The organism is Burkholderia sp. CpTa8-5, assembly GCF_017815045.1.
Classification (GTDB): domain Bacteria; phylum Pseudomonadota; class Gammaproteobacteria; order Burkholderiales; family Burkholderiaceae; genus Burkholderia; species Burkholderia sola.
Genome location: NZ_JAGIQD010000019.1, coordinates 72,142 through 126,372, shown reverse-complemented (window position 1 = coordinate 126,372; position 54,231 = coordinate 72,142). Strand labels below are relative to the sequence as shown.

Sequence of the window (54,231 nt, the reverse complement as noted above, 5' to 3'; positions counted from 1 at the left end):
TTCGCGATGTCGACGCCCGTGTTGTCCGACTTCACGCGGACCTTCACGTTGTAATCGACCACTCTTTTCACTGGCACGAGTATCTTCACCATTCGTCTCCTTGTTCGTTCGATTCGGCGATCACGCAAGCATCGTGCGGGCAATCACCGTGCGCTGGATCTCCGACGATCCTTCGTAGATCCGCAGAATGCGTGCGTCCCGCACGAGCCGCTCGATGCGCAGTTCACGTGTGAATCCGTAGCCGCCATGGATCTGCAACGCGGCATCGGTCACGAACGCCACCATCTCCGATGCATACAGCTTCGCCATCGACGCCATGTCCGTAAACGGGTCGCCGGCCGCCCGTCGCGCCGCGGCCTGCAGCGTCAGCAGCCACGCGGCCTCCAGTTGCGTCTTCATGTCGGCGAACCGCCATTGCAGCCCCTGCTTGTTCGCGAGCGGCTCGCCGCCGACGTGGCGCTGCTTCGCCCAGTCGATCGCGTCGCCGAGGGCCGCCTCGGCAATACCGAGGCTCGTCGCCGCGACATCGAGACGACTGTTGTCGAGCACCTTCATCGCCGTGCGGAAGCCGCTGCCCTCGTCGCCCAGCCGGTTCGACGCCGGCACCATGCAGTCGAACGCGACTTCGTGCGCGGGCGCGCCGTGAATGCCCATCAGCTTTTCCGGCGGCGATACCGACACGCCCGCCGTATCGCGATCGACGACGAATGCGCTGATTCCCCGGGTACCGAGCGCCGGTGCGGTTTTCGCATAGACGACGATGAACTGCGCGGCATCGGCGTTCGAGATGAAGTGCTTGACGCCGCGAATGCGGTAGGAGTCGCCGTCGCGCATGGCCTGCGTGGTCATGCCGGCCGGATTCGAGCCGGCCTGCGGCTCGGTCAGCGCGAATGCGCCCAGCTTCGCGCCGCTCGCGGCATCCGGCAGATAGCGGGCACGCAGCGCGTCGTCGCCACCGATCAGCACCGAGTCGGTTGCCAGATAGTGGGCACCGATCATCGACGAGGTCGCCGCGCACGTGCTGGCGATCTCGGCCAGCGACAGGATGATCGCGGCCGGCGACGCGCCGATTCCGCCCCAGCGCTCAGGCAGGTTCATTCCCATCACGCCGAGTTCGGCCAGCGCCGGCACATAGCGTGTCGTCGGCGATTCGTCGCGATCGACTCGTGCGGCATGCGGTGCGAGCTCGGCTTGCGCGAAACGGCGAATCGCGTCGGCGATTTCCAGGTCGGCGTCGTCGACGCCCAGTCGTTTAAGCATCGTTCATCTCCTGAGGGGTTTCGGTTCGTCGCGCGGATGCGGCAGCGCCGGGGACGATCGTTTCGGCGGCCGCGTGAACGACACCGGCTTTCACGAGCGCGGCGATCGCCGCATCGTCGAGCCCGAGCACTCGGCCGAGCACCGCGCGCGTATGCTCACCGAGTTGCGGCGCGCGTGTGGTACGCGTGTCCGGATACGCGGAAAACTTCAGCGGCTGGGCGGGCAACCGGATCGGCGAGCCGTCGGCCGCGGCCGTCTCGACGAGCAGGCGGCGCGTGCGCGCCTGTTCGCTTTCGAGCGCTTCCCGAATGTTCCGGATCGGTGCGACAGGAATACCGGCCGCACCGAGCGCCGTGTTGACCTCGTCGACCGCGCGCGTCGCGGCCCACTGCTCGATGCACGCGCGCAATGCCGCTTCGTGTTCGCAACGCGACGTATCGGACACGAAACGCGCATCGTCGACCAGCGCCGGAAGACCGATCGTGTCGGCGAGCAGACCGAACAGTTTGTTGTTGAGTACCGCGACGACGAAATGGCCGTCGGCCGCACGATAGGCGCCGAACGGCGCAGACGTCGGGTGGCGATTGCCCACACGCCGCGGCGCCCTGCCGGTGGTCGCGTAACGCGCGACGAGCGCGGCGGTCAGGCTCATCGTCGCATCGAACATCGACACGTCGACGTGTGTACCCTGCCCGGTTCGATCGCGTGCAACGAGCGCGGCGAGCACGCCCCATGACGCAAAGATCCCGCTGACCACGTCGGACACGGAATCGCCGACGAGCGTCGGCTCGCCATCTGGCGAGCCTGTCGCGTCCATCAGCCCGCACATCGCCTGCAGGATGATGTCGTAGGCCGGCCGGCTCGATTCGGGACCGGTCTGCCCGAAGCCCGATACGCTCGCGTAGACCAGCGCCGGGTTGCGTGCCGACAGAGCCGCGTAGCCGATCCCGAGCCGCTCGGCCACACCGGGGCGGAAGTTCTCGACGACGACGTCGGCATCCGCGCACAGCGATTGCGCGAGCGCCTGCCCGTCCGCCGTCTTCATGTCGATCACGACACTGCGCTTGTTGCGGTTCATCGCACCGAACAGCCCGCTCTCGCCATTCGCGAACGGCCCGATCGCACGGTAATCGTCGCCGGCGGGCGGCTCGATCTTGATCACGTCGGCGCCGAGGTCGCCGAGCAGCGCCGAACACAGCGGCCCCGCGAGCACTCGGGAAAAGTCGATCACGCGTATGCCGTCGAGCGGCAGCCTGGACACAGTCACGGCATCTTTCTCCTGAAGGTCGGGCCGAGTCGGCCGATGCGGTGATTCTGTTCGAGCGAGGCAATCAGATAAAATATCGGAATAAATTAACGGTTATAAGATTTCCGTATGGGTTCGATATGGCGCTGTCGCTGAGATTGCTTCGCTATTTCGTCGCGGCCGCAGAAGCGGGCAGCACGACCGCGGCTGCCGTCCTGCTGAACGTATCGCAACCGTCGATCTCGGTGGCGATCCGCGAACTCGAGGCGCTGTTCGACGATCCGCTGTTCACACGCGGCGCGGGCACACGCATGACGCTCACGCACTTCGGCGAGCGCAAGCTCACCGAGGCACGTCAGTTGCTCGCATCGGCGTCGGCGTTCGCAACCGACGACGCTGGCGACGAGCCGGGGGGCGTCGTGCACATCGGTGTATTCAGCACGATCGCACCGGTCTATTTGCCGCACGCGCTCGAGCTTGCGCAGCAGCGTCATCCGCGCTTGGACATCCGCTTCGTCGAAGGCGATCTCGCGCAGCTCGACATGGCGCTGCACAAGCAGCAGATCGACTTCGCACTGATGTACGACGTCGGCTTGCCGGAAGACATCGAACGTGAATGTCTGGCCGAATTGCGCCCCTATGCGCTCGTGCCCGCCGGATCCGCGCTGGCGAAGCGCAAGCGCGCGATCTCGCTGCACGACCTCGCCGCGCACCCATTCATCCTGATCGACCTACCGCATAGTCGCGACTTCCTGATGGCGCCGTTCTGGCAGTGCGGCCTGTCGCCGAAGGTCCGTTATCGCGCGGTGTCGATCGAACTCGTGCGGGCAATGGTCGCAAGCGAGCTTGGCGTGTCGCTGCTGATCACGCAAAGCCCGGCAGTCACGCGCTCGCCGCTCGTCGTCGAATGTCCGATCCGGGAATCCACCGTGATCCAGCCGCTGGTAATCGCGCGCCTCGCGCGTGCGGCTCGGACCCGCGCGTCGGAAATCGCGGCAACGTGCGTACGTGACGCGGTCGCGGATGCAATGCGCACTCGCACGGGGCCTTGAACCGGGACAGCCCGCTTATCATGTCCGAAACCAACACGGCTCTCGTGTATTGGCGGACAGGCGGGCTCCGCAAGAACGGGGCGCCCGCCCCCGGAAAGCCACGAGAAACGGTGGACAGCCGAGCGGCGCAACGGCATCGCAGCCTGATGCGCGTGCCGCCGGCGCGAAGCGACCCACAGTCGAATCGCCGCGCCACCCGCGTCACACCTCCCCCGCGTGCGCCCTTGCCCTGACCTCCGCAAACGACGTATCGACGACCAGACGCCCGGTGTCGAACACCGTCTCGAGCGCCTCGTCCCATTCGCCTTCCAGCGCCCGATCGTCCCACGCAACCGGCAGCGTCGCCGTCCGATACTCGCCGGTGCGCCAATTGCGCAGCAGCGTCAGCCGCCCTCGCTTCGAGCGCTTGCCCTGATCGGTGACCGGATCCTTGCGGACGTCGTGCCACACGCCGCCGCGCCGGATGGCCGAGCACTTCATCGCGAAGCGCTGCGTATCGCGATTCACCCGCTGCAACAGCGCACCGCCCATGCCGAACACCACGTTGCCGGCCGCGTAGCCTGCCTCGTCGAGCGCGGCGAGGATCGCTTCGATCGACTGCTCGTCGACGCCGTCGCCCTGGATCACGCGCACGTGGTTCAGCACGCGCCGCCCCTTGCCGTTCACGGTCGAGCCGAACGACACGTCGAGCGCCCGCACCGTTTGCAGCACGATCGTCACCGGGTCGCCGGAATCGGGACGCACGACGAGCGTCGCGCCCGAATCGATCACCGCCTGCCGAAGTTCGCCGCCCCACAAATCGAGCGCGGCGAACAGATCATAGGAGTCCGATACGACCGATACGATCGCGCCCGGCAAACCGAAGCGGCTGATCATGTTGCGGTACGCGTCGGCCTCGCCTTCGCGCCCCCATGACGTAATCGTGCTGTGCTCGGCCGCCGGCACCGAGTAGGCGGCCATCGGCTCGCGATAGAAGCGGTTCGCGGCCAGCACGCCGAGCACCGTATCCGAGCCCATGAAGCTCACGAGATGCGCGGCGCCGCCGATCGCGGCCGATTCCGCGCTCGACACGCCGCGCGCGCCGAAGTCGTGCAGCTTGAACGGCAGTTGCGCGAGATCGTCGTCGGTCCTTTCGAGGAAGCGGCGGATCGTTTGCCGCAGGTGCCAGCTGCGGGTCGCCACCGTCACCGGATACCAGATGCGCAACAACATCGTCTCGAGATACGACGCGAGCCAGAACACCTGCGGATCGTCGCATTCGACCGTCATCAGCACGTTGTGCACCGGCACGATCGAGCCTTCCGGTACCGCACGGATCTTCACCGGCAGGTAGCCGTCGTAGTGCTCGACGATATGACGCCACCCGGCTTCGTTGAACGGCTCGCCGTGCACGGCGAAGAAATCGCGCGCGTCGTCGATCATCGCGTGCGTGACCGGCTTGCACAGGTACTCCTTCAGCAGCATCTGAAGGCCGAAGAACAGCGTGCGGTCATAGCGGCCGCCGCGCGATTCGACGTACGAGAACATCGCCGATGCGTCCGGCGGATATTGCAGGAAGTGGGAGGCCTTGTACGAATCCGTGTTGAGAATCGGATTGGCGAGAACCGCGGCAAAGCCGCCGGGATCGTTTTGCATGGCTAGAGCTCCTCTAGGCCGTTGAAGTGCCGCCGCGTCTGTCGCGGCGGACCGAATGCGGGGAATCAGCGCGTCACAGCTTCCCCAGGAAGTGATACGCGATGTCGAAGTGATCCTCGAACATCACGTTGCGCATCTGCGCGAATTCGTTGAGCGGAACCCAGCGCGCCTTGTCGGCGTCGTCGCTGCCCTTCACGCGCGGCAGCTCGCCGGTCGGAAAGTTGAACAGGCACGCATGCGTGATCGTGCGGCCGCGCAGCGAACGCGTCGGGTGATCGAACACCTGGCGATCCTTGATCGAGCCGCGCAGCACGGGCTCCGGCAGCTTGAGGCCGGTTTCCTCGCGCAGTTCGCGAATGCACGCCGCATCGAGCCGCTCGTCCTGGTTCACGAAGCCGCCCGGCAGCGCCCACAGGCCACGGCCCGGTTCGCTGCGACGGCGCACGAGCAGGATATGCCCCGAGTGCACGACCACCGCGTCGACCGTCACGAACGTGACCGGATACGGCGCGGCCGCCCACGCCTTGCGATACGCGGCGATGAATTCGGCTTCCGACTTCAGTTGCGCGAATTCCGGCTGCGTGCGGAACCGCTCGAGCCAGCCGAACACGGGTTCGGGCACGGCCCACTGCACGAAGCTGTTGGTCCGTTCGGCGAAATACTGGTCGCGGATCTCGGTAGCGGAAATGTCTTCCGTCGCGTCGACGTCGACGAGCGCCCATTGCGGGAACATCCGCAGGTAATACGACGTGGCGTCCTTCTCGTGGCCGATCAGCCCGACCTTGCGCTGCGCGACGTCGCCGAGCGCGCCGGCCACCGCATCCTGCACCCAGCGCACCCAGTCGCCGTCGTTGTAGGTCGAATCCTGCAGCGGGGCGATCGTCACGCGGTCGCGCTCGGACGCGTCGAGCAGCGAGGCCAGCATCTGGCGGCGCTCGTCGAACGAGAACGGATCCTTGATGGTGCGGGGCTTGTCGGTCGATCCGATCAGCACGCACACGCGCTCGGCCCGGCTCAGTGCCGACTTCAGCACGTTCAGGTGACCACGATGCGGAGGCTGGAAACGACCGATGAAAACGAGCGCGTCGAAGCGCCGGTTCTGTTGCGTACTCATGAGGCTCCCTCAAGAGATTGAAACGCTCCGGGTCTGTCCCGAAGGGTTGGGATAAATCGTAGGGGAATTCCCGAAGTGCGTCAATCGATCCCATTCGAGCCCACGCTCGACTTGACGAAGTCTGACGAAACACAGGTTATTGGCGCGGTACACTCGATCGCATTCCAATCCGAACCCTGGCGCGCGCTCTCATGAGGATCTCAGTCAGCCGGACCGTCGGCGTCGATCGCCGACGCCTGTTCACGTGGTCGCAGGATTACGGCCGGCGGCTCGTGTGGGACAACTTCCTGATCGATGCGTATCTGCTCGACGGAACGACCGCCGACGTCGGCGTCGACGCGTTCTGCCGCAGCCAGTCGGGTGCGACGATGGTGTCGCGCTACATCTCGTACCGTCCGCCGCAGGTCGCCGCCGTCGAAATGGTCGAAGGGCCGAAAGTGCTCGAACGCTTCAGCGGCAGCTGGAACTTCACCGAGCACACGCCCGGGTCGACCGAGGTGAAGTTCACGTACCACTTCCGTGCGCAGCCGTCCTGGCTGCGCTGGCTGCTCGAACCGCTGATCGGCGCGTTCTATCTCGTGCACACGCGCCGGCGTCTCGATTCGTTCAAGCGCTGGGCCGAAGCGGAAGCGCTGCCGCACTGAGCGACGCACCGCCCCGCGCCACCTGCTGCCGAACCTGCGCATGCGTGCCGAGCGCCGTGGCGATCGCATCGACCGCGTCGGCCGCGCGCGCCGCGCCGCACATGAATGCATCGACGGCCGCGAAACGATGCTCGGGCCACGTATGGATCGTGATGTGCGACTCCGCCAGCAACACGACACCCGTCACGCCATGCTCGCCGCCGAAATGATGGAAGTGCGCGCCGATCACGCGCGCGCCGGCCCGTTGCGCCGCGTCGGTGAGGATCGCCTCGAGTCGCGCGGCGTCGCGCAGCAGCGCCGCGTCGATGCCGGCCAGGTCGGCCAGCACGTGCGAGCCGAGCGCCGCACAGGACGGCGCGACCCCGTCGCGCGCGGTCATTTGTGCGACCCGTACGACGAGTAGCCGCTGCGCGCCGACGAACTGCCCCACCCGCTACCGCCCGACCCGCCGCCGCCGATCGATGCGCAGCTGAACAGCGTGACGACGATCAGGCCGTAGATGCCGTAAAGGATGTACCGGATCACGCGTTGCCCCCGTCCGACGCAAAACGCGCCCACAGCCATTCCGGCAGCCACAGCACCAGCAGGCCGACCAGCACGTAGACGGAGCGTCCGGTGAACGAGAACAGCGAACCCAGGTTGAAGACCACGAGCAACGCGCTGAACATGAACGGCAGCGGCGCAAAACTGTGCGGCCCCTTCCTGCCGAACAGGCCCATCGATTCGGTGGCGCCCGCGGCAGCGGCGGTGGCCGTCGCCAGCGCCGGCGTGCCGAAACGCTCGGCGAGCGCGCTGCCCGTCAGCGGCCGCGCACGCGACCAGACGATCTCCGCGTCACTGCGCTCGCGCGTGAGCTTGTCCTTCTGCCAGCCGTAATCGATGATCGACGTGCGGTCGCCCGCCTGCACGCGCCAGTTGAATGCCCCGACCACGTAGACGACCTCCGATTCGTATTCCTCGCGCAAACGATAGGTCTTGCCGCCATCGGTCACGCTGGATTCGCCGCCGATCGTCGGCCAATGGTCGAGCACCTGCACGCGCTCCCAGCGCCCTTCGCTTTGCACCAGCCACAGGAAGCCGCGCTTCGGGTTCAGCAGCAGGTATTCGTCCCATGTCTCGGCGTCGCCCGGCACGCGGCAGCGCATCATGCCGATCACCGTGTACTTCACACCGTCGAACGTGCCGATCGCGCCGAGTTCGAGCGCGCCCTTCACCGATTCCAGCTTGCGCTGCGCCGCGAACACGGTCTGCTGCTCGGCCGTGCACTGCACGCCCGCATGGCAGTTGCCGCACACGACGTAGTCGGCCACGTTCGGCGCATAGGACAGTGGCGCACCGCAGCTCGGGCACGCGAACGGCACCATCTCCGCGCCGCGTTTCTCGCGCGTATCGTTTTCGGTATCGCGCAAGCCCGTGAACCCGAGCGCATCGAATTCCAGCGCCTCGCCGGAATAAACGGCCGGGATGCCGCCGTTCGATTCGGCGTCGGAATAGTCGTAGGTCGCGAATGCATTGCCGGTGCGCAGGTCGACGACGCGCGCTTCCCACCCGGCATCGACGCGGAACGGCAGCTCGCCGTCGCCGCCCGTGCAGCGTGCGGTACGCACGTCGGACACCAGATACGCGCGGCCGCCGTGGTCGATCCGCATGCCCGGTTCGAGCGTGCCGAATGCGGGCCACGCGGCGCCTGCCGCATCGTCGGGTTCGCGCACCGTGATCGCGTACTGGCCCGACGCATCCGACAGCCATCCGAACGCGCCGTCGTCGAACACGACGTACCATTCGCTCCACGCGCCGGCATCGTAGGTCATCTGGATGCGCCCGAGCACCGTGAACGCGCGCGTGCCGTAGCGCCCGGCCGTGCCGATCTGGATCGGCGATGCATCGTCGAGCACCGTGGCCAGTTCGCCGATGCGCTCGACGTCGGCGCCGCGCTTGAGCAGCGTGCTGCGGCAGAACGCGCAGACGGCCATCACCGCCGCGGCCGAGCGAAACTCGACCGGCGCGCCGCATTGGGGGCACGAGGTACGGAACATGCGCGACGCTTACCGCGTGAGCTTCGCGAGGATCTCGGCCTTCGCGCGCGAATAGTCGTCTTCGGTCACGAGGCCCTTGTCGAGCAGCGCCTTCAACTGCTCGAGCCGCTGCACGTAATCGGTGCCCTCGGCCGCTCCCGCGGCGATCGGCGCCGCGACGGGCACGGGCGGCGCAGCCTGCGCCGGTTGTGCGGCGCCCGCGATCTGGCCGGCCATCGCCTGCCCGATTGCCGCCCCGGCGGCCAGCCCCGCGCCGACCCCGGCGATGCCGCCCGGGTTTTGCGCGGCGAGCGGAATCGCCTGCGCGGTCTGGTATTGCGTGGCGCGCGCGAGATCGCCGGCCATCCCCGCTCCGATCCGCAGGTCGAGCGCCTTTTGCAGCTCGGCCGGCAGCGACACGCTCTCGACCGCGAACGCGTCGAGCGCAAGCCCGTAGCGCGTGAACACCGGCACCAGCGCGTCGGCCACACGCTGCGACAGCAGCGACTGGTTCGCGGCCATGTCGACGAACGGCACGTCGGCCGAGCCGAACGTCGTGCTCATCGCGGTGACGACCAGGTTGCGCAGTTGCTGCTCGAGATCGTCGACCGTATAGGCCGCGCGCGTGCCGCTGACCTCGCGATGGAATGCGGCCGCATCGACGATCCGGTACGAGTAGATGCCGAACGCGCGCAGTTGCACGAAGCCGAATTCGCGATCGCGGATCGTCACCGGCTGCGCGGTGCCCCAACGCCGGCCCAGCTGCAGCCGCGTGCTGAAGAAGTAGACGTCCGACTTGAAAGGCGACTGAAAGAATTTATCCCAGTTCTTCAGGTTCGTGAGCACCGGCAGCGTGCGCGTTTCCAGCGTATAGAGCCCAGGCTGGAACACGTCGGCGACCTTACCCTCGTTGACGAAGATCGCGACCTGCGTTTCGCGCACGGTCAGCTTGCCGCCGTACTGGATTTCCTGGTCTTCCATCGGATAGCGCCAGGCCAGTACGCCGTCGGTGTCTTCCGTCCATTGCAGGACGTCGATGAACTGCTTGCGGATGAATGAACCCAGACTCATGTCGGTCTCCTCGAAACGCGTGGCGCGTCAGGTCAGGCAGGCGGCATTGATAATGCCGACGACGAGCGACGCGGTGCCCATCAGGCCGCCCATCGCGACGTTGCGATCCTCGATCGCATGATTCATGCCGGGCATCACGCGCGTCAGCACCGCATAGGTGATCAGTTGCACGATCATCGCGCCGACGGCCCAGATCACGACTTCGCCGAGCGTGGAATTGTGCGCGATGCTGGACGCGAGCGTCAGGCAGAAACCGATCAGCGCGCCGCCGAACGACAGCGTCGCGGCCGCGTTGCCGTCGCGGATCAGCGCGAGTTCGTCGAACGGGGTGACCTTCAGGTACACTGCCGCGAACACAAGAAGCAGCACGAACGCCGACAGTAAATGAACCGCATAAAGATAGGCACTATTCATTCTTTTCCTCGGATTTTGTGCTCGGTTCGCCGCCCCGTCGCCGGTCGGCCCGCACGGGGCCGCCAGACGAAAATCCGCGCCAGTATATCCACATTGCCGAACACTGCACAACGGATGCGCGATGCTGCATAAGCGTGCGCTCGTCCTGTCGATTCTCGTGCTCGCGTCGTGCGGGCTCGGCTACGAACTGATCAGCAGCGCGCTGTCGAGCTACCTGCTCGGCGATTCGATCCTGCAGTTCTCGTCGGTGATCGGCTGCTACCTGTTCGCGATGGGGATCGGCTCGTGGCTCGCGAAGTTCGTCGAGGACGACGACGTGCTCGACCGCTTCGTCGACATCGAGCTGCTCGTCGGCCTGCTCGGCGGCGTATCGGCCGCGCTGCTGTTCGTCGTGTTCGCCTGGCTCGCCGCGCCGTTTCGCGCGGCGCTTTACGCACTGGTGCTCGCGCTCGGCCTGCTGATCGGGATGGAGATTCCGCTCGTGATGCGCGCGTTCCAGCAGCGCCGCCAGGCGTTCCGCCATACCGTCAGCGAGGTGCTGACCTTCGACTATCTCGGCTCGCTCGCCGTGTCGCTGATCTTCCCGCTCGTGCTCGCGCCGCGTCTCGGCCTGCTGCGCACGAGCTTCCTGTTCGGCCTCCTGAACGCATTCGTCGCGTTGTGGACGACGCACCTGTTCCGCGACGAAATCCGCAACGTGCGCGGCAAGCTGATGCGCGCGTCGCTCGTGATCGGGCTGCTGATCGCCGGGTTCGCGCTGTCGGAGCGCATCACGCACTGGGCCGAGCACGGCGTATACGGTGACGAGACGATCTATTCGGAAACGACGCCGTACCAGCGCATCGTGCTCACGCAGTGGCACGACGACATGCGGCTGTACCTGAACGGCAACCTGCAATTCTCGTCGCGCGACGAACACCGCTATCACGAAGCGCTGATCCATCCGGCCATCGAAGCGCTGCCGTGGGCGAAGCGCGTGCTCGTGCTGGGCGGCGGCGACGGCCTCGCGGTGCGCGAACTGCTCAAGCACCGCCATCTCGAACGGATCACGCTCGTCGATCTCGATCCCGCGATGACGAAGCTGTTCTCGACGTCCGCGCCGCTCGTCAAGCTGAACCAGGGCGCGCTGAAGGACCCGCGCGTGCAGGTGATCAACGACGACGCGGTGCGCTGGCTCGAATCGAATGCCGACGCGTACGACGCGATCGTCGTCGACTTCCCCGATCCGACCAACTTCGGGCTCGGCCGCCTGTATTCGGTGCCCGTATTCCGGCTGCTCGCGCGGCACCTGTCGGAGAACGGCTACACGGTGATCCAGTCGACGTCGCCGTATTTCGCGCCGCATGCGTACTGGACCATCATCGCGACGCTGCGCGAAGCCGGGTTCAACACGTGGCCGTACCACTGCTACGTGCCGTCGTTCGGCGACTGGGGCTTCGTGATCGCCGGCAAGCGCCGCGATTTCACGGTGCCGACGCACTACTCGGTGCCGACCCGCTGGCTCGATCCGCAAACGGCCGCCGAGATGTTCCACTTTCCGGCCGACATGCCGGCGCTGCCGATGTCGCCGAACGAACTCAACGACCAGCCGCTCGTGCGCCGCTTCGACGACGACTGGAAGCACGTACTGCGCTGATGAATCGCCGCACGTTCCTCGTCGCGTCGGCGGCCGCGTCGCTCGCCGCCTGCGGCCGCACCGGCTGGATCGAGACGACACCGCGCGTCGACTACCCCGGCATGCGCGAAGGCCATGCGCTGCGCGACCATGCCACGCTGCCGCCGCCGTCCGGCACGATCGACACGGATGTCGCGATTCTCGGCGCCGGCGCGGCCGGGCTGTCGTGCGCATGGCAACTCGCGCGCGCGGGCCATACGCGCTTCACGGTGCTCGCCGGCCCCGAATTCGGCGGCAACGCGGCCGGCGGCCACTTCGGCGCGCTCGGCTATCCGAAGGGCGCGCACTACCTGCCGCTGCCGTCGCTCGAATCCGTGCATCTGCGCGACATGCTCGCCGATCTCGGCGTGATCGAATCCGCGCCGTTCTCCGCGCGCCCCGTGTACGACGAGCGTGCCCTCGTCCACGCACCCGACGAACGGCTGTTCATCGGCGGGCAGTGGCAGGACGGCATCGTGCCGACCGCCGGCCTCGACGCCGACGCACTCGCGCAGCAGGCGCGCTTCTTCGCGTACACGGACGGGCTGCGCACCGCGCGCGGCGCCGACGGCCGCAAGGTGTTCTGCATCCCGATCGCGGAATCGTCGCGCGACCCGCGCTGGCGCGCACTCGACCGGCGCTCGTTTCGCCAGTGGCTGCGCGACGAGGGCTACACCGCGAAGGCGCTGCACTGGTATCTGGACTACTGCTGCCGCGACGACTACGGCGCCGGTTACGAGCACGTCTCCGCGTGGGCCGGACTGCACTATTTCTCGTCGCGCGGCGGCCATGCGGGCGACGCGGGCGACGGCGCGGTGCTGACCTGGCCCGACGGGCTGCACACGATGGTGACGAAGCTGGGCGATTCGATCGCCGCGCGCACCGGCTCGAACGCATGGTCGCGGGACGGCTTCGCGGTGCGCGCGACCGAACGTGCGGGCGGCGTCGACGTGCTGTGCGCCCGCGTCGGCCACGACGGCATGCTGTCGACGTTCATGCTGAAGGCGCGCCGGGTCGTATCCGCGATGCCGCTGTTCGTCGCGGCGCGCGTGTTTCCGCAGCTCGCCGCGTACGGCTTCGAACCCGCGCGCGACCTGCCGCCGCGCGCGCCGTGGCTCGTGTCCAACTTCCTGCTCGACGGCATGCCGGCCGAGGAAGCCGGCGTGCCGCTCGCGTGGGACAACGTCGTCTACGGCGGCGCGGGGCTCGGCTATGTCGTGTCGACGCACCAGTTGATCCGGATGTCGCCGCCGACGCGCTCCGTCTTCTCCGCCTATCAGGCATTGAGCACGCAAACGCCGGACGAGACGCGCCGCTGGCTCGCGCAGGCGAAACCCGACGCGTTGCGCGAGCAGGCGGCAGTCGACCTGCAGGCCGTGTACGGACGCGAGCTGTGGAAGCACGCGAGCGCGCTCGAGATCACCGTGCGCGGCCATGCGATGGCTACACCCGACGTCGGCTTCCTGAGCCGGCCGGGGCTGCTCGCGCTGCGCGATGCCGACGGCCCCGTCGTGTTCGCGCATGCCGACCTGTCCGGGCTGTCGCTGTTCGAGGAAGCGTCGTACTGGGGCATGCTGGCGGCCCGGCGCGTGCTGGCCTGACAACCGCCGTTCGTCATTGCGGCGTCGCCGCCACCCGCTATAATCGCGCGACATTCCGACTGCATAGAGCAGGCCGACGGTGGCGCGCCGTTCGACGCGCCGACCGCCCTTCTCGACAACAACAATGACGAACCGAACCTTCCGACGCCTTCGCCCGCTGGTGCGCGCCGCCGCGCGCGTGCTCGCGTGCGCCCCGCTGCTCGGCGCACCGCTGGCGCTGCATGCGGCCGACGCCGCCGGTGTCCGCGGCGCTTCCGGGACCTCCGTAACCGAGCCCGCGAGCGGGCGCTACATCGTCGTCGACACCGGCCATACGCCCGCGCGTCCGGGCTCCACCGGCGCGAGCGGCCGCGTCGAATACCTGTACAACCTCGACCTGTCCGGCGCGGTCGCCGACACGCTCGCCGCGCACGGCGACCGCGTGCTGCGCACGTCGGCGGACGGCCGCGAGATCGCGCTCGATCGGCGCTCGACGCAAGCGCCGGACTCGAACCTGTTCGTGTCGATCCATCACGACTCGATGCAGCAGCAGTTCATCGACGCGGGCCGGCAGCGCGAATTCCGCGGCTTCTCGGTGTTCGTGTCGGAACGCAATCCGCACTATGCGGAAAGCCTGCGTTGCGCGAAGGCGATCGCCGAGCGGCTGGTCGCGGCCGGCGAACGGCCGTCGCTGTATCACGCGCAGCCGATCAAGGGCGAGAACCGCCCGCTGATCGACCCGCCACTCGGCATCCATCGCTTCGACGATCTCGTCGTGCTGCGCACCGCGCCGGTTCCGGCCGTGCTCGTCGAAGCCGGCGTGATCGTCAATCCGGACGAGGAAGCGCGGCTCGCGCGGCGCGAGACGATCCAACGCCTGTCCGCCGCGATCGCGGGCGGCATCGACGCGTGTACGACACCCCGATAAACGACGGTATCGCCCGTCGGATTCACCGGTTTTCACCCCGTCAGGAGACTCACCATGAAGAAGAATCTGCTCGCATCCTGTGCGCTGCTCGCGCTTGCCGTTCCGTTCGCCGCGCACGCGGCCGGCTGCGGGAAGCCGCGCAGCGCGTTCGACCAGGTGTATTGCACGAGCACGCAGTTCTCGCAGTCCGACCGAGATCTCAACGACGAATACGGCCGGCTGCGCAAGCAACTGAGCGGCGATCAGCAGGCGACGCTGAAGGCCGGCCAGCTCGCGTGGCTGAAACAACGCGACGCGCAGTGCAGCGAGACCCGCGGCAGCAGCTACCTCGTCGATATCCAGTGCGCGAACGACATGACGCAGTCGCGGCTGTCGTTCCTGCGCGAGCGTGAGCGCGAATGCTCGAGCACCGGGTGCGTGACGTCGAAGCTCGGGGAGTAAGGGCGCGACGCATGCGATGCCGCGACGCGTTTCGCGGCATCGCGGCCCGAAAGGAATCACACGAGGGCGCTTGACGTCGAACACGACGACGATCGCCCCCTTCCCTGATCGACTTTTCCGACGCGCGCGGCAATCACAGAAACCACCGATACTCCCGCGCGCCGATCTCGTTGCGGAAATCCAGCTCCTCCTGCCGCTTGTTCTCGCAATACACCATCACGAACTCGCTGCCGAGCCCTTCGCGCACGGCCGGATGATCCTGCATCGCGGCGACCGCCGACAGCATCTCCTGCGGAAAATCGATGCCGCTGCCGCGATCGTCGTTGAGCGGCGCGATCGGCTCGAGCCGCGCATCGAGCCCGTGCTCCATCCCGCTCAGGATCGCCGCCAGCACCAGGTACGGGTTCGCATCCGCGCTCGCGAGCCGGTGCTCGATCCGCAGGTTGCGTGCGTCCGATTCCGGAATCCGGATGCACGCGTCGCGATCCTCGAAGCCCCAGCTCGCGCGGCTCGCCGCATTCACCATCGATCCGTAGCGGCGAAACGCATTGTGATTCGGCGCGAACACCGGCATGCAGTGCGGCAGCAGCGCGAGGCAGCCGGCCACCGCGTGCCGCAACGGCCGCTGCCCGTCGGCCGCAAGCACGTTGCGCCCCGCGTCGTCGTACAGGCTCACGTGCACGTGCATCCCGCTGCCCGGCGCATGCAGATACGGCTTGCCCATGAAGCTCGCGCGATAGCCATGCCGCAACGCGACGCCGCGCGTGCTGCGACAGAACAGCGCCGACCAGTCGGCCGCGCGCAGCGCGTCGTCGGTATGCCCGAAATTGATCTCGAACTGGCCGGGCCCGAGCTCGGCGGTGATCACCGTCGCATCGACGCCCTGTTCGCACGCGGCGTCGACCATCTCGTGCAGCACGTCGGAGAAGCGCGACAGGCGCTCGATATGCATGTTCGGCTGATCGTCGCGGTCATCGCTCAGGCGATCGCGCGGATACTGCGGCATGCCTTGCTCGAGCTGCGCGGCGAACAGGTAGAACTCGAGCTCGAATGCGACGACCGGCCGGATGCCGCGCGCCGTGAACCGCCGCAGCACGCGCGCGAGCACCTCGCGCGGCTCGAATTCGATCGGCGAATCGGTGCCGTCGGAGCTGATCAGCATCTGCGCGAGCGGCTGCCGTTCCCAGCGCACGGGCTTCAGCGTGCCGGGGATCAGGCGGCGCGGCGCATCGGGATCGCCGTCGTTGAAGCAGTAATCGCCGATCTTGTAGAGGCCGCCCTGCGTGCCGAGCAGGATGCAGTTCTGCGGCAGCTTCAGCAGCGAACCCGCCGCGACTTTTTCGAGCGCGTCGATCGGATAGCGCTTGCCGTAGAAATGCCCGGGCAGGTCGAGGCAGATCAGGTCGACATAACGAATCTCGGGGTGCGCCTGCCGGAACGCGCGGACTTCACTGACCAGCGCGGGAACGACGTCAGCCATGTCTCATCCTTTCCATGTCTTGTAGGGCGGTGACGCCACGCGGCGAACCGGATTCGTGCGGCGCACGGCGCAACGCACGCGGCAAATCACTCAGTAATGCAAACAGACTGCACGGTGCGGAAGCCTCCGACGTCGCCCGCCCCGCCGACCACTCAACTCAGGTGAATACCCAGATCACGCGCGTCGGCGCATCGGTCAGATTTGCATACCGGAAGCGCTTGCGCGCGGGAAGCTGAAACGCATCGTTCGGGCCGAGCGTGACGGGCGTGTCGTCGCCGTCTAGCCAGATCGTCAGTTCTCCTTCGAGCACGAAGCCGCCCTGCTCGTCGCTGTCGTCGACCGGCCGCTCGCCGCTGCTCGCGCCCGGCCCGAGATGGCTTTCGAGGATCGAGAAGCGCGACCGCATGTTCGGCGACACGAGGATGTCGGTAACGCCGTCCGCGTAATACACGGTGCGCCGCTCGTCGGGCCGCGTGACCCACGGCACGCTGCGCGGCTTGCTCAGGCTGTAGAAATACGTGGTCGGCACGCCGAGCGCCTCGCCGATCGCGGTGAGATCCGCGACCGTCGGACGCGACAGCCCGCGCTCGACCTGCGACAGAAAGCCGACCGAGCGGCCGATCCGTTCGGCGAGATCGTTCAGCGTGACCTTGCGATGCTTGCGCAGGTCGCGGATCAGGATCGCCAGACTTTCTATCTCTTCCTGTTCGTTCATGATGGATTCCGGTGCAATCAAACGGTATCGCGCAGGCGGTACCAGGCCTTGCCGATCGCCTCCAGCGGCGCGGCCAGCCGGTCGCCGCCGGGAAAGCGCGGGTTGCGGATGCGCTGGTACTGCGCGAGCAGGTGTGCGTCGCCGAGCACGGCGTCGGCCACCGCGCGCGCACCGGCGAGCGTCGGCAGCACGCCGTGCCCCGAAAAGCCCTGCAGCCAGAAGCGCTGCCCGTGGCGACCGATGTCCGGCGTGCGACGCATGCTGATGTCGATGTGACCGCCCCACGCGTAGTCGAGCGGCACGCCGGCCAGTTGCGGAAACACGCGTTCGAGATGCGGGCGCGTCGCCGCCGCGATATCGGCCGGAATGCCGCCGAGATACGTGCAGCCGCCGCCGAACAGCAGCCGGTTGTCGGGGCTCAGGCGGAAATAGTCGGGCACGAACTGGTTGTCGATCACGCAGCTGTTGCGCGGCAGCAGCGCACGCGCGACGTCGGGGGCGAGCGGCGCCGTTGCCACCTGGTACGTGCCGACCGGCAGCAGCCGGCGCGCGAGGTCGCGATCGAGCCGGTCGACGTACGCATTGCACGCGAGCACCAGCACGTCCGCCCGCACTTCGCCGTGCGCCGTGCGCGCGACGTGGCCGCCGGCCGTCTCGCGGCAGTCGAGCACGCGGCTCTGTTCGAAGATGCGGCCGCCCGCGCACTCGATCGTCTGCGCGAGGCCGAGCGCGAGCTTCAGCGGGTTCAGGTGGCCGGCCTCGGGATCGTGGAGCGCGGCGAGATAGCGCGTGCCGCCGATCCATTCGGGCATCTCGTCACGGCCGATCACACGCAGCCGGTCGTAGCCCCACCGCTCGGCGGCCTCGTCGCGCGCCTGCGCCAGCATCGCGACGCGCCGCGGCCGCACCGCGGCCCACAGGCTGCCGAGCCGGTAATCGATGTCGAAACCGTGCCGCGCCGGCAGTTCGCGCACCTCGGCCGCCGCCCAGCGCATGCTGTCCCACAGCAGCCGCGCGCCGTCGCGGCCGAGCGCATCCTCGAGCGGCTGCATGTCGCACGACCAGCCGAGCAGCGCCTGTCCGCCGTTGCGGCCCGATGCGGCCCATGCGACGCGGCTCGCTTCGAGCATCACGACGCGCTTGCCGGCAAGCGCGAGCCGCAGCGCCGTATGCAGCCCGCTGAAGCCCGCGCCGACGACCAGCACGTCGGCATCGATGCGTTCGTCCAGCGCCGGCCGATGCGGGATCGGCGTCGGGTAGGTGCCGGCGTAATAGCTTGCGACGTGACGGTCGGACTGCATGAACATGCGGATTTCCGTGAAAATTACGCCGGTAAATTTCATGAAAAACTAGCATGACAATTTCACGGAAGCAAGGCCGGGCATGATTTCACCGATCGTCGGCGCGACGGAGTCGGGCCTTTCGGATCGTCTGACGGTTTATTTGTCGCGCGCTCCACCGACGCCTGCCTGCCGCCCGGCAGGTGTGACGGCAACGAAACGAGCATCGGGAATTCGACACGAACGCATTCCCCGCCGTCCTAATGATATGGACTGCGAATTCAATCGAATCGACCTGGACGACGAAGCATTGGCAATCCCACCGCGTGTCGCCCCACCACCGACACGCGATCGTCTTCCGTCATCGAAGCGCCGCGATACCGCCGACGACGACACGGCTGGACTGCCATCGCTCGCGCCGATGCGCGCGACGGGCATCACGATCACGTCCGCGTCCGGCAATCGCGCTCCGCCGCCCATCGCAACCCCGCTTGCACTCGAATCATCCGCCGCCGCACGCCGCATCGAAGTGCAATAACTGACAGTTTCTCGTCCCGGGCCTTTTCATTAGATTGGCGACACGATCCATGCAAAGTCTCGCGCCCCGACATGACTCTCACCGCCTGCGAAGCACAGCACACGACGACCGCCGCATACCGGGACATCGCCGAACGCCATGCGCGGTCCGCCCCTTGCGGCGCCTTCCATCGCGACGCATGGGATGCGTTGTCCGACGCGGGACTGTGGCGCGTGCCGGTCCCGCGCGAACTCGGCGGCGCGGGAGGCACGTGGCACGACTTCGTCGATGCCTTCGAAGCGGTCGCCGCGGCGCTGCGCTCCGTCGGCTTCGCGATGGCGCTCGCGAATCAGGCGACGCTGATTCGCGCGCTCGTCGCATACGGTTCCGACGCGCAGCGCACGCGGCATCTGCCGTCGCTGCTGTCCGGCGCCATCGGCGCCACGGCGATCTCCGAGAAAGGGACCGGCACCGAAGTGCGCGCGCTCGAAACGTGCCTCGTTCGCGACGGCGACCACTACCGGCTCGACGGCCACAAGTACAACATCAGCCACGCGCCCGAAGCGCGCCTGATGATGATCGTCGCGACCCTGACCGGCGACGGCAAGCCGGCCACCGCGCTGGTGCTGATCGATCCCGAACGCGCGGGCGTGCAGCGCAGCGCCCCGCAGGCGACGTTCGGCGTCGCGGATCTTCCGATCGGCGACGTCGCGCTGTCCGGCGTGCGCGTCGATGCCGACGAACTGCTCGGCACGCCCGGCGACGGGCTGCGCCTGCTGATGGACATCGCGTCGATGAATCGCGCGCTGTTCGGCCTGCTGTGCGCGAACGTCACCCAGCCGTTTCTCGCCGACGCGCTCGCGCACGTCAGCGCCCGCAAAACGCTCGGCGTCGCGCTGGACGCGCATCAACACGTGCAGCGCCGGCTGGTCGACGTCCAGGTCGGCATCGAACGCACCCGCTGGACGGCGCGCGCGGCGCTCGACCTGCTCGTCGCGCAGCGTCCCGAGGCGCTCGCGAACTGCTCGATCGCGAAGCTCGCGGGCGCGCGCGATCTCGCGCAGGCCGCGCTGCACCTGCTCGCGATTCACGGCAGCGACGGCTACCGGCGCGGGCCGCTCGCCACCTTCGTCGCCGACGCGCTCGCGATGGGCTCGGCCGGCGGCACCGAGGAAATGCACTACCGCAACATCTTCAGCCAGATGCAACGCCGCGCGGCCGCCACGGCGCGCGCGGCGTGACCGCACACCCTTCCCTCACCCGTTCAGGAGTTGCCCTTGACTATCCAGACTGGCCTGCGTGCCCGCGCCACCCACCGCGTCGACACGATTTCGCTCGCCGATCAATGGGGCGGCGAAGCGCACGCGCTCGCGAGCCCGATCATGATCATCTTCATCGAACAGACCTGCATGCAGGCGACCGACCATCTGCTGCCGGCCGGGCAGATGACGGTCGGCTACAACTTCGAGATCAAGCATCTCGCACCGACGCCGCCCGAATGGGAAGTGACGGTCGATGCCGAACTGATCGAGGTCGACGGCCGCATGATGACGTACCGGGTCGAGGTGCGCGACGCGGTGGGCGTCGTCGGCGAAGGCGTGCATACGCGCTGCGCCGTGAGCCGCGACGGCTTCCACCGCCGCCTGGAAGAGCGGCGCGACAGCGCGGCGCTCGCCCGCTAACGAGCCGGAGCCCGACCATGATTCCGCTTCCGCTGCAGGGTCTCCGGCTGCCGGTGATTGCGTCTCCGATGCTGATCGCGAGCTATCCCGAGATGGTGCTCGCCCAGTGCAGGAGCGGGATCGTCGGCGCATTTCCGGCGCTCAACGCGCGGCTCAGCGCGCAGCTCGGCGACTGGATCGACACGATTGACGGCACGCTGCGCGCGTACCGGGACGCCCATCCCGATGCGCCGGTCGGCCCGTACGCGGTCAACCATATCTGCCATCCGTCGAATCCGCGCGTCGAACAGGACCTGCGCATCTGCATCGACCGACGCGTGCCACTGATGATCACGAGCCTGCGCGCCCCGTCGCGCGACGTCGTCGACGCGATCCACGCGTACGGCGGGATCGTGCTGCACGACGTCACGACGGTGCGACATGCGCAGAAGGCGCTGGAAGCCGGCGTCGACGGCCTCGTCCTCGTCGCGGCGGGGGCGGGCGGCCACGCCGGCACGCTATCGCCGTTTGCGCTGGTCACGGAAGTGCGGCGCTTCTACGACGGCTTCATCGCGCTGTCCGGTGCGATCGCGACGGGCGACGCGATCGCCGCCGCGCGCGCGCTCGGCGCCGATTTCGCGTACATCGGAACGCGCTTCCTGGCGTCGCACGAAGCCAACGTGGTGCAGCGCTACAAGGACACGATCGTCGAAGCCAGCGCGGCCGACATCATCTACACCGACGCGTTCACCGGCGTCCACGGCAACTACCTGCGCCAGAGCATCGAGGCGGCCGGGCTCGACGCGCGGCGACTCGCCCGGGTCGACGGCGCGCAGCTCGATTTCTCGCCGGACGGCGGCGCGAAGCAGTGGCGCGACATCTGGGGGGCCGGCCAGGGCGTCGGCGCGATGGACGCGGTGCTCAGCGTCGCCGAAATCGTCGAACGGCTCGCGGTCGAATACGCGCGCGCCGTCGCCCGCATGCAGCCGGGCGCGGCGACGCACGTCGCCCCGCACCGGCCGGCCGTTTCCGCGACTTCACGGACCGATACGCGATGACGCCGACCGAACTTGCCGCCCCGTCGTCCGTCGACGATGCGATCGCACGCCGCCGCGCGCTGATCGACGTGATCGACGACCAGCTTCTCGAGCTGATCGGCCAGCGCATCGCTCACGCAACCGAGATCGGTCATCTCAAGCGGAATGCGGGGCTCGCGGTGCGGCAGCCCGCCCGCGAAGCGTCGATCGTCGCCGAGCTGTGCACGCGCGCGCCGTGGGGGCTACGCGACCGCGACCTGCGCGCCATCTGGCAGACGCTGTTCAGCGCGAGCCGTGACGCGCAATCGCTGCCGTCCGTCGCGTTCCTCGGCCCGTCGGGCACCTACACCGAAACCGCGATGCTGCGTCACTTCGGCGAATTCGCCCGCGGGCAGGCGCACGAGACGATCGACGCCGTATTCGACGCGCTCGCGCGCGGCGACGCGGAATGCGCGGTCGTGCCGGTCGAGAATTCGTCCGAAGGCACCGTGACCCGCACGCTCGACCTGCTGATCGCGCAAGCGGCGCCCGTCACCGGCGAGATCGAACTGCCGGTCGCGCACTGCCTGCTGAGCGCCAGCGGCTCGCTCACCGGCGTCGACAGCGTGGTCGGCCATCCGCAGGCGCTCGCGCAATGCCGCGCGTGGCTCGACGCGCATGCGCCCGGCCTGCGCCGCATCCCGGTGTCCAGCAACGCGGTGGCCGCGCGCGAGGCCGCGCACCTGTATGACTGCGCGGCGATCGCCGGCGAACCCGCGGCCGCGCTTTACGGACTGCGAATCGTCGCCAGCGCGATCCAGGATCACCCGGACAACCGCACGCGCTTCGTGATCGTCGGCGGCCAGACGCCGGCGCCGACCGGCTACGACCGCACGAGCATCGTGCTGCGGCCGACCGATGCGCCCGACGCGCTGGCGCGCGTGTTCGACGCGCTCGCCCACCACCGCGCGCCGCTGCTCTGGGTCGACGTGCGCCCGGCACGGGACGCCGGCCATGCATATCGGTACTGCATCGACTTCGGCGGGCATCCGCTCGATCCGAACGTGCGCGCGGCGCTCGACGAGATTGCGTTCGCCGCTTCCGAGCTGCGCGTGCTCGGCGCCTATCCGCGTGCCGCGGGCGGTACCGACCGGCACGCCGACGGCCCCGCCGCATCATGACGACGGCGCCCGCTTCGTCCCGCGTCGCGGCCCGGCTGCTCGCGATTCGCGACGGTCGCGACGATCGCCTGCTCGTGCTGTGCGGCATCGCCGCAGCGGACTGCCTGCCGCTTGCCGCCGGACGATGGCTGCGCGCGCTGCGCGCCGAATACGACGACGAACTGGAGCTGCTGCCGTTCGTGCGCGGCACGCCCGACGCCGCCGGCATCGCGTGCCTGCTGCGGCGCTGCGAGCGTCTGCGGCTGCCGGCGGTGGCGATCGGCGACACCGCGGCGACCGCCTATGGCCGCTGGCGCGCGTGCCTGCCCGCGGCGCCGCTGACCTGGCGGGTGCTCGAAACGTCCGCTGCACGGGCCGCGACACCGCTGCCCGGCGGTCTGCTGGCGCGCTGGCCGGTACGCGCGGCCGAGCCGGTCGACTGGCCGCGCTCGCGCCGCGTCATTGCGGATCTCGGCGCTGCGTCGCCGGCGCTTGGCGCGCGCATCGGCGCGCTCGCCGACGCACTGTGCGACGGCACGCTCGTAGTCGCCGGCATTGCGCTGGACACGGCCGCCGGCGCGCCGCACACCTTCATCACCGATGCGCTGGACCCGCTCGCGAACTACGTCCGGATGCAGCGCATCGCCGCCGTGACGCGCCGCGCGCCGTCGCTGCGGAGCCGCCTGTGAACCCGCGCCCGCAGGCCGGCCCGACGCGCATCGCGCTCGTCGGCATGCCCGGCGCCGGCAAGACGACGATCGGCAGCGCACTGGCCCGCGCGCTCGCGTTGCCGTTCGTCGACGCCGACCGCGAACTCGAACGCCGCTTCGGCGCGCCCGTCGCCGTGCAATTCCATGCGGGCGACTTCCGCGCACGCGAAGCCGACGTGATCGACGCGCTGACGCGCGGGCCGGCGCTCGTGCTCGCGACCGGCGGCGGCGCCGTGCTGCGCGACGACACGCGCGCGCGGCTCGGCCAGCGCTGTTTCGTGATCCATCTCGCGACCGATCTCGACACCCTGTGGCACCGCACGCGCGGCGACGCGTCCCGCCCGCTGCTGAACGTCGCCGACCCGCGCGCAGCGCTCGCCGCGCTGCACGACGCGCGCGAATCGCTGTACCGCGCCTGCGCGCACTGCCGCATCGACACCTCGGGCCAGTCCGTCGCACAAACGCTCGCGGCAGCGCTCGACGCACTCGCCATCGCGTAACCCGCGCGCCCCTGTCTGCCCCCTTCCGCTGTTTCGACGATGCCGTCCGGTGCGGCCGACTGCCATTTCTACCAGTTGCCGATCGTCAAATAATATCTAAAGATATATTTTTAGATACAGATCGTTTGCCTTCACGCGACAGGAAACCGACCATGCCCCTCCTCATCGACCGCGCGCGCGGCGCCCGCCGCCTGGTTCCCGCGCTCGCCGCGCTCGCGATCGCCGGCTGCGCGCCGTTCGGCCCGCAACGCCCGGCGGCCCGGATCACGCCCGTCGAGCAGCTCGATGCGGGCGCCGCGATCGGCGCGGCCAGCGCCGGCTCGCCGACGGTCGCCGAACGCTGGTGGACCGCGTTCGGCGATGCACAGCTGGATCGCCTCGTCGACGATGCGCTGGCCGGCGCACCGACGCTGCAGGCGCAGCGCGAACGGGTCGCGCAGGCGCTGGCCGACGCCGACGTCGAAAATGCCGCGCTGCTGCCGCAGCTCGGCGCGACGGCGAGCGCGGTGCCGACGCGCCTGCCCGGCAGCTACCGGACGCCGCCGCCCGCGGCCGGGCACTGGCAGGTCGACGCGCAGGCGCTGCTCGGCGCGTCGTGGGATCTCGACATCGCCGGCCGGCAGCACGCGCTGGCGCGCGCCGCCGCACTGCGCGCGGACCAGCAGCGCGCGCTCGAACGCGCGGCCGCCGTGTCGTTGCAGGCGGCGATCGTCGAAACGTATCTGCAACTCGCGCTCGAACAGCGACTGCTCGCGATCGCGCGCGATACGCTGCAGCAGCACAGCTATCTGCTGCGCCTCACGTCGCAACGCGCGGACGCCGGCCTCGACATGCAGGTCGCCGTGCTCAGGGCGAGCGAACCGATTCCGCACGCGCAGGCCGACATCGACACGCATGCGGCCGCGTCGGCCCGGCTGCGCCACCGGCTCGCCGCGCTCGTCGGCCGGGGGCCCGGTTACGCCGATGCGCTGACGCCCGCCGCGCCGCCGGCCGCGGCGCTGTCGATGCCGGCCGTCCTGCCCGCGGCGCTGATCGGCCGCCGGCCCGACGTCCTGGCCGCGCGCTACCGGGTCGAAGCCGAAGCGGCGAACATCGACGCGGCGCGCGCCGCGTTCTATCCGGACGTCAACCTGCTGGCCTTCGCCGGCGTGCAGAGCTTCGGCTTCCGCGCGCTGTTCCACGGCAACAGCGGCACGCTCGGCGCGGGCCCCGCGATCACGCTGCCGATTTTCGAGGGCGGGCGCCTGCGTGCCGGCCTGCGCGCGCAAACCGCCGCGTACAACGCGGCCGTCGCGACGTACGACGACACGGTCGTCAACGCGCTCGCGCAGGTCAGCGACACCCTCGTCCAGATCGACACGCTCGGCCGGCAGCGCGCGCTTCAGCGCGAGGCGCTGTCGCGCGCGCAACAGGCCTACACCATCGAAACGCAGCGCTACCGGAAAGGCATTTCCGGCTATCTCGACGTCCTGCTCGCCGAAGGCCGGCTGCTCGACGACCGCGCATCGGTCGCCCGCGCGGACGCGTCGTTCGCGATCGAACATGCCCGCCTGATCGCCGCGCTCGGCGGCGCCACTTCCACTGGAGTCACCCAATGAACCGTCCCGAATCCCCCGCCGCCGAGCCCGCGCTGCAACGCGCGCGCCGGCGCTACTTCCGCTGGTTCTTCATCGCGCTCGCCGGCGCGGCCGGCCTCGCCGCCGTCGCGTGGGCCACCACCCGAGGCACCGAGACGACCGACGACGCGTACGTCTCCGGCGACGTCGTGCAGATCTCGCCTCAGATCGGCGGCACCGTCGACGCCGTGCGCGTGCAGAACGCCGACTGGGTCCGTCCCGGCGACCTGCTGTTCAGCGTCGACAAGACCGACGCCCGGCTCGCGTTGGACGAAGCGGTCGCGCAACTCGCGCATGCGGTGCGCCAATACCGCACCGCGCATGCGGACGCGGTGCGCGACGAAGCGCAGATCCGGGTGCGGCGCACCGAATGGGCGAAGGCGAACGACGACCTGCAGCGCCGCCTGAGCCTCGCGCAAGACGGCGGCGTGTCGCGCGAGGACCTGCGCCATGCGCGGGATGCGATGGACGGCGCGGCCGCCGCGCTGAACGCGCAGCAGGCCGCCTACGACGCGACGCTCGCGCGCACCGACGGCACGTCGATCGACACGAATCCGCTCGTGCGCGCGGCGGCCGCCCGGGTCCGCAGCGCGGCGCTCGCGCTGCGCCGCACCGAAATACACGCGCCGCTCGGCGGGCTCGTCACGCGCCGGGTCGTGCAGGTCGGCCAGCACGTGTCGCCCGGCACGCCGTCGATGGCGCTCGTGCCGCTCGATCACGTGTGGGTCGAGGCCAACTTCAAGGAGTCGCAACTGCGCGGCATGCGCGCCGGGCAGCCGGTCGAGCTGTTCTCGGACCTGTACGGCAGCGACGTGGTGTTCCACGGGCGCGTCGTCGGGCTCGAAGCCGGCACCGGCGCCGCGTTCGCGGCCGTGCCCGCGCAGAACGCGACCGGCAACTGGATCAAGGTCGTCCAGCGCGTGCCGGTCCGGATCGCGCTCGATCCCGCCGAGCTGCGCGCGCACCCGCTGCGTATCGGCCTGTCGATGACGGCATCGGTACCGGTCGATCACGGCCCCGGCACCGCGTCGGCGTCGCCGCCCGCCCGTCCGCCCGAAGCGCGCCGGTCGATCGATGCCACGTCGATCTATCGCGACGACGACGAAGCGGGCGACGCGCTCGTCACCGAGACGATTCGCGCGAACAGCGGCGCACGCCCGCTCGCACCGGGAGCCTGACGATGCGCTTCTTCACCCGGAACGCGGCGCCGAAACTGCCGCTGGAACCGCTCGCCGGCATGCCGCTGGCGCTCGTCGCGATCGCGGTCAGCGTCGCGAATTTCATGCAGACGCTCGACCTGACGATCGCGAACGTCGCCGTCCCGACCATCGCGGGCGATCTCGGCGTCGCGCCGGACATGGGCACGTGGATGCTGACCTCGTTCGCGACGCCGCTCGCGATCACGCTGCCGCTCACCGGCTGGCTCACGCAGCGCTTCGGCCAGGTGCGACTGTTCCGCGTGTCGGTGCTGCTGTTCGTGCTGACGTCGGTCCTGTGCGGGATGGCGCCGAACTTCGAGTCGCTGCTGCTGTTTCGCGCGCTCCAGGGGGCCGCGTCGGGCCCGATCACCGCGCTGTCGCAGGCGCTGCTGCTCGCGGTATTCCCGTCGGCGCGCCGCCACGTCGCGCTGGCGGTGTGGCAGACCACGACGTTCGTCGCGCCGGTGCTCGGGCCGATCGCCGGCGGCTGGATTACCGACAACCTGAGCTGGCCGTACATCTTCTACGTGAACGTGCCGCCGGGCGTGCTCGTGCTGGGCGTGCTCGCGCGGCTGCTGAAGGGACGCGACAACGCGACGCGGCGGCTGCCGGTCGACGTCGTCGGGCTGCTGCTGCTCACCGCCGCGTTCGGTTCGTTCCAGTTGCTGCTCGATCGCGGCCAGAACCTCGACTGGTTCGCCTCCGACGAAATTCGCATGCTGGCGGTCGTGAGCATCGTGTCGTTCGTCGCGCTGATCCTGTGGGAACTGACCGACAACCATCCGATCGTCGACCTGCGGCTGTTCGCGGACCGCAACTTCACGACGAGCACACTCGCGATCACGGTCGGCTTCGGGCTCTACTTCGGCGCGCTGGTGCTCGTGCCGCTGTGGCTGCAGACCCAGCAGGGATACACGGCCACCTGGGCCGGCATCGCCACCGCACCGCTCGGCGTCGCGGGGATCGTGATCGCGCCGCTGCTCGGCCGCTTCCAGGGCCGCACCGACCCGCGCCTGCTCGCGACCGTCGCGCTCGTCGGCTGGGGCGCCGCGTCGTTCTGGCGCATGCATTTCAACAGCGACGTGACCCTCGGCGACATCGCCGCCAATTCGCTGCTGATGGGCGCAGCCACCGCGTTCTTCATCACGCCGCTCGTATCGCTGTCGCTCGCCGGGCTGGCCCGCGAGCGGCTGCCCGCGGCATCCGGGCTGCAGAACGCGCTGCGCCGGATCGGCACCAGCGTCGCGACCTCGGTCGCGCCGACCTACTTCGAGCGTCGCTCCCGCGTGCACAACACCTATCTCGTCGACCACATCACGCCGTACGATTTCGCGGCCGGCGACTGGTTCGCGCGGCTCGATCACGCGGGGCTGTCGCCGTCCGGCGCGCTCGCGTCGGTCTCGCATGCGATCGACGTCGAAGCGCACATGCTCGCGCTGAACGATTTCTCGTTCGGCTGCCTGCTGCTGTTCGGCGCAACGCTGCTGGCGGTCTGGTCGATCCGCTACCGTCATGCGTGACGTCGTGAGGGGAAAACGCCGGAAGCCATGTCGCCGGCGGAGCGATTGACCGGGCAACCGAGCGGCAGGCGACAGGCGGCGGAAGTCTCTGCCGGATCGCATCGCCGCCTCACCGATGAATCGACTGCGCGGGGCCGCGTTCGGCGGCGCCCCGAATGAAAAAAGGGGCCCCGCGCCGAACGACACGGCGCGGAGCCCCTTCTACTTCGACTTCGACTTCGCTTAACGCGGATCGCCGGCCGCCGGTACGTAGCCGTCGGCCAGGATGCCGGTCGTCCGCGCGGCCGGCTCGCGCAGGCGCTTGGCCGCCTGATAGCCCTCCGACCGATACCACTCGCGGGCGCGCTCCGCCGACTCGAATTCGAGCACGACGACGCGCTTCGGCGCCCAGTCTCCTTCCAGCGTCTCGACTTCGGCGCCGCGCACCAGGAAGCGCCCGCCGTACGCGGCCACCGTCGGCGCGCCGAGCCGGCGGTAGGCCTGGTACGCATCGACGTCGTGCACGTCGATATCGAACACCACGTACGCGCTCATGATCGCGCCTCCGCCGGCGTCGCCGCATCAGCCTGTGCGAGCTGCACGAACACGCGGCCGTTCTCGATCTTCACCGGATAGGTGTGCACGCACGTCGTCAGCGGCGCGCACAGCGCAATGCCGGTCCGCACGCTGAAGCGCCCCTGATGCAACGGGCATTCGATCTCGTCGTCGAGCAGGAAGCCGTCGCTCAATCGCGCGTCGCCATGCGTGCACTGGTTCTCGGTCGCGAAGATCTCGTCGCCGACCGCATACAGCGCGATGTCGCGGCCGCCCACCCAGACGCCGAGTATTCCGTCGGCGCGCACCGCTTCCGGCGCGACTGCATCGATCCATTCCGTAGTCACGTTCGGCACCTCGTTCAGATCGGATAAATCAGCGAGTTCGGAATCATCTCGCTGTCGTACACGCAGATGCGCGACTCGAAACGCAGCCCGTGCGGCGTACGCACGATCCGGTCCAGGTAGCGCCCGGTGTTGTACACGTCGCTCATCTGCTCGGTCTTCGTGCGCAGCACCGCGTAGTTCGTCTCCGCCTCGATCACCGCGTCGTCGAGATACGTGATGAACGGCAGCCCGATCACGTGGCGCTGGTAGTACGGATCGAAGAACAGCGTCTCCTTGATCCCGTAGACGCGATCCTTCAGCATGCCCTTGCTCTCGAAGTCCATCACCGCGAGGGGCAGGTTGCGCTCGTGGTTCTCGCGCGGCACCACCGTGTACCGGCATTGCTCGATGAAGAATTCCGGCCACGCGTCCCAGTCGCCGCCGTCGAGCACGGCCGCATATCTCGCATTGAGCTGGACGAGCGAATAGAAATCCTCGAAGTTCGCGCCGCCCGCGTGCGGCTCGGCGGACGGTCGGTCCGTTCGTGTCGTGATCGTGCTCATTCAGGCCTCCATCACTTGGCGCCAGTACTGGTACATGCCGCGCACCAGCGTTTCGCTGACCATATGTTCGGTCTGCTCGTCGATCTGCCGGCCGCCGAGCTCGTTGTAGACGTTGCCGTGCTGGATCTGCTCGAAGCTCTGCTGCACGCATTCGATGACCTCGCCGTCGTCCGCCGACACGAAGCCGGCCGGCCCGAACAGATTGGCCTGACGCAGACGGCGCCGCGTCATCTCTTCCGTGTCGGTCTCGAAACCGAAATGCGTCCACACGTAGTCGAACACGCCCGGGCCGATCGGCCGGATGCGACGCGTCGACAACGCATTGACCTGCTGCTGGATGATGACGCTCGGCATCAGCGTGAGCATCACGACGGTCGGATCGCCCCACCACGGTTCGTGCACGACGTCGAGGAAGCGGTCGTCGTGCAGCGTCATGCGCTCCTTGAAGCTCGTCACGTTGTGGGTCACCTCGCCGCCGCCGCCGCCGCTGCGGATCGACACCATCGCGCCATGCCGGTGATGCGCATCGGTCACGAGCCGGGCGGGATTGTCCGCGCGCCACAGGCCGAAGTTGACGAACCAGGTATGCAGCAGCCCCGCGTGATACGGATCCTTGATGTTCTCGACCATCAACTTCCAGTTGCTCGGCACGCGCTGCCGCGTGTAGCCGAGCACGGTCAGCTTCGGGCCGTGGAACAGACGATCGTAGTAAGGCAGGATGCGCGGGCCGAGGAAGTCCTCGAACGATTCGACGTTCTCGTCGAACGACGCGAACACGGCGCCGCCGCGCGTCGACACGCGCAGGCGCCGCAGCGCATGCTTGCCCGGCTCGAAATCCGCCGGCATGCCGCCGTTGATCGTGCCGCCCTGACGCACGCCGCGCCGGAACGGCACGCCGATCAGGTTGCCCTTCAGGTCGTAGTTCCACTGGTGATACGGGCAGTGGAAATCCTTCGCCTTCCCCGAGCGCTCGCGGCAGAACTGCATGCCGCGGTGCGCGCACGCGTTTTCGAAAACGACGATCTCGCCGTCCTCCGTGCGCGTCATCACGACGGATCGCTCGCCGACTTCCGTGCGCTGGAAATCGCCGGGAGACGGCACTTCGGCTTCGAGGCCGATGTAGCACCAGTGATTCGCATAGAACAGGCGCTCGAGTTCCCGCTGGTACAGCGCTTCACTCGTATACGCCTCGTAGGGTGTGCGGCTGGCGCCGTCGCCTTTCCAGTCGAGCGCGCGGGCGATGTCGATGGGTGAGTTCAAGAGAGCTCCTTTCATTCAGTAAGAAACGGCCTGCATCGCGACGGCGGCGCCGTGCGCGATGAAGCCGGCTGGCGAACGCCGCCGCGCAACCGCCGCGGCAGCCAACTGCTCGACGAGTTCGGCCGTGTGATCCCAGCCGAGACATGCGTCGGTGATGCTTTGGCCGAATACCGGCGGCGTGCCCGGCACCAGGTCCTGCCGCCCCTCGACGAGGAACGACTCGATCATCACGCCCACGATCGCGCGCTCGCCGCGATGCAGTTGCGCGGCGACGTTGCCGCACACGTCGATCTGCGCGCGGGTCTGCTTGCCGCTGTTGCCATGGCTCGCGTCGATCACGACATACGGGGGAAGATGGGCGTCGCGCAGCGCGGCGCAGGCGGCCGCGACGCTGGCGGCGTCGTAGTTCGGGGTCTTGCCGCCGCGCAGGACGACATGCGTGTCGGGATTGCCGCGCGTGGTCGCGATTTCCACGCCGCCGGACACGGACGACCTCAGGTAGCTATGCGACGCCCGCGACGCGCGGATCGCGTCGATCGCGACCTTCACGTTGCCGTCGGTGCCGTTCTTGAAGCCGACCGGCAGGTCGAGCCCCGACGCGGCCTGGCGATGGATCTGCGATTCGGTCGTGCGCGCGCCGATCGCGCCCCACGACACGAGATCGTCGAGATACGGCGCGGTCATCGGATCGAGAAATTCGGTCGCGGCCGGCAAGCCCAGCGCATTGATGCCGAGCAGCACCTTGCGCGCGACGCGCAGGCCGTCCTCGATCCGGAAACTGCCGTCGAGATACGGGTCGTTCAGCAGCCCTTTCCAGCCGACCGTGGTGCGCGGCTTTTCGAAATAGACGCGCATCACGATCTCTAGCACGTCGGCGTACCGCTCGCGCAGCGGCGCGAGGCGGCGCGCGAACGCCAGCGCGGCGTCGGCATCATGGATCGAGCACGGGCCGACGATCAGCGCAAGCCGGTCGTCCTCGCCCGCGATGATGCGCGCCAATGCGCGCCGCGCATCGCCGATCGACCGTGCCAGGCCGGGATCGCAGGGCAACTCGGCGCGCAACCGCTGCGCACTGATCACCGCCACGCCTTGCGTCAACGCTGCCTCAACGGATTTTTCCATTTAACGCTCCACTCTCGCTGATCGGATGCCGATTTACGGAGGCAATTAGAGCGCGGTCAAATCCCCGGTGATACTGTCATTTATCTCAGAAGCATTTCACATAGTGAATATCTGTGATTTCCGACAGTATTCCGATATGCGGTTCACGTCTAACTTAACTCCTGCCAAAAACGTTCTCACCCGCCGTTCTGCCAAGGAGCCTCGCAATGACAAGAAAGTATTTTGAAACCCGAATCGACGTGAAGTATCGGGAAACGGACGCGATGGGCCATGTGAGCAGCCCCGTCTATTACGACTATCTGCAGCACGCGTACCTGACCTACATGCACGACCTGCTCGAGCTGCCGTATTCGGAAAAGCTGCCGCACATCATGGTCAAGACCGCGTGCGAATATCTGAAGCCCGCGCAGTACGGCGATACGATCACGGTCCGCAGCAGCGTCACGCGCTTCGGCTCGAAGAGCTTCGAACTGGAATACCTGATGGTGCGCGACGGGCAGGCGGGCACCGAGGATTCGGCCGACGATCCGGCGGTGGTGGCGCGGGCCGTGTCCACGCACGTGATGTTCGACTACGGCAGCAAGACCACGGTGCCGGTGCCGGAAGAGTTCAGGACGCGCGTGCTGTCGTTCCAGGGCGCGATCTGATGCGGCAACCGGGGCTCCGCGACGGACGCCCCGGTACCGTTCAGGCAAACACGATCAGGCCCATCAACACGGCTTTCACGACCGCATTGGTCTTGTTGGACGCGTTGAGCTTGACGATCGATCTCGAAATGTGGAAGTTGATCGTCCGCTCGGTCAGGCCGAGAATGATGCCGATCTCATAGGCGGTCTTCCCTTCCGCCGCCCATCGCAACACCTCGCATTCGCGCATGCTCAGCGCGACATCCGCGGGCGCCGCTATATTCGCCGCACACTGAATCATTCGTTTCTCCATCCAGAATAAGACGCCAATGTTTCAGATTCGTTATTTCCAGCGTTCACCTCAATTCACATACCCCTCGGATTGGATGTTTATTATTTAAAGGCGTCACGAATATTCGGCGAATTCACAAGCAACGATCGTCCCACGCATTATCTCCGGCGTTGTCACAATGGAATCGAGCATACCGAATCGATTTACGCTGCGGAAGATGCACGAGACGCAATGTATCAATGACGTTGACGCACGCCACCAGAGTTGCATGATGCGTCACATCGAAGCGGCCGCATGACAAGCGGGTGCGATCGCCTCGGCCACGCGCGGCGCGCAGATACCGCGCACGCAATCGCGCAGCCAGCGATGCGCGGGGTCACGGTCGAAACGCGGGTGCCAGATCTGCGAGACGGTCAGGTCCGCGATCGGCAACGGCAGCGTGAAGCTGTACATGCCGACGCGGGACCGCTCGGTCTGCCGCTCCGGCACGCTGGCGACGAAGTCCGAGCTGCGCGCGAGCGACAGCGCGGTCGGAAAGCTCGACACGACGGTCGTCACCGAGCGCGCGATGCCGAGCGAATCGAGCAGCGTATCGATCGGGCCGTTGAACTGCCCGCGGCGCGACACGCTCACTTGCGGAAACGACGCGAAGCGCTGCGGCGTGATTTCGCCGGTCGCCAGCGGATGATCCGCGCGGACCACGCCGATGAAGCGGTCGCGAAACAGCGCCTGCACGCGCAGCTCCGGGCCGGCCTGGCCGATCACGCCAACCTCGAGATCGATGTCGCCGTTGCGCAGCGCATCGACATGCTTGTTGGGTTTCGGCGCGAAGCGCAGCCGCACGTCGGGCGCGGCGCGCGACGCGTGTTCGAGCAGCGCCGGCGCGAAGGTCTCGACGAATGCCTCGTTCGCGCGAATCGAGAACGTGCGCTTGAGCGTACTCATGTCGACCCGTTCGCACGGGCACATGACCGAATGCGCCTCCACGACGAGCGCATGCACCCTGTCGCGCAACTCGAGCGCGCGCGGAGTCGGGACGAGATCGCGCCCTGCCCGCACCAGCAACGGGTCGCCCGTCATCACCCGCAAGCGCGCGAGCGAGCGGCTGAGGGCGGACGGACTGAGGCCGAGCGCGTTGGCCGCGCCCACGACGCTGTTCTCGGACAGCAACGCGTCCAGAACGACGAGAAGATTGAGGTCGATGGAAGTCGCCATGTTGCGCTCTTGCTGTACTGTCGGGACCGGCCGGCCGATGGGCCGACGGCATCGTGCCTCGGGCGCATGTGCTCCGTGATTCGCGATAGACCGGAAATCGGCAATCGCGCCGCCGAGCCTGACGCACGATCGTGCGTCCGCCGAAATGGCGGGCAGCGAATGGCGGGGAGTATTCGTGCCACTGAGAAAATCCGCTGCGGATTTATTGCACTTGTGAACGATTGTGCACCGCGCTGCAATAAATCGCAACCGGACGCGATGCGTATCGGGTTTAAATGAAACGATGCGCGCGAATGAACAATAAAATAAAACCGATTTCGATTGCGTCGATCCGCGCATCGCGCACGCAAGCCGGCCGGTGAAGCAGGGCCCGCAACGGCAAAGCCAGTGCGGGCGCCACCAAGCGCTGCATGCCCGGCCGGCACGGCTTCCGCGCAAAGCACCGCACACTCCCGCGCACCGCGATCGAATGTCAGAACATTTCGACGCTTCTATTGACTTTCACACCGATATTCCGCGCTGGCTCGCATACGTTTATGAAACCCATTCGATCGGCCGATTCGCGCAGGTCTTCCCGCGATATGAGATAAACCCGTCGGATTGTGTGGCCTGCCCCTTTTGCGATTCGATCGATATTTCACTTGTCCGGTGACGTTTGGTCCGATCCGCGCTGCCCGAGTCTTTATCCTTGTAAAAATTTCGGCCAGAGAGAAAATCGCGCGACATTGGTTCGTCGGTCTCGTCGTGCAGGCAACGCAGCGCCGCGCGGCCGTCTATGTCTTTCTCCGCGAACGGTCGTGGCCGATAATGGACCCGCCGTTCGTCCCGGCATGACGACACACACCGCGAGGATCGACGCACACGGCAACCGCGCCAGGAGGACCCGCTGCATGACCACCCCATTCAAGCTGGGCGACCACGTCCGCTGGAATTCCGAGGCCGGCTACGTGACCGGCACGATCATCGCGATCCACACCGCCGACTTCGACTACAAGGGCCATCGCCATCACGCGTCGCCCGACGATCCGCAGTACGAGGTCAAGAGCGACCGGACCGACCATGTCGCCGCGCATCGCGGCCGCGTGCTCGAACGGATCGCCGGCAAGGACCGCACATGACGCTCCCGTTCTACACGATCGGCCATTCGAACCGCACGCTCGACGAATTCGTCGGCCTGCTCGATGCGGTCGAGATCACGCTGCTCGCCGATATCCGCAAGATGACGCGTTCGCGCACCAACCCGCAGTTCAACGAAGCGACGCTGCCCGATACGCTCGCCGCCGCCGACATCGCGTACGAACACATCGCCGAACTCGGCGGCCTGCGCGGCAAGTCGCGCGGCATACCCGACGACGTCAACGACTTCTGGACGAACCGCAGCTTTCACCGCTACGCGGATTACGCGCTGTCGCCCGAATTTCACGCGGGCCTCGACCGACTGATCGCCCAGGGGCACGAGCAGCGCTGCGCGATCATGTGTTCGGAAGCCGTGTGGTGGCGCTGTCATCGACGCATCGTGTCCGACTACCTGATCGCGCGCGGCGAAACGGTACTGCACATCATGGGGCGCAACCGCGTGGAACCCGCGCGGCTCACGGCCGGCGCAGTCGTCCGGCCCGACGGCACGATCGTCTACCCAAATGTCGACGACGACCACGGCAGCGCCGCGCGAGCGAAAGACGCCCCACCGGACGCGTGACATCGCGCGCGCCCCGCGCCGGCTTCCGGCGGCCGCCATCCTGCATTACCATCGTGCGGGCACCCCGCCCGCGCTTCTCCGGCAGCGGGCCCCCCGCCACCTCTTCCGTTGCGCACCGATGCTCGCTCTCATCATCGTCGCCGGCCTCTGGGCCGGCCTGCAGAACGCCCTCGCGGGCGGCGGTTCGTTCGTCACGCTGCCCGCGCTGATCGTGTCGGGCATGTCGCCGCTCGCAGCCAACATCACGTCGACGGTCGCGCTGTTCCCCGGCCAGGTCACGACGGGCTGGGCGAGCCGGAACATGGTGAGCGGCGTGGGCAAGCTGCCGTTTCGCGCACTGTTCGCGATCAGCGTGGCCGGCGGCGCGCTCGGCGGCCTGCTGCTGCTGAAAACGCCGTCGTCGATCTTCTCGCACCTGGTGCCGTGGCTCGTGCTGTTCGCGACGGTCGTGTTCGCGTGGGGCAGTTTCTTTCGCAAACCGGGCGCCGGCGCGCAATATCTCGGCCCCGTCGCGGCCGGGGTCGCGCAGTTCCTGATCGCGATCTACGGCGGCTACTTCGGCGGCGGCATCGGGTTCCTGATGATGGCCGCGCTGACGATGGCCGGCCTGCCGCCGCGTCACGCGATGTCGACGAAGAATGCGCTCGCGGGCGTGATGAACGCATCGGCCGTCGTGCTGTTCGTCACGTCGCCACACCTGCACTGGCGTGAGGCGATCGCGCTCGGCGCCGGCGCCATCGTCGGCGGCCTGCTCGGCGCATGGGCGCTGCATCGCGTGAACGAACGCGTGCTGCGCATCGCGATCGTCTGCATCGGCGCGCTGCTGACCGTCGGGTTGTTCGTCAAGCCGATCTGACGCACGCACGCCGTTGCCGCGGCAGCCGGTCCGGCCCGGCGTGCACGTTCAGCCGAACGGCCGCACGCCGATCAGCGGGCCGTGCAGGAATCGCGCGAACACAGCCCACGCGACGAGGCCGGCTGCCACGGCCGCGACGTCGCCGGCCAGTGCGCCGGCCGGATAGCGGACACCGTCGCGGCGATCCCGCGCACGCGACACGACAAAATCGACGATCGACCACACGAAGAACGCGCCGAACAGCACGACCGCGTGCACGGTGCCGTTCACGAGGAGGTGCGCGACCGCCCAGACCATCACGCCGGCCAGCATCGGATGCCCGACGAGCGTCTTGATCCGGTTGCGCGGCACGTACGACGCGGCGATCAGCACGAACGCGACCGCGGTCAGCATGCCCGTCAGGTGACGCACGCCGACCGGCGACACCCACAGCAGCGTCGCGCCCGCGCGCGCGAGCCCGTACCCCCAGACGATCAGCGCGAAGCCGACGATCGACGCGATCGCGTAACCGCCCTTCCAGCCCTTCTCGCCGATCCGCTCGATCGTCGCGGACCGCCAGCCGTCGGCGACGATCCGGATCGAATGCACACCGAGGAAGATCGCTAAACCGAGAATCAGGACGAGCATCGGCTGTCTCCGTCTGGAATGATGAGTGGGGAAGCGTTCCGCGCGGCGTCGGGTGCGCCGTTCGCGAGGCCGGCGGCGAGGCCGGCGCGGGTCGCGCGACGCATGGGCACAACCCGCGCCGATCATAAACGCCGGGGCCGCCGTTGTGAAGCATGCAGGACGTGCGGTGCGTCAAGCTCGATGCATGCGTGCGCCGGATCGTGCGGGCACATAGGCCGCGCAGCGTGCTGGTCGGCCGCGACGGGCGCGCCTGAAAGTAAGGAAAGCGAAAATCGCGAGGCGGTCGCTTCTCGTGATCGGGACTACGCCTGCTTGCGCTTCGCCGCGGGTTTCGGTGCCGGCGCGGGCGACGATTTCGATGCCGGTTTTGCTGTCTGCGCCGACGCCGGTTTCGCTGCTGCTTTCGCCGCGGGCTTCGTTTTCCGTGCCGGCGCGGGTTTCGTTACCGATTTCGTCGCAGGCTTCGCCACCGGTTTCGCTGCACGTTTCGACGCGACCTTCGACGCCGCTTTCGGTGCAGCCTTCGCCCCCGCTCTGGACACAGTCTCCGACGCCGCCTTCGCCTTGCGCTTCGGGGTCCCGGCCAGCAGCGCCGCGCGATACGCGCCGCGGCACCAGTCGAACAGCGCGCCCGCATCCTCGAGCACGTCGGCCGGCGTCTCGTAATAGCCCTCGAGCGAGACGGTGCGCGTGGGCCTCGCATACGAGAACGGCCCCATCCCCGCCGCGACGAACGCCGGGCGGTTCACGTCGTCCACCCGCAGGAACAGCGACCCGCGCGACATGAAGCCGAACATCACGCCGTCGAGCCGCAACGCCGCACCGCTGAAGAACCGTACAACGGCGACCGTGCCGAGCGGCGCAAGCTGATACGCGATTTCCTCGCCGTGCGCCTTCTCCGACTGCCAGCTCATGCGGGCACCTCGCAGCGCTGCGTCCATGCATCGAGCTCGGCCGCGTCGACACCGACGGCCGCCGCGCTCTCGCGAATCTGCCGCCACGTCGCGCGGTCGACCGGAATGCCGGTCGTGCCGCGTGCGGCGCGGCTCGCCTCTTCAGGTTCGCCCGGCATCTGCACCGGCGTATCGCCGGCCTGCGGCGACGCCTTCGCCCACGCGACGAACGCATCGGCTTCGCGTTCGGCATCGGCCGCGTCGAACGCTTTCGGATCGATCAGCACCGACAGCATCCCGTTGACGATCGCGCTCGTCTTCTGCAGCGTATCGCCGTACGTCGTATGCCCGCCCACGAGCGCGCCACCGAAAATCTCGCACATCGCCGCAAGCGCATATCCCTTGTGCAGCCCGAACGGCAGCAGCGCGCCGAACGGCTGCTCGTGCATCACGGCCGGATCGTCGGTCGGCTCGCCGCGATGGTCGATCAGCGACCCAGCCGGCACGCGCTTGCGCTGGTTGTACGCGACCCGCGTCTTGCCGTACGCGATCGCGCTCGTCGCGAAATCGAGCAGCAGCGGCGGCTTGCCCGCACGCGGATACGCGGCGCAGAACGGGTTCGTGCCGAAACGCGGATCGGTGCCGTGCAGCGGTGCGACCAGCAGGTCGCCCGGCACGTTGACGAAATGGAACGACACGAGCCCCGAGCGCGCGCACTGCTCGGCCCAGTGCCCGATACGGCCGAGGTGATGGACGTCGCGCAGCCCGATCGCGCAGATGCCCATGCGCCGTGCGCGCTCGATCCCTTCGACCATCGCCTCGAACGCGATCACCTGGCCGAAGCCGCGCCCGCCGTCGATCGTCAGCACCGCGCCGCCGTCGCGGACGATCGACGCGTGCGCGTTCAGTTGCAACTGCCCTTCCCGCCACGACGCGACGTAATTCGGGATCATCCCGATCCCGTGCGAATCGTGGCCCGCGAGATTCGCGCCGACCAGGTGATCGGCGACGAGCGTCGCCTCGCGCGGATTGCTGCCGGCCCGTTCCCAGAGTGCCGCGACGAATGCATGCAGCGGTTCGGCGCGCATGCGCAGCGGTTCGGTATCGGGCGTCGGCAGTGCGGTCATCGGCAACACTCCATCCAGTCGGTTCGGGTCGGGCAATCGGTTCGTCGAACGCTGCGACGCTCAGCGCGCGGTCGCGATCACGTCGGCCACCGCCGCCGTGAGCTTCTTCGCGTACGGCACGTGCAGGAACTCGTTCGGGCCGTGCGCGTTCGACTTCGGCCCGAGCACGCCGCACACCATGAATTGCGCGGCGGGGAAGCCTTCCTGCAGCACGTTCATCAGCGGGATCGTGCCGCCGAGGCCCATGTACGCGCAGTCGGCGCCGAAGTGCCGGCGCGACGCGGCGTCGAGCGACGACGCGAGCCACGGCGCGAGATCCGGCGCGCTCCAGCCGGTCGCCGCGCCCGCGTCCGGCTTGAACGTGACCTTCGCGTTGTACGGCGGATCGAGTTCGAGCAGTTCCTTCAACTGCTGCACGGCCTGCGCGGCGTCGACGAGCGGCGGCAGCCGCAGCGACAGCTTGAACGCGGTGCGCGGACGCAGCACGTTGCCCGCATCGGCGAGCGCCGGCATGCCGGCCGCGCCCGTCACCGACAGCGACGGACGCCACGTCGAATTCAGCAGCGCCTCGCGCGGATCGGTCGTGGTCGGCAGCACGGGCTTGCCGTCCTGGCCGCACGCCCAGGGCAGCCCCTTCCACACCGTGTCGCCGAGAATCGCGGCGGCCGCTTCGGCTTCGCGCACGCGGCTCGACGGAATCTCGCAATGGAACGCACCCGGCAGCAGGTTGCCGTTCTTCGCGTCTTCGAGGCGTTCGAACAACTGGCGCATCACGCGGAAGCTCGACGGCGCGATGCCGCCGTACACGCCCGAGTGGATGCCTTCTTCCAGCACCTCGACCTGCAGGTCGCCGGACACGAGGCCGCGCAGCGACGTGGTGAGCCACATCTGGTCGTAGTTGCCGGCGCCCGAATCGAGGCACACGACGAGCGATACCTGGCCGAGCCGGTCGCGCAATGCGTCGACGTACGGCAGCAGGTCGTAGCTGCCCGACTCTTCGCAGGTCTCGATCAGGCCGACGCAGCGCGGCCGCTCGATGCCCTGCTCGTCGAGCGCGCCGAGCGCCGCGAGACTCGCGTAGATCGCATAGCCGTCGTCCGCGCCGCCGCGGCCGTACAGCTTGCCGTTCTCGAATTTCGGCGTCCACGGGCCGAGATCCGCGCGCCAGCCGTCGAATTCGGGCTGCTTGTCGAGGTGGCCGTACAGCAGGATCGTGTCGGTGCTGCCCGAACGCGTGGCCGGCGACTCGAAGAAGATCACCGGCGTGCGGCCCGGCAGACGCACGATTTCGAGCTTCAGGCCCTTCACCGGCTGGCGTTCGGCCCACTGCGCGGCGTCGGTGACGACGCGTTCGAGATAGCCGCGCTTCGCCCAGTCGGGGTCGAATGCGGGACTCTTCGCGGGAATCGCGATGTAGTCGGTCAGTGCGTGGAGGATTTCATCGTTCCACTTGCGCTCGATGAAGGTAACGAGCTTGTCATGGTCGAGGACGGGGGTAGTGTCGACGGAAGTCATGGTGGGGGTGCCTGGATCGGGCTGACGAAAATCCAGATCATACGCCGATGCTCCCCCGCCGGCGCCCGTCCTGGCCGTTCAGCCAGCCGTCGGAAACGCGTCGCGCAGCCCGGCCGCGCACGCGAGTGCGTCGCGCCACAGGCGCTGCGTCAATTCACCGGCATCCTCTTCGCGCGCGAGCGCCGCGGCCTCGCCCGACCACAGCAGCGAGAAATCGTCGCGGCCCTGTCGCTCGAACGCGCCGCGCAGCGGATCGACCGCGGCCGTCGCGAGCGGAAACGCCGGCGCGAGCGCACTCATCGGCCCCTGTTCGCGCATGAAGCGCGTCAGCAGCCCGCGTGCGGGGCGGCCCGTGTACAGGTTCGTGATGCGTGTGCCGTCGTCGCGGGCGGCGCGCACGGCCGCGCGATGTTGCGCCGAGCGGCCGGCCTGCGGCGTCAGCAGGTAGCCGGTGCCGATCTGCACCGCGCGGGCGCCGAGCGCGAACGCGGCCGCGATGCCGCGCCCGTCGGCGATCGCACCGGCTGCGATCACCGGCGCGCGTACTGCATCGACGATCTGCGGCAGCAACGCGAACAGGCCCGGTTGCGCGTGGATGTCGTTGGTCAGGAACATCCCGCGATGGCCGCCGGCCTCCGCGCCCTGCGCGACGATCGCGTCGACGCCGCGCGCATCGAGCCAGCGCGCCTCCTCGACGGTCGTCGCGGACGACACCACCTGCGCGCCCGTGCGGCGCACGCGGTCGAGCAGCGCGTCGTCCGGCAGTCCGAAATGGAAGCTCACGACGGCCGGCCGCAGTTCCTCGACGACCGCGCACATCGCATCGTCGAACGGCGCGCGGCCGGGGCCGCCTTTCACGTCGGCCGGGTCGAGCCCGGCTTCCGCGTAGTAGCCGGCGAGCGCCGCGCGCCAGCGCGCGTCGACCTCGGCATCGGGCGCGGGCGACGCATGGCAGAAGAAATTCACGTTGAACGGCGCGGCCGTGCGCGCACGGATCGCCGCGATCTCGTCGCGCAACTGCTGCGGGCCGAGCGCCGCGCACGCGAGCGAACCGAGGCCGCCGGCTTCGCACACGGCAATCGCGAGCGGGCTCAGCGAGCCGACCATCGGGGCCTGGATCAACGGCAAACGGGAAGGCAGCATCGTCATCGGCATCCTTGTTCGGAATGAGTGGCCGTCGCCACACCAGTGGTTCTTTTCTTCGTCGCGCCCGAGCGATGCCGCCCGGCGCCGGCTACGTGCCGCCGCGATCCATCCCGCGCCGGTACGCGGCCGGGCTCGTCGCCGCGACGCGCCGGAAATGCCGGCGCAGCGATTCCTCGGAACCGAACCCGGCGCGCGCCGCGACTTGCGCGAGCGGCAACGCGGGCTGCGCTTCGAGCATGTCCTTCGCGACGTTCACGCGTTCGCGGATCAGCCATGCGAGCGGCGACATCCCGGTCGCATCCGCGAACTGACGCTGCAGCGTACGCGTACTCATCGCGGCCTGCGCGGCGAGCGACGCGAGCGTGTGCGGCTCGGCCGCATGCGCGCGCATCCAGTCGATCAGCTTCGCGAGCCGGTCGGTGCCGCCCGGTGCGACCGGACGCGGCACGAACTGCGCCTGCCCGCCGTCGCGATGCGGCGGCAGCACGAGACGCTGCGCGACGCGGTTCGCGATCGCGCCGCCGTGATCGCGGCGCACCAGGTGCAGCAGCATGTCGAGCCCCGCCGCCGAGCCGGCCGACGTGACGATCTGCCCTTCGTCGACGTACAGCGCATCGGGATTCACGCGCAGCGCCGGATAACGCGCCTGCAGGCGCTCCGCATATCGCCAGTGCGTCGTCACGGTAAGGCCATCGAGCACGCCGGCCGCCGCCAGCACGAACACGCCCGAACAGATCGAGCAGAGCCGCGCGCCGCGCCGATGCGCGGCCCGCAGTTTCTTCAGCAACGGCTCGGGCGGCAGTTCGTCCGGATCGCGCCAGCCGGGAATCACGATGGTGTCCGCGCGATCGAGCGTCGCGAGCCGGTACGGCGCCGCAACGGTGATGCCGCCCGCCGCGCGCACGGGCCCCGGCTCGCTCGCGCATACCGCGAAGCGATACCAGTCGACGCCGAGTTCGGGGCGCTCGAGCGCGAACAGTTCGACCACGCAGCCGAATTCGAACGTGCAGAGACGATCGTAGGCGAGCGCGACGACGAGATGATTGTGCATGGCGCGATGTTACCGGAACTTGTCGATCGCGCCACTGCCGCGAAACGAGCCGAACCGCGATACTGCCCTTCATTGCGGCGCGTTCCGTGCCCGCTCGGTTCCGTACCCGCTCAACCAGGAGAGCCCGACCATGTCCTATGTCACCGACGTCCCCGCTGCCGACAGCCCCGCCGCGCTCGCGCATTTCGAGGCATCGCTGCGCTTCGAGACCGATTGCTGGGACGTGCACGACGCACTCGCGTCCGGCACGCCCGATTTCGTGCTGCTCGACGTGCGCGGCGCCGACCCGTTCGCCGCCGGCCACGTGCCCGGCGCGCGCAACCTGCCGCACCGCAAGATCATCGAAAGCAAGCTCGCCGGTTATCCGGCCGGCACGCTGTTCGTCGTCTACTGCGCGGGGCCGCACTGCAACGGCGCCGCGCGCGCGGCGATCCGGCTCGCGCGCCTCGGCCGGCCGGTCAAGCTGATGATCGGCGGCGTGACGGGCTGGCTCGACGAAGGTTTCGCGCTGAGCAACGACGTGCAGCCGGCGGACGCCGAAGCCGGCTGATCGTCACCAAAAGCGCAACAATCAATTGCCTGCACACGAACGGAAAAAGCGCGACAATCAGCCTCATTGCAGTTCGGACGGAGCAGCACCATGCATGATGAAGTCCTGATTCAACTGGCCGGTTCAGTCGCGGCGATCGCGCTCTATTTCCTGCCGGCCGTCATTGCCGACCGGCGCGGCCGGCACGACAAGCTCACGATCGCGATGTTCAACGCGCTGTTCGCGTGGACGGGCATCGGCTGGCTGATGACGCTGTACTGGGCGTGCCAGCCGAATCCGCGCACCGACGTCGCGCAGACGATCCTCGCGAAGCGCCGCGGCGTCAGCATGCGCACCTTCTCGACCGGCCTCGTCGAACGCGTGCAGCGCCGCGTCGCCGCCCAGGAGCAATGGGCGGAAAAACAAGGCTGCCGTTAAGTCCCTCTTTCCGCTTCACCGCGTCGCGTCGAACTTCGGCATCCTGACGTTGGTCGACGCGCGGTAATCCCACTTCAGTACGTCGCGCGGCGGCCAGCCGCCCGCGCGCAACCGCGCCGCGAACGCCCCCGCCGTCACCGCCCGTGCGATCCGCTCGCCCGGACACCCATGCGGCCCCGTGCCGAAGCCGAAATTCGGCCCTGCCGCGCGGCCGGGCGTCAGCCGATGCGGCTCGCGATGCACGGCCGGATCGCGGTTCGCCGCCGCGAGCACGACGAGGATCGCGTCGCCGGCTTCGACGCTCACGCCTTCGATCGACGTGCGCGCCGCGACGAACCGGCGCGTGTTCTGCACCGGCGCATCGAAACGCGCGACTTCGGCAACGAATGCGTCGAGCGCGGCCGCGTCCGGCGCCACGCCGGCTTCGCCGTCCCATGCCACGAGTGCATTGCCGAGCCAGGCGGCCGTCGCCTCGCACGTCTGCGACAGCAACCCGACGAGATTCGCGACCAGCGCGCCGCTCGCGTGCCAGCCGGACGCGCGGGCCGCCTGCTGCACCGCGGCGACCAGCGTGCCGTCGCGCGCATGCGACTGCGCAACCCGTTCCGTCATCCGGTCGAGCAGTTGCCGCGCCGCGTCGCTCGCGCGCGCCAGCGCCGCGGTATCCGACAGCGGCGACAGCGCGGCGACGAACTCGACGACCCGCTCGGCAATGTCGTCGAGTTGCGCTTCGTCGAAGCCGAGCAGATCGGCAACCGCGCACACCGGCACCGTCATGCACCACGCATTCAGCGCATCGGCATCGCCGGGCGTCGGCAACCGCCGCGCGGCAAGCGCGTCGGCGCGAGCGCGCAGCGCATCCGTGTCGATCGGCGCGAACGCCGCGCGCAACGCCTGCTTCGGCATGTCGTGTCGCGACGGGCCATCGTTCATGCGCACCAGCTCGCCGAACAGCGCACCGGCCGTCGTACCGCGCAACGCGGGCGGCACCGGCGCGTCGAGCGGGCGTACGCGACAGGCCGGATGGCCGAGCACGGCCGTCACGGTCGCCGCGCGGCTCGCGACCCACAGGCCGAGCGTGGCGTCGAACGCAAGCGGCGGCCCGTCGACGAGCGCGGCGTAATAGGGATAGGGATCGCGGTGCGTGACCGCGGCAATGGGATCGGTCGGGTTCATGCGTTCAGTATCGGCGCAGCGCGCCGCCGCATGTTTCGGAATAGCGTGAAGTGTCGTTGCACGGACGCCGCGCGCCGCGCGGCGCGGCATCGCGGCGGCCGGCCGGCGTCAGGCCGCCGACCGGTAGCGGTGCGACTGCATGCGCAGTCGGACCCGCCCGGCCGAAATCGCACGCGGCTCGGGCGCCACCGTGTCGTGATGAAACATTTCCTGCCGGAACTCGCCGTTTTCGTCGAACCACTGGCAGATCAGCCAATCGCCGTCGTCGAACACGACCGGCCCGGCATACGTGACGGTCATGCGCGGCCCGCCCGTTTTCAGCGTCACGACATCGCCCACGCGAAACCTCACTCGATGATTTTCTCGGATCGTCATCGCTCTCTCAGCTTTTAATATATTGAATATATTGATATTCCCGGCAGCCCACTCGCCGGTCATTCGAACGTGACGCAGATTATCAATCAAAAAATCATCCGGCAACTGCCGCGCACTGAAACGTTCTGAACGAGAACCTGCAACAATGCACGACATCGTCGCGTATGACAGCCCGCCAAGCCTCAGATTCGGCGCGGTTTGCGCGCCGGCGGCAGCCGATCGGGCGGAATGCGGAGAATAAGCGACGATTTTCGCGTCAGCGTCGGCGATTAATGCGGACGCGAAACCAATTGATTATTGTCAATCAATGCTTAAGTGGAAACGATTCCGGATTTTATTGGGGCTCATTCGCCGAACAAAATCGGCGAATTATCCGGCGCCGCGAACCAGCGGTTGATATCGCGCCCCGGCACGGCTGCCCGCGTAAAGGTGAACGTGCCGTCGCGCCGCATTTCCGTCGCCGCGTGCAGGAACGCGCCGAGCGCGGCCCGCGCCAGCGCGCCGCCGACGCTGACGCGCTTCACGCCGAGCGCCGCCAGTTCGTCGAGGCTCAGCAACCCGCCCTGCAGCCCCATGACGACATTGACGGGCGCGCCGACCGCCCGGGTCACGGCCGCGATCTCGTCGGCGTCGGTGATGCCGGGCGCATACAGCACGTCGGCGCCGGCGTCGCGATACGCGACGAGCCGCGCGATCGTGTCGTCGAGGTCGCGGCGGCCGTGCAGGTAGTTCTCGCAGCGCGCGGTCAGCGTGAACGGAAACGGCAGCGCGCGCGCCGCGTCGACGGCCGCCGCGATGCGTTCGACCGACGCGTCGCGCGCATAGATCGGTGTATCGGCGCGGCCGGTCGCATCCTCGATCGAGCCGCCGACCGCGCCCGCCTCGGCCGCCAGCCGGATCGTTTCGGCCACCGTGTCGGGCGCGTCGCCGAAGCCGTTCTCGAGATCGGCGCTGACGGGCAAGCCGCCCGCGGCGACGAGCTCGGCGATGTGATCGAGCATCGCGTCGCGGTCGATCGCGTTGTCGGGCTGCCCTTTCGAAAACGCGTACCCGGCGCTCGTCGTGGCGAGCGCTTCGAAGCCGGCCATCGCGAGCAGGCGCGCGGTGCCGGCGTCCCACGGGTTCGGGATGATGAACGCGCCGGGGCGCGTATGCAGTGCACGGAAAGCTTCGGCGTGGCGGGCTTGCTGGTCGGAACGGGTCATTACGAACTCCGGGAAGGTGTTGACGGTGAGCTTACGCCGGTCGTGCACGCGACGTTTCAGCGTTTGCCGAAATGTCGTCGCGCAACGGAAACACCCGGGCCGGCCGGATGCGGGTCGCCACGTTCAACGGCCCGCGTCGCGTCACGTCGATGCGGGCCGCCCGTCGTCGATGCCGAGCAACACGTCGGTGACGGCGTCGGAGAACCGCATCGCGCGGCCGTCGATCAGCACGCCGTCCGGATTCGACGGATCGCGCACCGCTGGCGGCACGCCGTGCGCGAGCAGCACGCGCGCGCACGCGTCCCAGTCGGGATCGCCGACGCCCTCCGGCTCGTTGACGGATGCCCACGACAACGTACCGAGCGCATCGCTGCCGAACCCGTGCAGGTCGCGCCAGCTCGCGCCGTGTGCAAGCAGGAACGCCAGCAGTTCGGCATCGCCGCGGAACACCGCGTGATTCAGCGCGCTCGCGTCCCAGTCGCCGCCGCGCGCGGCGATCGGCCAGTCCAGCTCGACCATCACCTTCACCGCGTCGCGCGAACCCCATGCAGCGGCGTCCGGTAGCAACCGCAGCCGATCGTCGGACAGCGCACCGGGCAGTTCGGGGTGTTCCGCCTGAATGCGCCGCGCGTCGTCGGCATCGGCGCGCGCGCAGGCCGCCATGAACGCGTCTTGCGCATCGAGCGCCTCCTCCGCGCCGGCCGCGCGCAACAGCGCCGCGACGTCGGACAACCCGCCCTGCATCGCGAGCCGGTATGCGCTGACGCCCGCCGCGGTCCGCGCGCCGAGATCGGCGCCGGCCGCCAGCAGCGCGGCGACGTGGCGTGCCGGGCAACGCACGGCGATCGCGCGCAACAACGGCGCGCCCCACATCCTCGTCGGCCCATCGCCGGCCGGCTCGTTCGGGTCGCCGCCATGCGCAAGCAGCAGCTCGAGCGCGGTCGCGTCCGGCACGTCGAGGGCGCGCCGCAACGCATTCGTGCCGCCCACTCGTGCGCCGTGCTCGAGCAGCAGACGCGTGCACGCCGGGTTCTCCACCGAGTGATACAGCGATTCGCCGTCGTTCGGATCGGCGCCGGCTTCCAGCAGCATCGCGGTAAGCGCCGGATCGCGATTGACGCCGGCGGCGCCATACAGCGCCGACAACGGTTCCGACTCGTCGGGCTCGGCAAGCGAGGCCGGCGGATACCGGTTCCCGATCCGCTGGTTCGGATCGGCGCCCGCCTCGAGCAGATGACGCGCGCACGCACGCAACCCGGCCGCGAATTCGGGAAGCTGCGCGAGCCGCGAATGCGTGACGGCGACGAGCGGCGGCAACTTCAGCGCACCGCCGGCGCGCGCGATCCAGCCGGGATCGGCGGCCAGCGCCGCCTTCACCGCGTCGAGATCGCCCGCCGCGCATGCGATGGTCGGGTCCGCCGACACGAGATCGGGACGATCGAGCAGCAATTGCGCGGCGACGCGCGGCCGGGCCGCGTCGAAACCGCCGGTCACGTCGGCGCCGTACGCGAGATCGAGCCAGCGCCGGATCAGCAGCGATCGCGGTTGCCGCGTGAGTGCGTGCGTTTCGACGAACACGCCGAGATCGGCCCACGAAGCAAAGCCGTACTCGCGTGCGATGCAGGACTGCGCGTCGTGCAGGCGCAGCCCGAGCGCGAGCGTTTCGTCGTGCGTGCGATGCGCGGCGGCGGGCAGGGATGCGACGAAGCGCGCGACGGCATCGGCGTCGCCCTGCCGGTACAGGCGCAACAATGCCTTGGCCTGCTTTTTCAGATGATCGGGATGAGCGTCGGGAGGCAGCTTTTTCATGCGGATCCTTGTGCATGGATGGCCGAAGGTCCGCAACACCGCCAGCACGAAGGATGGGGAAGACTGGATTGACTGCGACAGGTGGGTTGAACCCTTTCCGCGGACCCGGAAGCGACCTGCATCGCTGCCCGGTATCGTAGGCGACGGCTGACCGCATCGTCAACCGGGCCGGGCCGCGCCGTTCAGCCCGCGAGTTTCTTCGTCAGGAAGATGCGCGTGTGCCCGACCGGGTAATCGGTCAGCTCGCCAAAGCGCACATAGCCGCGCTTCTCGTAGAACGGCCGCGCCTGGAAGTCGAACGTATCGAGCCACGCGCTGTGGCAGCCGCGCGCGACGGCCTCTCGTTCGGCCAGATCCATGATGCGCGTGCCGGCGCCCTGGCCGCGCGCGGCCTCGGGCACGACGAGCAGGTCGACATGCAGCCAGCCGAACGCCGTGCCGCCCCACAGGCCGCCGACCACCGCGCCGGCGGCGTCGGTCGCGATCACGGCCAGCGGCCGGAAATCGACCGGGCCGGCCTGGCTTTCGTTGAAGCGGATCAGCGGCGCGACGATCTGCTTGCGCACGTGCGCGTCGGCCGCGTCGGTCACTGCGTAGGTCAACGTCATCGGTTACGTCGGGTCGTGAATGAGCGTTGGCTGAAACCATCCATACCGCCGCGCGCGTCAAACGACGTACGCGCCCTTCGCGTGCAGTTCCGCTTCGGTCCGCTCGAGCGCCGCGATCGCATCGCTGCCTTCGAGCGCCAGCAACTGCGCGACGAGCGCCTCGGCCATCGCGTGCGCGGCCACCAGCGACGGAAAGAACGACGGGCTGTCGTGCGTGAAGATCAGTTGCGCGTCCGCGTGCAGCGCGATCGGCGACACGGCGCTGTCGGTGATCGCGACGATCCGGCTGCCCTGCGCCTTCGCAGCCTGCGCGACACGCGTCGCTTCGGCCGAATACGGTGCGAAGCTGACGATCACGGTCACGCTCTGCTTCGCGATCGTCCGCAGCTCCATTTCGAGCGAGCCGGCGACGCCGTTCAGCAGCGACACGGTCGGCCGGAACAGCCGATAGCCGTAGACGAAACCGAACGCAACCGGATAGCACGACCGAAACCCCGCCACGTGCACGTGCGACGCCTTGCGGATCAGCTTCGCCGCATCCGCGAGCGTGTGCTCGTTCTGGGCGGCGGTCGCCGACAGGTTGTGCTGCTGCGCGGCGAGCAGATCGTGCGCGAGCGACGCCTTCGCGTCGGGCCGCACGAGCGAGCGCGCACGCTGGGTGAGCGGCTCGGGACGCGTGCGCACGCGCGCGACGCACAGGTCGCGCAGCTCGTTCCAGCCGGGAAAGCCGAATTGCTGCGCGAGCCGCACGAGCGACGCAGGCTGCACCTGCGCGCGCTGCGCGACCTTGCGCATCGACGACGTGGCGACTTCGTCGGGATGATCGAGCAGGAAGGCGGCGCCCGCCTGGAATTGCGGGCTCAGCTCGGAAAATTGCGCCCGTATCCGGGACGCGAGTTCGTCGAAATTGGCGGCCATCTTGGTGGGAACGGGAACCGGTCGTCCATGGTATCACCGGCCCCGCGCCCACCGGTCAGCGCAGCACTTCGACGTGATCGGCGTCGACCTTCACGCGGCCCGACCATTTGCGCTCGAATTCGCCGGTCAGCTTCACTTCGTTCTTGTCGCTGACGGGCTGGCCCGCCGCCCACAGCTTGCGGTCGATCTCGACGTGGATCGTGCCGGTGGCGTCGGCGAACTCGTAATCCTCGCCGCCGACGTGCTTGACGATGCGCCCCTGCAACTGCACGTGCTGGTCGTCCTTGCCGTTGGCGAGCAGTTCCTTCACGGTCGTCGTGGTCAGCGCGGACGGCCCCGTGTATTGCGCATGGACGGCAGCAGGCAACGCGACGAGCGCGACCGCCAGGATTCTGGCCAGGTGTTTCATTATCTCGGTCCTCTTCTTCGATGTGGCGCCGCGCTCCGTTGAACGCGACGGCGCCAGATTACGGACCGTAAGATTAAGCAAACCTGAAGGTCGCGCCCAAGTGACACGCTGCCGCATAGGACGAGTACGAAAGCCCGCCGCACGCCGCCCGCATTTAAGCTCCGCCTAAGACGCGTGCGCTTATCATGAGAATCCCGGGCGCTGCCGCGCCCCCGTTGGAGAGACACCAATCCATGCGCGTACTGCTCGTCGAGGACGATCCGCTGATCGGCAGCGGGCTCGAACAGGGCCTCAAACAGGAAGGCTTCGCGGTCGACTGGGTGAAGGACGGCGACGCCGCGTCGCTCGCGCTGCGTGCGACCAGCTACGGGCTGCTGCTGCTCGATCTCGGGCTGCCGAACCGCGACGGTTTGTCGGTGCTCGCCGCGCTGCGCCGCCGCGACGAAACCCTCCCCGCGATCATCATCACCGCGCGCGACGGCGTGCCCGACCGCATCGCGGGCCTCGACAGCGGCGCGGACGACTATCTCGTCAAGCCGTTCGAGCTCGACGAGTTGCTCGCCCGTATCCGCGCGGTCAGCCGCCGCCATGCGGGCCGCGCGCAGACGACGCTCGCGATCGGCCCGCTGCGGCTCGACCCCGTCAAGCACCTCGTCTGGCTCGACGACGACGAAGTGCCGCTGTCGCCGAAGGAATTCGTGCTGCTGCACGAGCTGATGCGCGAACCGGGCGCGGTGATTTCGCGCGAGCAGTTCGAGGAACGGCTGTACAGCTGGGGCGAGGAAATCGAGAGCAACGCGGTGCAGGTGCATATCCACAACCTGCGCAAGAAACTCGGCCACGACATGATCCGCACGGTGCGCGGCGTCGGCTACCGGATCGGTGACGGCACGTGACGCGGATGCAACGCGCGATCGCGCGCTGGCGCAACGCGTCGCTGCGGCGGCGCCTGCTGACGTGGCTGCTGCCGGCCGCGTGCGTGATCGGCCTGGTCGCGAGCGCCGGCACCTACTGGGGCGCGCTGCGCGAACTCGACGACCTGCTCGACGACCAGATGCGCAGCATGTCGAAACAGATCGTCGTCGGCCCGAACGGCGAGCTGTCGTTCAGCAACCACGCCAAGGGCAAGCACGGCTTCGAAGCGAGCGACCCCGATGCGGTGCTGCTGCAGGTGTGGCGCAACGGCACGCTGGTGTATTCGACCGACCGCGATTCGAAGCTGCCGCCGCCCGAGCAGAAAGGCATCGCGAGCGTCGACGTCGATGGGCAGCCCTGGCGCACCTATGTGACCGAGCGAGGCGGCACGACGATCCGGCTCGCGCAGGCACGCCACGCACGATGGGAAGCGATCGCGGGCATCGCCGTCCACCTGCTGTGGCCGGTGTTCTCGATGCTGCCGCTGCTCGCGCTCGGCCTGTGGTTCGGCATCGGCGCGGGGCTGCGGCCATTGCGGGCGATCGCGGCCGGCCTGAAACGCAGGAATGCGAACAACCTCGAGCCGGTCGACGTCGCATCGATGCCGAACGAGGTTCGCCCGCTCGCCGAAGCAATCAACGATCTGCTCGCACGCCTCGACCGCTCGTTCACGCTGCAGCGGCACTTCATCGCCGATGCCGCGCACGAACTGCGCACGCCGATCATGGGGTTGTCGATCCAGTCGGAACTGCTGCGGCGTGCAGCGACGGCCGAGGAACGCGAGCATATCCTCGCGCAAATCCATGCGGGCACGACGCGCCTCGGCCACCTCGCCGAACAGTTGCTGACGCTCGCGCGCCTCGAACCCGATGCGCAGGCGGCCGCCGCCGCATCGGCGCCGGTCGATCTCGCCGCGCTGTGCCGCTCGGTGGTGTCGGACCGCGCGCGCGTCGCCGATGCGCACCGCATCGATCTCGGCGCGATCGTCGACGCCCCCGTGACGGCATCGGGCAACGCCGACACATTGCGCGTGCTGCTGAACAACCTCGTCGACAACGCGATCCGCTATGCGGGCGAAGGCGCGCGCGTCGACGTGTCGGCGCGCATCGACGGCGAGACGCCCGTGCTCGAAGTCGCCGACGACGGCCCCGGCATTCCGGAAGCCGAACGCACCGACGTGTGGGAGCGCTTCTATCGCGGCGAAGGCGCGCAGGCGGTCACGTCGTCGGGCAGCGGGCTCGGGTTGTCGATCGTCAAGCGGATCGCCGAACAGCATCGCGCGACGGTCGCGCTCGGCACTACGCACGGCGGACGCGGGCTGACCGTCACGGTGCGCTTCCCGCGGCCGGCCTGATGCGCGCGGCGGGCGGCTTGTCCACAGATTATGTTGGCAAGCTTGTGGACAACCGTCCATTAACGGCACCAAGCCATTGATCGAAAAGGGTTTGTCGTGCGTGCGCGGCAAATGCGCCCGGCAGATCAGCTACGCACCCGACTCAGTTGTCGTCGGCGATTCGCTCGACCCGCAGGCCGGTCGGCCGACGTGCTGACCGGCGAAGGGCTGATTGGGTCGCTACCCGATCCGGCACACAAGCGTTCCCCTTTGCACGCGCCGACGTCTCTCGGCGAGGTGTCCTATCAGGCCGTGGTCGGGCGGTGGCAACAGCATGTCCGCGACATCGCCGGCGACTTCAGTTCGGCTGACCTGGATGCAGCGGTCCTCGTGCTGCCGGCCTATCCGTCGTCCGCCGTCGCGAGCCCGCACCTGTTCCAGAAAGTCGGCGTGGCCGGTATCTGCACGGCGTGAGGGCATGACCTGCCCGGCGAAGTTCAAGAAAACATCCTGACGGCTGGTTGTCCGGTCCAGTAATCAATCGTCCCTGGCGGGCAACCCAACCCGATTGCAGAAGCACGTTGCAGCCGTCCCGGTTGGGTGGCTGGATCGTCCCCGGCGGCAAATGCCCTACCCCCAAACACCGATGCGGCTGTTCGGCGTAGCCAAGTGCGTTGCTCTGATCGTCGCGTCAAAGTAAGACGCGAAAGCGCGAAGAACTTTGCCTGCCGCCACACAAACGGTAGCCACCCCGTCCTGTCTACTATTGAGATTCATGCGAACAGCGACAAGCTGCCGCGACTCAGCGGACGCCGATGCATCGCCCGGTGCATGTCTGCCTGGAAGCTGAATCATGGCGTGCTTTCCCTGTTCCGCTCAATCAAGCAACCAGCCGTTATCGCCCTCGACCAGCGTGCCGCCGTGGCTGGTGGTGTCACCCTCGCGGGCGACCGCCCGGCCGCCAAACGTGGTTACGCCCCCGGTGACGATGACAGCACCGCAACTCGTAGAGTCACCGACACAGGCCGCTTTTCTCCCCCCGACGGTCACGCCGTCCGTGCCGCTGATAACAGTTCCGGGTCCGTGCAACGGACAGACATGGCGATGGCCGACAAGCACAACGGGTCGCATGAAAATCTCCGATGGTGATATTGATCTGCCGTTACTTTCCAGCGGCGGCACTCTGTTCGCCCACGTACTTCCACTGGAAGCTGAAGGGGTCCACGCCCCGGTCCC

Annotated in this window: 57 protein-coding genes and 2 pseudogenes; 25 read left to right on the top strand and 34 right to left on the bottom strand. The window is 68.4% G+C overall.

The genetic code is table 11. The features are described from left to right. The 3 genes and pseudogenes from J8I35_RS25240 to J8I35_RS25230 form a co-directional block, all read right to left on the bottom strand. Positions 1 to 89, bottom strand: a pseudogene (locus tag J8I35_RS25240) (electron transfer flavoprotein subunit beta/FixA family protein); the annotation flags it as partial. Between the two features lie 31 nt (positions 90 to 120). Beyond that, complete coding sequence (locus J8I35_RS25235; protein WP_124557011.1) at positions 121 to 1,260, bottom strand: acyl-CoA dehydrogenase family protein; 1,140 nt, start codon at positions 1,258 to 1,260, stop codon at positions 121 to 123. Beyond that, positions 1,253 to 2,527, bottom strand: a complete 1,275-nt coding sequence (locus J8I35_RS25230; protein WP_209927517.1) for a CoA transferase — start codon at positions 2,525 to 2,527, stop codon at positions 1,253 to 1,255. The genes J8I35_RS25235 and J8I35_RS25230 overlap by 8 nt, the downstream gene beginning before the upstream one ends. Positions 2,528 to 2,646: 119 nt before the next feature. Here J8I35_RS25230 and J8I35_RS25225 point away from each other — a divergent pair, with 119 nt between their 5' ends. Next, positions 2,647 to 3,558, top strand: a complete 912-nt coding sequence (locus tag J8I35_RS25225) for a LysR family transcriptional regulator (protein WP_209927526.1) — start codon at positions 2,647 to 2,649, stop codon at positions 3,556 to 3,558. A gap of 201 nt (positions 3,559 to 3,759) precedes the next feature. On the opposite strand, the gene J8I35_RS25220 is transcribed toward J8I35_RS25225, so the two are convergent. Continuing rightward, on the bottom strand, positions 3,760 to 5,193 hold the full coding sequence (locus J8I35_RS25220) for a nicotinate phosphoribosyltransferase (RefSeq protein ID WP_124630680.1): 1,434 nt from the start codon (positions 5,191 to 5,193) through the stop codon (positions 3,760 to 3,762). 73 nt (positions 5,194 to 5,266) lie between these two features. Further along, a complete protein-coding gene (locus J8I35_RS25215) occupies positions 5,267 to 6,307 on the bottom strand; it encodes a bifunctional nicotinamide-nucleotide adenylyltransferase/Nudix hydroxylase (RefSeq protein WP_050014966.1) in 1,041 nt (346 codons plus the stop codon). Between the two features lie 191 nt (positions 6,308 to 6,498). On the opposite strand from J8I35_RS25215, the gene J8I35_RS25210 reads away from it, so the two are divergent. Then, the gene (locus J8I35_RS25210; protein WP_175973521.1) at positions 6,499 to 6,951 is read left to right on the top strand and encodes an SRPBCC family protein; all 453 of its coding nucleotides are present in this window, start codon (positions 6,499 to 6,501) and stop codon (positions 6,949 to 6,951) included. Here J8I35_RS25210 and speD read toward each other — a convergent pair. Genes speD through J8I35_RS25185 form a run of 5 tightly spaced genes read right to left on the bottom strand, consistent with a single transcriptional unit; the run spans position 6,914 to position 10,451 of the window. After that, positions 6,914 to 7,330 carry an adenosylmethionine decarboxylase gene (gene speD, locus J8I35_RS25205; protein ID WP_209927515.1) on the bottom strand — a complete coding sequence of 139 codons (417 nt, stop codon included), beginning with the start codon at positions 7,328 to 7,330 and terminating at the stop codon, positions 6,914 to 6,916. The genes J8I35_RS25210 and speD overlap by 38 nt on opposite strands. Continuing rightward, complete coding sequence (locus J8I35_RS25200) at positions 7,327 to 7,476, bottom strand: hypothetical protein (RefSeq protein WP_157687246.1); 150 nt, start codon at positions 7,474 to 7,476, stop codon at positions 7,327 to 7,329. Before J8I35_RS25200 ends, speD begins: the two co-directional genes overlap by 4 nt. After that, positions 7,473 to 8,987 (bottom strand): DUF4178 domain-containing protein, encoded by a 1,515-nt coding sequence (locus J8I35_RS25195; protein ID WP_209927512.1) that lies wholly within the window; start codon positions 8,985 to 8,987, stop codon positions 7,473 to 7,475. Before J8I35_RS25195 ends, J8I35_RS25200 begins: the two co-directional genes overlap by 4 nt. 9 nt (positions 8,988 to 8,996) lie before the next feature. Next, positions 8,997 to 10,037 carry an SPFH domain-containing protein gene (locus J8I35_RS25190; RefSeq protein WP_124595093.1) on the bottom strand — a complete coding sequence of 347 codons (1,041 nt, stop codon included), beginning with the start codon at positions 10,035 to 10,037 and terminating at the stop codon, positions 8,997 to 8,999. 27 nt (positions 10,038 to 10,064) lie between these two features. Beyond that, positions 10,065 to 10,451, bottom strand: a complete 387-nt coding sequence (locus tag J8I35_RS25185; RefSeq protein WP_006480820.1) for a DUF350 domain-containing protein — start codon at positions 10,449 to 10,451, stop codon at positions 10,065 to 10,067. A gap of 121 nt (positions 10,452 to 10,572) precedes the next feature. Here J8I35_RS25185 and J8I35_RS25180 point away from each other — a divergent pair, with 121 nt between their 5' ends. The 4 genes from J8I35_RS25180 (at position 10,573) to J8I35_RS25165 (ending at position 15,054) form a co-directional block, all read left to right on the top strand. Beyond that, a complete protein-coding gene (locus tag J8I35_RS25180) occupies positions 10,573 to 12,087 on the top strand; it encodes a polyamine aminopropyltransferase (protein ID WP_209927510.1) in 1,515 nt (504 codons plus the stop codon). Beyond that, complete coding sequence (locus J8I35_RS25175) at positions 12,087 to 13,706, top strand: NAD(P)/FAD-dependent oxidoreductase (RefSeq protein WP_209927508.1); 1,620 nt, start codon at positions 12,087 to 12,089, stop codon at positions 13,704 to 13,706. The genes J8I35_RS25180 and J8I35_RS25175 overlap by 1 nt, the downstream gene beginning before the upstream one ends. Before the next feature lie 124 nt (positions 13,707 to 13,830). Beyond that, the gene (locus J8I35_RS25170; RefSeq protein WP_209927506.1) at positions 13,831 to 14,613 is read left to right on the top strand and encodes an N-acetylmuramoyl-L-alanine amidase; all 783 of its coding nucleotides are present in this window, start codon (positions 13,831 to 13,833) and stop codon (positions 14,611 to 14,613) included. Positions 14,614 to 14,667: 54 nt separating this feature from the next. Then, the gene (locus J8I35_RS25165; RefSeq protein ID WP_089470254.1) at positions 14,668 to 15,054 is read left to right on the top strand and encodes a lysozyme inhibitor LprI family protein; all 387 of its coding nucleotides are present in this window, start codon (positions 14,668 to 14,670) and stop codon (positions 15,052 to 15,054) included. Between the two features lie 133 nt (positions 15,055 to 15,187). On the opposite strand, the gene J8I35_RS25160 is transcribed toward J8I35_RS25165, so the two are convergent. The 3 genes from J8I35_RS25160 to J8I35_RS25150 form a co-directional block, all read right to left on the bottom strand. Then, positions 15,188 to 16,534 carry a glutamine synthetase family protein gene (locus tag J8I35_RS25160; RefSeq protein ID WP_209927504.1) on the bottom strand — a complete coding sequence of 449 codons (1,347 nt, stop codon included), beginning with the start codon at positions 16,532 to 16,534 and terminating at the stop codon, positions 15,188 to 15,190. A gap of 157 nt (positions 16,535 to 16,691) precedes the next feature. After that, positions 16,692 to 17,249: an XRE family transcriptional regulator gene (locus tag J8I35_RS25155; protein WP_209927503.1), complete on the bottom strand. Its 558-nt coding sequence runs from the start codon at positions 17,247 to 17,249 to the stop codon at positions 16,692 to 16,694. Between the two features lie 17 nt (positions 17,250 to 17,266). Beyond that, positions 17,267 to 18,556 (bottom strand): FAD-binding oxidoreductase, encoded by a 1,290-nt coding sequence (locus tag J8I35_RS25150; protein WP_209927501.1) that lies wholly within the window; start codon positions 18,554 to 18,556, stop codon positions 17,267 to 17,269. Between the two features lie 76 nt (positions 18,557 to 18,632). On the opposite strand from J8I35_RS25150, the gene J8I35_RS25145 reads away from it, so the two are divergent. From J8I35_RS25145 to J8I35_RS25100, 10 genes are all read left to right on the top strand, one after another. Beyond that, positions 18,633 to 19,067, top strand: a complete 435-nt coding sequence (locus tag J8I35_RS25145; protein WP_209927499.1) for a hypothetical protein — start codon at positions 18,633 to 18,635, stop codon at positions 19,065 to 19,067. A 71-nt stretch (positions 19,068 to 19,138) separates the two neighbouring features. Continuing rightward, complete coding sequence (locus tag J8I35_RS25140; protein ID WP_050014943.1) at positions 19,139 to 20,287, top strand: acyl-CoA dehydrogenase family protein; 1,149 nt, start codon at positions 19,139 to 19,141, stop codon at positions 20,285 to 20,287. A 36-nt stretch (positions 20,288 to 20,323) separates the two neighbouring features. Beyond that, positions 20,324 to 20,728: a hotdog domain-containing protein gene (locus tag J8I35_RS25135; RefSeq protein ID WP_050014941.1), complete on the top strand. Its 405-nt coding sequence runs from the start codon at positions 20,324 to 20,326 to the stop codon at positions 20,726 to 20,728. Positions 20,729 to 20,745: 17 nt separating this feature from the next. Next, positions 20,746 to 21,765 (top strand): nitronate monooxygenase family protein, encoded by a 1,020-nt coding sequence (locus J8I35_RS25130; RefSeq protein WP_209927497.1) that lies wholly within the window; start codon positions 20,746 to 20,748, stop codon positions 21,763 to 21,765. Beyond that, positions 21,762 to 22,904, top strand: a complete 1,143-nt coding sequence (gene pheA / locus J8I35_RS25125; RefSeq protein ID WP_209927495.1) for a prephenate dehydratase — start codon at positions 21,762 to 21,764, stop codon at positions 22,902 to 22,904. The genes J8I35_RS25130 and pheA overlap by 4 nt, the downstream gene beginning before the upstream one ends. After that, positions 22,901 to 23,572, top strand: coding sequence for a hypothetical protein (locus J8I35_RS25120; RefSeq protein WP_050014935.1), 672 nt, complete (start codon positions 22,901 to 22,903; stop codon positions 23,570 to 23,572). The genes pheA and J8I35_RS25120 overlap by 4 nt, the downstream gene beginning before the upstream one ends. After that, positions 23,569 to 24,093 carry a shikimate kinase gene (locus J8I35_RS25115; RefSeq protein WP_179236058.1) on the top strand — a complete coding sequence of 175 codons (525 nt, stop codon included), beginning with the start codon at positions 23,569 to 23,571 and terminating at the stop codon, positions 24,091 to 24,093. The genes J8I35_RS25120 and J8I35_RS25115 overlap by 4 nt, the downstream gene beginning before the upstream one ends. A gap of 152 nt (positions 24,094 to 24,245) precedes the next feature. Beyond that, positions 24,246 to 25,691, top strand: a complete 1,446-nt coding sequence (locus J8I35_RS25110; RefSeq protein ID WP_209927493.1) for an efflux transporter outer membrane subunit — start codon at positions 24,246 to 24,248, stop codon at positions 25,689 to 25,691. Beyond that, complete coding sequence (locus J8I35_RS25105) at positions 25,688 to 26,887, top strand: efflux RND transporter periplasmic adaptor subunit (protein WP_209927491.1); 1,200 nt, start codon at positions 25,688 to 25,690, stop codon at positions 26,885 to 26,887. The genes J8I35_RS25110 and J8I35_RS25105 overlap by 4 nt, the downstream gene beginning before the upstream one ends. 2 nt (positions 26,888 to 26,889) lie before the next feature. Further along, the gene (locus tag J8I35_RS25100) at positions 26,890 to 28,428 is read left to right on the top strand and encodes a DHA2 family efflux MFS transporter permease subunit (RefSeq protein ID WP_209927489.1); all 1,539 of its coding nucleotides are present in this window, start codon (positions 26,890 to 26,892) and stop codon (positions 28,426 to 28,428) included. Positions 28,429 to 28,650: 222 nt separating this feature from the next. Here the strand turns inward: J8I35_RS25100 and J8I35_RS25095 are convergent, their stop codons facing one another. Genes J8I35_RS25095 through J8I35_RS25075 form a run of 5 tightly spaced genes read right to left on the bottom strand, consistent with a single transcriptional unit; the run spans position 28,651 to position 32,233 of the window. Continuing rightward, entirely contained in the window at positions 28,651 to 28,962 is a 312-nt protein-coding gene (locus tag J8I35_RS25095; protein WP_209927484.1) for a DUF1330 domain-containing protein, read from the bottom strand. Then, a complete protein-coding gene (locus J8I35_RS25090; RefSeq protein ID WP_209927482.1) occupies positions 28,959 to 29,309 on the bottom strand; it encodes a non-heme iron oxygenase ferredoxin subunit in 351 nt (116 codons plus the stop codon). The genes J8I35_RS25095 and J8I35_RS25090 overlap by 4 nt, the downstream gene beginning before the upstream one ends. Before the next feature lie 14 nt (positions 29,310 to 29,323). Next, positions 29,324 to 29,851, bottom strand: a complete 528-nt coding sequence (locus J8I35_RS25085; protein ID WP_050018150.1) for an aromatic-ring-hydroxylating dioxygenase subunit beta — start codon at positions 29,849 to 29,851, stop codon at positions 29,324 to 29,326. Continuing rightward, complete coding sequence (locus J8I35_RS25080; protein WP_050018149.1) at positions 29,852 to 31,111, bottom strand: Rieske 2Fe-2S domain-containing protein; 1,260 nt, start codon at positions 31,109 to 31,111, stop codon at positions 29,852 to 29,854. Positions 31,112 to 31,126: 15 nt separating this feature from the next. After that, complete coding sequence (locus tag J8I35_RS25075; RefSeq protein WP_063812545.1) at positions 31,127 to 32,233, bottom strand: 3-deoxy-7-phosphoheptulonate synthase; 1,107 nt, start codon at positions 32,231 to 32,233, stop codon at positions 31,127 to 31,129. 206 nt (positions 32,234 to 32,439) lie between these two features. On the opposite strand from J8I35_RS25075, the gene J8I35_RS25070 reads away from it, so the two are divergent. Next, positions 32,440 to 32,880: a thioesterase family protein gene (locus J8I35_RS25070; RefSeq protein ID WP_050018148.1), complete on the top strand. Its 441-nt coding sequence runs from the start codon at positions 32,440 to 32,442 to the stop codon at positions 32,878 to 32,880. Between the two features lie 40 nt (positions 32,881 to 32,920). Here J8I35_RS25070 and J8I35_RS25065 read toward each other — a convergent pair whose 3' ends face one another. Both J8I35_RS25065 and J8I35_RS25060 read right to left on the bottom strand, forming a co-directional pair. Continuing rightward, positions 32,921 to 33,172 carry a LuxR C-terminal-related transcriptional regulator gene (locus J8I35_RS25065; RefSeq protein ID WP_239468982.1) on the bottom strand — a complete coding sequence of 84 codons (252 nt, stop codon included), beginning with the start codon at positions 33,170 to 33,172 and terminating at the stop codon, positions 32,921 to 32,923. A gap of 255 nt (positions 33,173 to 33,427) precedes the next feature. Further along, entirely contained in the window at positions 33,428 to 34,366 is a 939-nt protein-coding gene (locus J8I35_RS25060; RefSeq protein ID WP_050018146.1) for a LysR family transcriptional regulator, read from the bottom strand. 890 nt (positions 34,367 to 35,256) lie between these two features. Between J8I35_RS25060 and J8I35_RS25055 the strand changes: the two genes are divergently transcribed. From J8I35_RS25055 to J8I35_RS25045, 3 genes are all read left to right on the top strand, one after another. Beyond that, the gene (locus J8I35_RS25055; RefSeq protein ID WP_209927480.1) at positions 35,257 to 35,484 is read left to right on the top strand and encodes a DUF2945 domain-containing protein; all 228 of its coding nucleotides are present in this window, start codon (positions 35,257 to 35,259) and stop codon (positions 35,482 to 35,484) included. Further along, positions 35,481 to 36,065, top strand: coding sequence for a DUF488 domain-containing protein (locus J8I35_RS25050; RefSeq protein WP_050018144.1), 585 nt, complete (start codon positions 35,481 to 35,483; stop codon positions 36,063 to 36,065). The genes J8I35_RS25055 and J8I35_RS25050 overlap by 4 nt, the downstream gene beginning before the upstream one ends. A gap of 118 nt (positions 36,066 to 36,183) precedes the next feature. Beyond that, positions 36,184 to 36,921: a sulfite exporter TauE/SafE family protein gene (locus J8I35_RS25045; RefSeq protein WP_209927479.1), complete on the top strand. Its 738-nt coding sequence runs from the start codon at positions 36,184 to 36,186 to the stop codon at positions 36,919 to 36,921. 48 nt (positions 36,922 to 36,969) lie between these two features. Here J8I35_RS25045 and J8I35_RS25040 read toward each other — a convergent pair whose 3' ends face one another. The 6 genes from J8I35_RS25040 to ftrA all read right to left on the bottom strand — a co-directional run bounded on the left by J8I35_RS25040 (position 36,970) and on the right by ftrA (position 43,280). Further along, a complete protein-coding gene (locus J8I35_RS25040) occupies positions 36,970 to 37,548 on the bottom strand; it encodes an NnrU family protein (RefSeq protein WP_050018142.1) in 579 nt (192 codons plus the stop codon). A 302-nt stretch (positions 37,549 to 37,850) separates the two neighbouring features. Next, the gene (locus J8I35_RS25035) at positions 37,851 to 38,462 is read right to left on the bottom strand and encodes a TfoX/Sxy family protein (RefSeq protein ID WP_209927477.1); all 612 of its coding nucleotides are present in this window, start codon (positions 38,460 to 38,462) and stop codon (positions 37,851 to 37,853) included. Beyond that, complete coding sequence (locus tag J8I35_RS25030; RefSeq protein WP_124630665.1) at positions 38,459 to 39,568, bottom strand: malate/lactate/ureidoglycolate dehydrogenase; 1,110 nt, start codon at positions 39,566 to 39,568, stop codon at positions 38,459 to 38,461. Before J8I35_RS25030 ends, J8I35_RS25035 begins: the two co-directional genes overlap by 4 nt. 60 nt (positions 39,569 to 39,628) lie before the next feature. Beyond that, the gene (locus J8I35_RS25025) at positions 39,629 to 41,083 is read right to left on the bottom strand and encodes a M20 family metallopeptidase (RefSeq protein WP_006480804.1); all 1,455 of its coding nucleotides are present in this window, start codon (positions 41,081 to 41,083) and stop codon (positions 39,629 to 39,631) included. A gap of 78 nt (positions 41,084 to 41,161) precedes the next feature. Beyond that, positions 41,162 to 42,232 carry a nitronate monooxygenase gene (locus tag J8I35_RS25020; RefSeq protein ID WP_209927475.1) on the bottom strand — a complete coding sequence of 357 codons (1,071 nt, stop codon included), beginning with the start codon at positions 42,230 to 42,232 and terminating at the stop codon, positions 41,162 to 41,164. Positions 42,233 to 42,317: 85 nt separating this feature from the next. Beyond that, positions 42,318 to 43,280, bottom strand: coding sequence for a transcriptional regulator FtrA (ftrA, locus tag J8I35_RS25015; RefSeq protein WP_006480801.1), 963 nt, complete (start codon positions 43,278 to 43,280; stop codon positions 42,318 to 42,320). A 130-nt stretch (positions 43,281 to 43,410) separates the two neighbouring features. Here ftrA and J8I35_RS25010 point away from each other — a divergent pair, with 130 nt between their 5' ends. Both J8I35_RS25010 and J8I35_RS25005 read left to right on the top strand, forming a co-directional pair. Then, positions 43,411 to 43,830: a rhodanese-like domain-containing protein gene (locus J8I35_RS25010; protein ID WP_124630662.1), complete on the top strand. Its 420-nt coding sequence runs from the start codon at positions 43,411 to 43,413 to the stop codon at positions 43,828 to 43,830. 90 nt (positions 43,831 to 43,920) lie between these two features. Further along, positions 43,921 to 44,247, top strand: coding sequence for a superinfection immunity protein (locus J8I35_RS25005; protein ID WP_050018136.1), 327 nt, complete (start codon positions 43,921 to 43,923; stop codon positions 44,245 to 44,247). A gap of 15 nt (positions 44,248 to 44,262) precedes the next feature. On the opposite strand, the gene J8I35_RS25000 is transcribed toward J8I35_RS25005, so the two are convergent. From J8I35_RS25000 to J8I35_RS24970, 7 genes are all read right to left on the bottom strand, one after another. Then, the gene (locus tag J8I35_RS25000; RefSeq protein WP_209927473.1) at positions 44,263 to 45,423 is read right to left on the bottom strand and encodes a cytochrome P450; all 1,161 of its coding nucleotides are present in this window, start codon (positions 45,421 to 45,423) and stop codon (positions 44,263 to 44,265) included. Positions 45,424 to 45,531: 108 nt separating this feature from the next. Next, positions 45,532 to 45,798, bottom strand: a complete 267-nt coding sequence (locus J8I35_RS24995) for a YodC family protein (RefSeq protein ID WP_050018134.1) — start codon at positions 45,796 to 45,798, stop codon at positions 45,532 to 45,534. 344 nt (positions 45,799 to 46,142) lie between these two features. Beyond that, a complete protein-coding gene (locus tag J8I35_RS24990) occupies positions 46,143 to 47,003 on the bottom strand; it encodes an isocitrate lyase/phosphoenolpyruvate mutase family protein (RefSeq protein WP_050018133.1) in 861 nt (286 codons plus the stop codon). A 141-nt stretch (positions 47,004 to 47,144) separates the two neighbouring features. Beyond that, positions 47,145 to 48,812, bottom strand: coding sequence for an ankyrin repeat domain-containing protein (locus J8I35_RS24985; protein ID WP_209927471.1), 1,668 nt, complete (start codon positions 48,810 to 48,812; stop codon positions 47,145 to 47,147). A gap of 182 nt (positions 48,813 to 48,994) precedes the next feature. Further along, positions 48,995 to 49,420 (bottom strand): GNAT family N-acetyltransferase, encoded by a 426-nt coding sequence (locus tag J8I35_RS24980; RefSeq protein ID WP_209927470.1) that lies wholly within the window; start codon positions 49,418 to 49,420, stop codon positions 48,995 to 48,997. Positions 49,421 to 49,477: 57 nt separating this feature from the next. Beyond that, positions 49,478 to 50,338 (bottom strand): MurR/RpiR family transcriptional regulator, encoded by an 861-nt coding sequence (locus J8I35_RS24975; RefSeq protein WP_050018130.1) that lies wholly within the window; start codon positions 50,336 to 50,338, stop codon positions 49,478 to 49,480. Positions 50,339 to 50,393: 55 nt separating this feature from the next. Beyond that, positions 50,394 to 50,747: a NirD/YgiW/YdeI family stress tolerance protein gene (locus J8I35_RS24970; protein ID WP_050018129.1), complete on the bottom strand. Its 354-nt coding sequence runs from the start codon at positions 50,745 to 50,747 to the stop codon at positions 50,394 to 50,396. Positions 50,748 to 50,980: 233 nt separating this feature from the next. On the opposite strand from J8I35_RS24970, the gene J8I35_RS24965 reads away from it, so the two are divergent. The 3 genes and pseudogenes from J8I35_RS24965 to J8I35_RS24950 form a co-directional block, all read left to right on the top strand. Further along, the gene (locus J8I35_RS24965; RefSeq protein WP_050018128.1) at positions 50,981 to 51,643 is read left to right on the top strand and encodes a response regulator; all 663 of its coding nucleotides are present in this window, start codon (positions 50,981 to 50,983) and stop codon (positions 51,641 to 51,643) included. Continuing rightward, a complete protein-coding gene (locus tag J8I35_RS24960; RefSeq protein ID WP_209927468.1) occupies positions 51,640 to 53,016 on the top strand; it encodes an ATP-binding protein in 1,377 nt (458 codons plus the stop codon). Before J8I35_RS24965 ends, J8I35_RS24960 begins: the two co-directional genes overlap by 4 nt. 372 nt (positions 53,017 to 53,388) lie before the next feature. Further along, positions 53,389 to 53,469, top strand: a pseudogene (locus tag J8I35_RS24950) (antibiotic biosynthesis monooxygenase); the annotation flags it as partial. A 402-nt stretch (positions 53,470 to 53,871) separates the two neighbouring features. Here J8I35_RS24950 and J8I35_RS24945 read toward each other — a convergent pair. Then, positions 53,872 to 54,126 (bottom strand): PAAR domain-containing protein, encoded by a 255-nt coding sequence (locus J8I35_RS24945; RefSeq protein WP_080334425.1) that lies wholly within the window; start codon positions 54,124 to 54,126, stop codon positions 53,872 to 53,874. Positions 54,127 to 54,231 lie beyond the last annotated feature (105 nt).

What these genes read in the sequence shown, in the direction of transcription:
- J8I35_RS24970 (WP_050018129.1), bottom strand. Translation starts at nt 50,747, where the DNA reads ATGAAACACCTGGCCAGAATCCTGGCGGTCGCGCTCGTCGCGTTGCCT.
- J8I35_RS25070 (WP_050018148.1), top strand. Translation starts at nt 32,440, where the DNA reads ATGACAAGAAAGTATTTTGAAACCCGAATCGACGTGAAGTATCGGGAA.
- J8I35_RS25030 (WP_124630665.1), bottom strand. Translation starts at nt 39,568, where the DNA reads ATGACCGCACTGCCGACGCCCGATACCGAACCGCTGCGCATGCGCGCC.
- J8I35_RS25100 (WP_209927489.1), top strand. Translation starts at nt 26,890, where the DNA reads ATGCGCTTCTTCACCCGGAACGCGGCGCCGAAACTGCCGCTGGAACCG.
- J8I35_RS25065 (WP_239468982.1), bottom strand. Translation starts at nt 33,172, where the DNA reads ATGGAGAAACGAATGATTCAGTGTGCGGCGAATATAGCGGCGCCCGCG.
- J8I35_RS25040 (WP_050018142.1), bottom strand. Translation starts at nt 37,548, where the DNA reads ATGCTCGTCCTGATTCTCGGTTTAGCGATCTTCCTCGGTGTGCATTCG.
- J8I35_RS25185 (WP_006480820.1), bottom strand. Translation starts at nt 10,451, where the DNA reads ATGAATAGTGCCTATCTTTATGCGGTTCATTTACTGTCGGCGTTCGTG.
- J8I35_RS24975 (WP_050018130.1), bottom strand. Translation starts at nt 50,338, where the DNA reads ATGGCCGCCAATTTCGACGAACTCGCGTCCCGGATACGGGCGCAATTT.
- J8I35_RS24995 (WP_050018134.1), bottom strand. Translation starts at nt 45,798, where the DNA reads ATGACGATCCGAGAAAATCATCGAGTGAGGTTTCGCGTGGGCGATGTC.
- J8I35_RS25220 (WP_124630680.1), bottom strand. Translation starts at nt 5,193, where the DNA reads ATGCAAAACGATCCCGGCGGCTTTGCCGCGGTTCTCGCCAATCCGATT.
- J8I35_RS24985 (WP_209927471.1), bottom strand. Translation starts at nt 48,812, where the DNA reads ATGAAAAAGCTGCCTCCCGACGCTCATCCCGATCATCTGAAAAAGCAG.
- pheA (WP_209927495.1), top strand. Translation starts at nt 21,762, where the DNA reads ATGACGCCGACCGAACTTGCCGCCCCGTCGTCCGTCGACGATGCGATC.
- J8I35_RS24990 (WP_050018133.1), bottom strand. Translation starts at nt 47,003, where the DNA reads ATGACCCGTTCCGACCAGCAAGCCCGCCACGCCGAAGCTTTCCGTGCA.
- J8I35_RS25160 (WP_209927504.1), bottom strand. Translation starts at nt 16,534, where the DNA reads ATGGCTGACGTCGTTCCCGCGCTGGTCAGTGAAGTCCGCGCGTTCCGG.
- J8I35_RS25235 (WP_124557011.1), bottom strand. Translation starts at nt 1,260, where the DNA reads ATGCTTAAACGACTGGGCGTCGACGACGCCGACCTGGAAATCGCCGAC.
- J8I35_RS25195 (WP_209927512.1), bottom strand. Translation starts at nt 8,987, where the DNA reads ATGTTCCGTACCTCGTGCCCCCAATGCGGCGCGCCGGTCGAGTTTCGC.
- J8I35_RS25155 (WP_209927503.1), bottom strand. Translation starts at nt 17,249, where the DNA reads ATGAACGAACAGGAAGAGATAGAAAGTCTGGCGATCCTGATCCGCGAC.
- J8I35_RS24965 (WP_050018128.1), top strand. Translation starts at nt 50,981, where the DNA reads ATGCGCGTACTGCTCGTCGAGGACGATCCGCTGATCGGCAGCGGGCTC.
- J8I35_RS25055 (WP_209927480.1), top strand. Translation starts at nt 35,257, where the DNA reads ATGACCACCCCATTCAAGCTGGGCGACCACGTCCGCTGGAATTCCGAG.
- J8I35_RS25060 (WP_050018146.1), bottom strand. Translation starts at nt 34,366, where the DNA reads ATGGCGACTTCCATCGACCTCAATCTTCTCGTCGTTCTGGACGCGTTG.
- J8I35_RS25180 (WP_209927510.1), top strand. Translation starts at nt 10,573, where the DNA reads ATGCTGCATAAGCGTGCGCTCGTCCTGTCGATTCTCGTGCTCGCGTCG.
- J8I35_RS25110 (WP_209927493.1), top strand. Translation starts at nt 24,246, where the DNA reads ATGCCCCTCCTCATCGACCGCGCGCGCGGCGCCCGCCGCCTGGTTCCC.
- J8I35_RS25105 (WP_209927491.1), top strand. Translation starts at nt 25,688, where the DNA reads ATGAACCGTCCCGAATCCCCCGCCGCCGAGCCCGCGCTGCAACGCGCG.
- J8I35_RS25020 (WP_209927475.1), bottom strand. Translation starts at nt 42,232, where the DNA reads ATGACGATGCTGCCTTCCCGTTTGCCGTTGATCCAGGCCCCGATGGTC.
- J8I35_RS25095 (WP_209927484.1), bottom strand. Translation starts at nt 28,962, where the DNA reads ATGAGCGCGTACGTGGTGTTCGATATCGACGTGCACGACGTCGATGCG.
- speD (WP_209927515.1), bottom strand. Translation starts at nt 7,330, where the DNA reads ATGACCGCGCGCGACGGGGTCGCGCCGTCCTGTGCGGCGCTCGGCTCG.
- J8I35_RS25225 (WP_209927526.1), top strand. Translation starts at nt 2,647, where the DNA reads ATGGCGCTGTCGCTGAGATTGCTTCGCTATTTCGTCGCGGCCGCAGAA.
- J8I35_RS25190 (WP_124595093.1), bottom strand. Translation starts at nt 10,037, where the DNA reads ATGAGTCTGGGTTCATTCATCCGCAAGCAGTTCATCGACGTCCTGCAA.
- J8I35_RS25035 (WP_209927477.1), bottom strand. Translation starts at nt 38,462, where the DNA reads ATGAGCTGGCAGTCGGAGAAGGCGCACGGCGAGGAAATCGCGTATCAG.
- J8I35_RS25005 (WP_050018136.1), top strand. Translation starts at nt 43,921, where the DNA reads ATGCATGATGAAGTCCTGATTCAACTGGCCGGTTCAGTCGCGGCGATC.
- J8I35_RS25130 (WP_209927497.1), top strand. Translation starts at nt 20,746, where the DNA reads ATGATTCCGCTTCCGCTGCAGGGTCTCCGGCTGCCGGTGATTGCGTCT.
- J8I35_RS24945 (WP_080334425.1), bottom strand. Translation starts at nt 54,126, where the DNA reads ATGCGACCCGTTGTGCTTGTCGGCCATCGCCATGTCTGTCCGTTGCAC.
- J8I35_RS25085 (WP_050018150.1), bottom strand. Translation starts at nt 29,851, where the DNA reads ATGAGCACGATCACGACACGAACGGACCGACCGTCCGCCGAGCCGCAC.
- J8I35_RS25075 (WP_063812545.1), bottom strand. Translation starts at nt 32,233, where the DNA reads ATGGAAAAATCCGTTGAGGCAGCGTTGACGCAAGGCGTGGCGGTGATC.
- J8I35_RS25165 (WP_089470254.1), top strand. Translation starts at nt 14,668, where the DNA reads ATGAAGAAGAATCTGCTCGCATCCTGTGCGCTGCTCGCGCTTGCCGTT.
- J8I35_RS25145 (WP_209927499.1), top strand. Translation starts at nt 18,633, where the DNA reads ATGATTTCACCGATCGTCGGCGCGACGGAGTCGGGCCTTTCGGATCGT.
- J8I35_RS25210 (WP_175973521.1), top strand. Translation starts at nt 6,499, where the DNA reads ATGAGGATCTCAGTCAGCCGGACCGTCGGCGTCGATCGCCGACGCCTG.
- J8I35_RS25000 (WP_209927473.1), bottom strand. Translation starts at nt 45,423, where the DNA reads ATGAACCCGACCGATCCCATTGCCGCGGTCACGCACCGCGATCCCTAT.
- J8I35_RS25045 (WP_209927479.1), top strand. Translation starts at nt 36,184, where the DNA reads ATGCTCGCTCTCATCATCGTCGCCGGCCTCTGGGCCGGCCTGCAGAAC.
- J8I35_RS25170 (WP_209927506.1), top strand. Translation starts at nt 13,831, where the DNA reads ATGACGAACCGAACCTTCCGACGCCTTCGCCCGCTGGTGCGCGCCGCC.
- J8I35_RS24980 (WP_209927470.1), bottom strand. Translation starts at nt 49,420, where the DNA reads ATGACGTTGACCTACGCAGTGACCGACGCGGCCGACGCGCACGTGCGC.
- ftrA (WP_006480801.1), bottom strand. Translation starts at nt 43,280, where the DNA reads ATGCACAATCATCTCGTCGTCGCGCTCGCCTACGATCGTCTCTGCACG.
- J8I35_RS25025 (WP_006480804.1), bottom strand. Translation starts at nt 41,083, where the DNA reads ATGACTTCCGTCGACACTACCCCCGTCCTCGACCATGACAAGCTCGTT.
- J8I35_RS25120 (WP_050014935.1), top strand. Translation starts at nt 22,901, where the DNA reads ATGACGACGGCGCCCGCTTCGTCCCGCGTCGCGGCCCGGCTGCTCGCG.
- J8I35_RS25175 (WP_209927508.1), top strand. Translation starts at nt 12,087, where the DNA reads ATGAATCGCCGCACGTTCCTCGTCGCGTCGGCGGCCGCGTCGCTCGCC.
- J8I35_RS25010 (WP_124630662.1), top strand. Translation starts at nt 43,411, where the DNA reads ATGTCCTATGTCACCGACGTCCCCGCTGCCGACAGCCCCGCCGCGCTC.
- J8I35_RS25150 (WP_209927501.1), bottom strand. Translation starts at nt 18,556, where the DNA reads ATGTTCATGCAGTCCGACCGTCACGTCGCAAGCTATTACGCCGGCACC.
- J8I35_RS25140 (WP_050014943.1), top strand. Translation starts at nt 19,139, where the DNA reads ATGACTCTCACCGCCTGCGAAGCACAGCACACGACGACCGCCGCATAC.
- J8I35_RS25215 (WP_050014966.1), bottom strand. Translation starts at nt 6,307, where the DNA reads ATGAGTACGCAACAGAACCGGCGCTTCGACGCGCTCGTTTTCATCGGT.
- J8I35_RS25050 (WP_050018144.1), top strand. Translation starts at nt 35,481, where the DNA reads ATGACGCTCCCGTTCTACACGATCGGCCATTCGAACCGCACGCTCGAC.